Origin of the sequence: Pseudomonas sp. SBT1-2 (assembly GCF_028640875.1) — a bacterium.
GTDB lineage: Bacteria > Pseudomonadota > Gammaproteobacteria > Pseudomonadales > Pseudomonadaceae > Aquipseudomonas > Aquipseudomonas chlororaphis_I.
The window spans coordinates 1-54,798 of record NZ_JAQZAA010000081.1 but is presented as its reverse complement, the minus strand read 5'-3'; the positions used below and the strand labels follow the sequence as shown (position 1 = coordinate 54,798).

Sequence of the window (54,798 nt, the reverse complement as noted above, 5' to 3'; positions counted from 1 at the left end):
CCTGGGGCGAGCAAAACAGCGAGTCCGAGGCCTTCGCCCAGATCGAACGGGCCAAGGCTGCGGGGATCAATTTCATCGACACCGCCGAGATGTACCCGGTGCCGCCAAAGGCCGAAACCTATGCCACCACCGAGCGCTACATCGGTAACTGGTTCAAGGCTCGCGGCGATCGCGCCGACTGGATCCTCGCCAGCAAGATCGCCGGCCCCGGCAATACCATCGACTACATCCGCGACAAGCAGCTCAAACACAACCGCAAGCATATAGTCCAAGCCGTGGACGCCAGCCTCGAGCGCCTGCAGACCGACTGGATCGACCTCTACCAGCTACATTGGCCGGAGCGCAGCACCAACTTCTTCGGCCAGCTGGGCTACAAGCACAAGGAAGAAGACTTCACCCCGCTGGAGGAAACCCTCGAAGCCCTGGACGAACAGGTCAAGGCCGGCAAGATCCGCCACATCGGCCTGTCCAACGAAACGCCCTGGGGCACCATGAAGTTCCTGGCCCTGGCCGAGAGCCGCGGCTGGCCACGGGCGGTATCGATCCAGAACCCGTACAACCTGCTCAACCGCAGCTTTGAAGTGGGCCTGGCGGAAATCGCCATTCGCGAACAATGTGGATTGCTGGCCTATTCGCCCCTGGCGTTCGGCTTCCTCTCCGGCAAATACGAAGGCGGCGCGCGCCCGGCCAAAGGCCGCCTGAGCCTGTACAGCCGCTTCAGCCGCTACTTCAACCCGCAATCGGAAGCGGCCTGCAGCCGTTATGTCGCCCTGGCCCGCGAACACGGCCTGGACCCGGCGCAAATGGCTCTGGCATTCGTCACCCAGCAACCGTTCGTCACCAGCAACATCATCGGCGCGACCACCCTTGAGCAACTGGACAGCAACATCGCCAGTCTTGAGTTGAAGCTGTCGAATGAGGTGCTGGCCGGCATCGAGGCGATCCACAAGGACCACCCGAACCCGGCGCCGTAACCTGCCCTCCCGCCTAGAAGCGAGCTGGCCCGCCAAGCTCGCCTCTACGCAGGAGACAACGCGCTACAGGGAACGCGCGATGATCTCCTTCATGATCTCATTGGTCCCGGCATAGATCCGCTGCACTCGCGCATCCGCCCAGGCCCGGGCCACCGGGTATTCCCACATGAAGCCGTAACCGCCGTGCAGCTGCACGCACTCGTCGAGCACCTTGCATTGCAGGTCCGTGCCCCAGTACTTGGCCATGGCGGCGGTCGGTACGTCGAGCTTGCCTTGCAGGTGCAATTCCAGGCAGCGGTCGACGAATACTCGACCGATCTGGATCTCGGTGGCCATCTCCGCCAGCTTGAAGCGGGTGTTCTGGAAGTCAGCGATCGATTTGCCGAAGGCCTTGCGCTCGCGGGTGTATTCCAGGGTCCACTGCAATGCCGCCTCGGCTGACGCCAGGCCACCCACCGCCACCGTCAGGCGCTCCTGCGGCAGCTCCTGCATCAGATAGGCAAAGCCCATCCCGGCCTGCCCCAGCAGGTTTTCCTTGGGTACGCGGACGTCCTGGAAGAACAGCTCCGAAGTGTCCTGGGCCTTCATGCCGACCTTTTCCAGGCGCTTGCCCTTGGAGAAACCGGGCGTATCCGCCTCCACCAGGAACAGGCTGGTGCCCTTGGCGCCGGCCTTGGGATCGGTCTTGGCCACGACAATCACCAGATCGGCCAGATAGCCGTTGGTAATAAAAGTCTTCGAGCCGTTGATCACATAGTCGTCACCGTCCAGCACCGCGGTGGTCTTGACCCCTTGCAGGTCGGAACCGGCGCCCGGCTCGGTCATGGCAATGGCCGTGACCATCTCGCCAGATACCAGTTTCGGCAGGTACTTGTGTTTCAGCGCCTCGCTGCCGTAATGCAGGATGTAGGGCGCGACGATGTCGGAATGCAGGGAGAAGCCGATGCCGGTCAGACCGAGACGCCCCACTTCCTCGATCACCACCGCGCTATAGAGGAAGTCAGCCCCCAGCCCGCCGTACTCCTCGGGGAGATGGGAGCAGAGCATGCCCGCCTCACCGGCCTTGTTCCACAAGGCGCGGTCGATGTAGCCCTGTTTTTCCCATTGCCCATGGAACGGCACGGCCTCCTTTTCCAGGAAGGTACGCACGCTGTCACGAAAGAGTTCGTGCTCGGAGCTGAACAAGGTTCTGGGGATCATGGGGCCACCTGTCGTTATTGTTAGCCGGGATTGGCCCACAGAGCCTAAGCCCACGCGTACGACACAGGACACTGGACACATCCGACAAAAAATAAGACGATCCAGCCGTCTGGTGACCACTTTCCCCTATAAGAACAATTGAATTATGTCTAACCAAACCTCCACGCCCTTGCGGCGCGTCAGCATCCTGGCGATCGACCGCGTTTTCGCCTCCACCCTCATGCAAGCCAAGGACTTCTTCCATCTGGCCAGCCTGCGCTACGGCAAGCAACTGGGCCAGGGCCTGACCCCGGCATTCGAAACCCGTCTGGTCAGCCCGGACGGAAAACCGGTGTGCAGTTTCAGCAACGTGATGCTCCCGGTGGACGGCGCCCTGGAAGATACCGACGTGATCATCCTCCCGGCGTTCTGGGACGATTTCGAAACTCTCTGCCAACGTTATCCACAGATCCTGCCCTGGCTGCGCCAGCAACATGCCCGCGGCGCGGTGCTCTGCGGAGAGGCCACCGGGGTGTTCTGGCTGGCCGAGGCGGGGCTGCTCGACGGCAAGGAAGCCACCACTTACTGGCGCTTCTTCAATGCCTTCAGCGAGCGCTTCCCCAAGGTCCAGCTCAATCAGGACAAGCACCTGACCGACGCCGACAACCTGTATTGCGCCGGCGGCACCACCTCGGCCTGCGACCTGTACATCTACCTGATCGAGCGCTTCTGCGGCGCCAACGTCGCCCAGGCCGTGGCCCGCGACATTCTCTATGAAGTGCAGCGCAGCTATTCCCCGGGGCGTATTGGCTTCGGCGGCCAGAAGCTGCACCAGGACGTGATCATCCTGCAGATCCAGCACTGGCTCGAAGAGCACTTCGCCGACAAGTTCCGCTTCGAGGACGTGGCCCGGGAACATGGCATGAGCATTCGCAATTTCATGCGGCGCTTCCAGACCGCCACCGGCGACAAGCCCCTGCATTACCTGCAACGCCTGCGTATCGAAACCGCCAAGGGCCTGCTCTCGGGAACGCGCAAGAGCATCAAGACCATCAGCTATGAGGTCGGCTATGACGATGCGAGCTTCTTCGCCCGCCTGTTCCGCCAGCACACCGAGCTGTCGCCGAACCAGTACCGGCAGCAGTTTCACCAACAAGCCGCATAAATGAAAAAGGGCCTGCAATGCAGGCCCTTCTTTTATCCAGACAACCGTTAAGGCTTGTGCGCCCGTGAGAGGAACTCGTGGGACTGCATTTCCAGCAGACGGCTGAGGGTGCGCTGGAACTCGAAGGTCAGGCGACCGCCGGTGTACAGGTCCTTGAGCTCGACTTCAGCGGAAATGATCAGCTTGACGTTACGGTCATAGAACTCGTCGACCATGTTGATGAAGCGACGGGCGATGTCGTCGGTGGCGACGCTCATCTGCTCGACACCACTGACCAGCACAGCGTGGAAGATCTTGCCCAGCTCGATGTAGTCGTTCTGGCTGCGCGGACCGTCGCACAGTTCACGGAAGTCGAACCAAGCCACGTCATCACAGGTACGCAGGGCGCGGATTTCGCGGTTCTCGACGATCAGCACATCGTTTTCCACCGCCTGGGTGCATTCCGGCGTCAGCGCGCGGAAGCTCTTGCGCAGGCTTTCGTGGGCCGCTTCGTCCAGCGGGAAGTGGAACAGTTCGGCCTGCTCCAGATGACGCAGACGGTAGTCGACACCGCTATCGACGTTGACGATTTCGGTGTGCTGCTTGATCAGGGCAATGGCCGGCAGGAAGCGCGCCCGTTGCAGGCCATCCTTGTACAGACCGTCCGGCACGATGTTCGAGGTGGCCACCAGGGTCACGCCGTTCTTGAACAACTCTTCCATCAGCGTGCCGAGGATCATGGCGTCGGTAATGTCGGAGACGAAAAATTCGTCGAAGCAGATCACCCGGGCCTCATCGGCGAAACGCTTGGCGATGATGGTCAGCGGGTTCTTCTCGCCGCCCAGGGTCTTCATCTCTTCGTGCACACGCTTCATGAAGCGGTGGAAGTGAGTACGGACCTTCTGCTTGAACGGCAGGGCTTCAAAGAAGGTATCGACCAGATACGTCTTGCCACGCCCTACCCCGCCCCAGAAGTACAGGCCCTTGACCGGCACCTGGTCTTTCTTGCCAAACAGCTTGCCCAGCAGGCCCGGCTTGTTGTTCGACGCGGCGATCAGATCGTCGTACAGGCGCTGCAAATGACGCACGGCGGTTTCCTGCGCAGCGTCGTGGAAGAACTCCGGGCGTTTCAGATCAGCTTGGTATCGTTCTAGGGGCGTCATAATTCGTTAGCAAGGCAACAAAAACGGGCCGTCACTGTAGCGACGGCCCTTGAGAATGGCAATCAGCCCTTGGTCGGGAGATTGCGGTTAGTCCTGCACAGGCGTCAGGGCGACACGCAGTGCATCGATCGCCGCATCGCGGGCCGCCGCGTCGGCAAAGGCCGGGCTGTCGGCCACGCACTCACCTTCCAGCCAGACGCTGAAACTCAGCGCTTCGCTGCGCAGTTCCAGAGCCTGGCCGGCTTGCAGTTGCTTGGTCACGGCACCCGCAGTCTTGCCGTCGGCGAAGTTGCGCGACAGCAACAGCTGCTCGCCATCGGCGGCCAGCAGGCGGAAACGGAAGCTGCCGTCGTCTTCACGGAAGCTGACGAAGCGCGCGGCCTTGGCCGCTTTCTTCTTGGTGGTCGCCGCCACTTGCACCTGGTTGACGAACGAACGCAGGCCCACGGCCTCACGCAGTTCGTTGAGGAACGGGGTGGCCACGGCGCGGGCTTTCTTGGCGCCGGCCTGGAGGATGTCTTCCAGGTCCGAAGGGCGTTCGATCAACTGGTGATAACGCTCGCGCGCTTCGCCCAGCTGGTTGTCCAGCAGCTGGAACAGACGATTCTTCGCCTCGCCCCAACCCAGACCCTGCAGCAGTTCGCTGCGGAATTCGTCAGCCTGGGCCTGTGTCGCGAAGGCCTGGAACAGGGTGAACAAGTGCGCGTTGTCCGGGTCCTTGGCTTCGCCAGGAGCTCGGGAGTCGGTGACGATGCGCGAGATCGCGTCCTTCATCTCCTTGGCGCTGCTGAACAACGGGATGGTGTTGTCGTAGCTCTTGGACATCTTGCGGCCATCGAGGCCCGGCAAGGTGGCGACGCTTTCCTCGATCAGCGCCTCGGGCATGGTGAAGAACTCCTTGCCCTGGCCGAACAGGTGGTTGAAGCGCTGGCCGATGTCACGGGCCATTTCCACGTGCTGGATCTGGTCGCGACCGACCGGCACCTTGTGCGCGTTGAACATCAGGATGTCCGCGGCCATCAGCACCGGGTAGCTGTACAGGCCCATGGTGATGCCGGCATCCGGGTCTTCACCGGTTTCGACGTTTTTATCCACCGAAGCCTTGTAGGCGTGGGCGCGGTTGAGCAGGCCCTTGGCCGCCACGCAGGTCAGCAACCAGGTCAGCTCCGGGATTTCCGGGATGTCCGACTGGCGATAGAAAGTCACGCGCTCCACATCCAGGCCACCGGCCAGCCAGGTCGCGGCGATTTCCAGGCGCGAGCGCTGGATACGCAGCGGGTCGTCGCACTTGATCAGGGCGTGATAGTCGGCCAGGAAGTAGAACGAATCGGCATTGCTGTCGCGGCTGGCGAGGATCGCCGGGCGGATGGCGCCAGCGTAGTTGCCCAGGTGCGGCGTGCCGGTGGTGGTGATGCCGGTGAGGATGCGCGTACGAGTAGTCATGGGTAATCGCTTATCAGACTGCAATCAATTCGAGAGTCGTGGCAGCACCAGATCCTTGAGATCGGTGAGCTTGCCATGAAAAAAGTGTCCGCATTCTGCCACTTTCAGCAGCTCATGGGGGCGCTCAAGCGCGTCGGACCAGTCGTAGACCAGTTGCGGGTCGACCACTTCGTCGGTTTCCGGCTGGATCAGGGTCAGCGGGCAGTTCTGCGGCAGCAGGTCGCTGTCGCGCAGACGCATCACCGCAGCGGCAACCATGAACAGGTGCTTGAGCTGTTCGCCGCGGGCTTCCAGGCGCCCGCCGAGGCTGGCGGCGACGAAGCCGCCGAAGGAGAAACCGAGCAGGGTCATCGGCAGATCCGGGTGCCTGGCCCGCAGCCATTCGGCAGCCGCCTGCGCGTCATCGACCTCACCGCTGCCCATGTCGTGGCTGCCTTCGCTGGCGCCGACGCCACGGTAGTTGAAACGCAAGGTGATCAGGCCGGCGTCGCGCGCCGTACGTTGCAGGGTCGAGACCACCTTGTTGAGCATGGTGCCGCCCTGCACCGGGTTCGGATGGCAGATCAGCGCCACGCCACGGGCGTCGGCGACATCCAGATACAGGGCTTCCAGTTGGCCGACCGGGCCGGCAATCACTACGGGGGTTTCACGCATAAGCAAGGAAGGAACTCCGTGACCTCGAATCGGGTCGACTCGTCTAGCAAATTGTCTGTGCCAATCTATTGCGAGTGAATCGCGGTATACAGCGCAGGTTCGAGCCGTTAACGTAAAGCAAAGCCGTTTATAGAGGAAGGACTCGTGGAACACTCGCTCTTAGTTTGGTTGTTGCCGACTCTTGCCCTGATCGCGGGTGTCGCCATTGGATTTCTGGTCGCTCGCCTGCTGCCGAATGCCGCGCCTAACCGCACGCAACGTCAGCTGGATGATATTCAGGAACGTTTTGACAGCTATCAGAACGAAGTGGTCACCCACTTCAACAGCACCGCCACCCTGGTGAAAAAACTCACTCAAAGCTATCAGGAAGTGCAGGACCATCTCGCCGAGGGCGCCAACCGCCTGGCCCTGGACGAGCTGACCCGCCAACGCCTGCTGGCCGCGCTGCACTCCGACTCGGTGCAGGCTCCACGGGAACGCCTGACGCCGCCGCGCGACCAGGAACCGCCACGGGACTACGCGCCAAAGACGCCTAACGCGCCTGGCATGCTCGACGAGCATTATGGTCTGAAGAAGTAATCAGGCTTCGCGTCCAATAAAAAGCCCCCGGACAATTCGGTTGTCCGGGGGCTTTTTTGTATCTGGTGATTGGATAGCGGCTGATCGGACCTCTTCGCGGGCAAGCCCGCGAAGAGGCCGGCAAAGGCCGCACACAAAAATGCCCGATCACAGGATCGGGCATTTCTTCATTCAAACGATCAGTTACGGATACTGCTGAACCGTACCCGGCTGTTGCTGCTGACCACCATACTGCTGGCCAGGAATCGCCTTGAGGTTCACTTCCACCCGACGGTTCTGCGCACGGCCATTGACGTCGCTGTTGCTGGCGATCGGGTTATCCGGGCCAGCGCCACGGGCCGACAGGTTGGCACCGCTGACACCTTGCGAGGTCAGGTAGGTCGCCACGCTCTGGGCGCGACGCTGGGACAGGTCCATGTTGTGCTGGCGGCTGCCGGTGCTGTCGGTGTAGCCGACGATTTCGATCTGGTTCTGGTTGAACTCCTTGAGGGAGTTGGCCAGGTTGTTCAGCGGCTGATAGAAGCTTGGAGCGATGTTCGCCGAATCGGTGGCGAACGTGATGTTGCCCGGCATGATCAGCTTGATCTGATCGCCCTGGCGCTGCACTTCGACCCCGGTATTGGCCATGCTGGCACGCAGTTTCTTTTCCTGCTGGTCGGCGTAGTAGCCGTAGCCGGCGGCGGAAGCACCGACTACCGCGGCGCCAATCAGCGCGCCCTTGCCACGGTTGTTGTGGTCGATGGCGGCACCGGCCAGCGCACCGGCCAAGGCACCCAGGCCACCGTATTTTGCAGTTTTGCTCATGCCCGTGGAGCCGTCGGCCTGCCCCTGATTGTCATAGGGGTTAGGCGAAGCACAGCCGGACAACAAGGCCACAGCAGTAGCAACAACGATCAAACGACGCGAGGTGAACATGGAGAAGCTCCTACTTTTTTCATTCTGTGATGCAGCGGACGTTGGCAACAGACCTTTGCAGGCGTTTGAACACGGCCAATGACAAAAATTCCGTGAAACTTTTGACAGCAAATGTCAGGCCCTGACAAAGGGATTCTCACGCATTTCATCGCCCAGGCGGGTGTCCGGACCATGCCCGGCCACCACGGTCGCGTCTTCATCGAGGGTGTATAGACGCTGCTTGATCGAACGCACGATGGTGGCCTGGTCGCCACCCCACAGGTCCGTGCGCCCTACCCCGCGCTTGAACAAGGTGTCGCCGGCAATCAGTAGCTTAGCCTCTGCGAACCAGAAGCTCATGGAACCTGGGGTATGCCCCGGCGTATGCAGGGCCACGCCGCAGCCGCAGGCCAGCTCTTCATCGTCCGCCAGCCAGCGATCCGGCGATGGTACTGGAGTGTAAGGCACGCCGAACATGCCGCACTGCATCTCCAGGTTGTCCCAGAGGAACTGATCCTCCTTGTGCAGGTGCAGGGTCGCGCCGGTTTTCTCCTTCATCTGCCCGGAGGCCAGGAAGTGATCCAGGTGGGCATGGGTATGAATGATGCTCACCACCTTCAGCCCCAGCGCGTCGAGCCGCGCCATGATCAGGTCGGGGTTGCCGCCCGGGTCGACGACGATGGCCTTTTTTGTAACAGGGTCGCCGATGATCGTGCAGTTGCACTGCAACGGGCCGACGGGGAAGGTTTCGCGGATAAGGGCAGGTTTTGCGATGTCCATGAGGGTCCTAAAGGGCTGAGGCCAGGCTGATGACGCCAAGGGTGACCGCAATGGGCCCTGACTTTCAACTCCGCAGCCCTCTGCGGCATCCCCTAGGCCAGGGAACCCCACACTTGCACCAGGCCGAACAGATGCACCAGGCCATAGACCAGGCAGATCGTCGAGCTGACAAAGATGAAGCGCCGGCTGCGCCCGGTGCCCGCCAGGGCGACCGGCCCCAACAGGCCACGCAACAGGTAGACCAGGGTGATCGCGATCAGCGCCGGGCGCAGCAAGGGCAAGGGCGCGATCACCCCGGCCGCGGACAGCGCATACGCCGCCCAGGCGGCAAGCACCAGGGCAATCCCGGCCGTGACCACCGCGGGAAACCAGCGCCCGGCCTGGGCCGCCCGCACAAAGCGCTCGCCTGCGCCAAACAGGCGATACCAGGAAGGCCCGACCATGATCACCCCGACGTGCATCAGCGCCGCCAACAGGCTGAGCCCGGCGCCGATCACCAGCGCCATGTTGTATCCATTCGTCATTCCATCGCTCCTTGATGCCAGTCCATTCTCGGTGAATCCAATGATTCACGCGCTGCAGCATAGACGTCATGGCGCACCGACGGGGTGCGCCATGACGTCGCCGTCAACGGACCGCCGCTTCGGCGCGGGTGCCGATGTCCATGACCTGGTAACGCACGTGACGACCACTGACCGCCGCGGCCGCTTCCACGCCACCGGTCATGGCGCCAAAGATGCCGTGCCCGGTACGGGTAGAAGCGCCGCACAGGTACAGGTTGCGGATCTCCGTCTTGGCTCCCGGCCGGTTGTGCAGGAAGTACTCCGGGGTAAAGGCCAGGCCGTAGGAGGTCCCGCCTTCGGAGCCGATAAAGCGCGTCACCGAAAAAGGCGTCGAGACTTCCTGATAGACGATGTGCTTCGACATGCCCGGAATCACCCGTTCGGCCAAGGCAATCAGCTGGCGGGCGTACCACTCTTTTTTCGCCAGGTAGGCCGGGTTGGTCCGATAGCTGCCATCCGTCAGCTCGGCCTGGGTCACGCCCCAGCTTTGCGGGGTGGAAGGCACTGCCGACATCAATTGCAGGTTATAGATGCCCGGTGGCGCGATGGCCGGGTTATCCGGGTCTTTCATGGTGGCGTTGCCGATGAACAGATGGGGCTCCTCGGGAAACGCCCCGGCGAACACCTCGCGGTAGGCCTTCTCGTAATCGCAGCCTGGGTAGATGCGATAGTTGGTGTTCTTCAGGCCCATGGCCTTGAGGTCCATGTCGATACCCAAATAGACCACGCCCATGGCCGGTGACATCTCGAACTGCTCGGCACGACGCACGGTCTTGGGCTTGAGGTGTTCACGGCCGATCAGGCCGAGCAGGGCCTGCTTGATATCGGCGTTGCAGATCACCGCACCGGCCTTGACCACCCGTTTGCCCAGGTGCTTGTTGCTGAACTCGACGCCCACGGCACGCCCGTTCTCGATCAGGATACGTTCGACCTTGGAGCGCAGGAGGATCTTGCCGCCCTTGCGCTCGACCACCTCGCCCAGCTTGTCGGAGAACATCTGACCGCCGCCCGAGGGGTAGTAGGAACCCTGCAGGAAGTGATTGACCACCGCCGCGTGGCCGGCCATGGTCGCGCGGCTCGGCGGCTGGTGATAGACCCCCAGCTGCCCGGTCAGGATGGCCCGCAGGCGCTGGTCCTGGGTACAGGTGTCGAGGAATTGCGCCACCGTCGATTTGGCGTGACGCATCAGCATCCACGAGCGCGGCAGTACCCACAGCGCCGTCAGCGGGCGCGAGTGGATGCCCATGAAATCCCAGACCTGCTGCAGCATCTTGAAATAGCGGTTGATCCCCGCCCGCTCCTTAGGGAACGCCTCCAGCAGCTTTTCGCGAAAGCGTTCATAACCGCGGGGAACCGCGAACTGGAAGTCGGGGAAACACAGGGTCTCGAAACCTTCCGGGTCCTGCTCGATAAAGCGGATTTCACCGTCATCGATGCCGGCCCCCCGCAGGATCCGCGGAATCAGGCCGTCCTTGCCGCAGTCGCCGATGTAGTGCAGGCCGACATCGAACTCGTAGTCCTTGCCCTTGCGGTGGAACACCGTGGCACAGCCGCCCATTTCATAGTGCATGTCGAGCACCAGCACCTGCTTGCCGCGGTTGGCCAGGGTTGCGGCAGCCGTCAGGCCACCGATGCCGGCGCCGACCACTATCACGTCGAAGGTGTCGCTCTCGAGGGTCTTGAATCGATCAAAGCTTTGCATGGGTTACGGTTCCAGTCGCGCATCAGGCATGGGCTAGGTGGTGGTCGCGGGTCGGGTCGACCGCCTCGGCCTCATGTATCAGGTGGGGCAGCTTGTTCGGCTTGCGGCTCCAGTGCTCATGCTCCGCCAGGGGCGGAATCCGCTGCAGGATCACCGGCCAGTGTTCGGCCAGCTCGGCGTTGAGCTTGAGGAAATGCCGGTTGCTGTCATCGAGCTGGTTCTCCGGCTGGATGGCTTCCTCCGGGCATTCGGGCAGGCACAGGCCGCAGTCGACGCACTCCTGGGGATTGATGACGATGAAGTTCGGCCCCAGGTGGAAGGCATCCGCGGGGCAGATATCGACGCAGTTGGTGTGGCGGCACTGGATGCAGTTGTCGGTCACTACGTAGGTCATGGTGAGTCTCGTAAACGTCTGGTTGGACTGGGAAGTCGCCGCTCAGAAATAGCGGTCGACCAACAAGCGCGCCGACAACATCGTTCCGATGAAGCCTGCGCCCGGGAATGTCCAGGCCCCGACCTGGTACAGCCCCTTGACCGGGTATTTCTGCGGGAAACGGTTGAACAGGCCGGACTGTCGGGTGTTCTGCTCGAAGCCGTAGATCGCGCCCGCCGGGTTATGGGTGAACTTGCTCATGGTGCGCGGCGAACCTGCCTCGCAGACCTCGATGTGCCGACGCAGGCCGGGAATGACCCGTTCGGCGTTGGCGATCAGCAGCTCGGTGAGTTCGATCTTCTTGCGCCGGTAGGCGAGCTTGTCCAGGGAGTGCCATTCGCCGGCGCCCGTCAGGGTGAACAGGCCCAGGCTGGACTTTCCGGCCGGGACCATCGAGGGATCGACGTTGGAGAAGTAGTTGATCGACCAGCTGGTGTTGTCGCCATGCAGCTCTCCGGCCTGGATATGCTCGAACTGTTGGCGCTGGGTTTTCGGCGGGGCGAAGAAGTGGATGTACTCCTCGGCGCCCACGCCCAGTTCGCTCAGCGGGCAATCGAGCCCCAGGTAGACCTGGAACCCCGACACCGACAGCTTGAGCTGGCGCAGGCGCGAGCGGTACTTGGCACCGAAGTGCTGCTCGCCCGCCAATGCCAGCACCGCATGGGGCGAGATATTGGCCACGACGTTGCGCGCCTTGACCTTGCCCGACTTGCGCGTCACCACGCCACTGACCCGGCCGCGCTCGACCACGATCTGGTTGACCGCCGACTCCAGCTCGACCCGGCCGCCATGCTGCTCGATGACCTCGACCAAGGCGTTGGACAAGGCCTGTGAGCCGCCCTTGATCGAATAACCGCCGTTCTCCAGATAATCGATGAAGGGATAGGAAAAGTAGCCGAACGCCAGGTCCTTGGCCGGCAGGCCGTAGTAGCTCCATTGCGCCGACAGCACTTCCTTGAGGCGCTCATTGGAGGTGAAGCGCGAGAAGTAGTGATCCACCGTTTCATGCCCATACTTGAGCACCCGGGGATAGATCATCGGCGTGGCCACCAGCCTCATCCAGAACGGCTTGCGCGAATACAGGAAGCCGCACAGGTCCTTGTAGTTGCGCTGCGACTCGGCGAACAGCCGGTTGATGTTATCGACCTCCTCGGGAAAGAAGCGGAACAACTCGCGCTTGTAACCTTCCAGGTCGCGGTGCCCGACCGTGAGGTCGATGTCCTGCGAGCGATAGCGATACAAGGTCGGGTGATGGAGAAACTCGACCTTGTCCGCCACGCCACAGGCCTGGATCACATTGAACGACTCGGCGCCCCGCACCACGCCGTCGAACGAATGCAGCGAAACATCGAAGTTGAAATCCTTGCGGCGGAAATTGCTCGCGTAACCACCGGCTACGTTGTGCTTTTCCACCACCAGGACTTTCTGGCCTCGCTGCGCCATAAGGCTGGCACCCGCCAACGCGCCAAGGCCCGCGCCGACGAAAACGGTATCGTATTCTTGACTCATGATTTCTCCTGGCTCTGCGGCCAGATCAGAACTGCTAATCAGGCCGTCAGACCGCCATCGATCACGAATGTCTGGCCAGTGATGTAGTCGGCCTGGGGCGACAGCAGGAAGCTGGCCAGGGCCGCCACTTCGCGGACTTCACCGAAGCGCTTGAGGGGGATGGTGTCGGTGATCGACTTGCGTATCGGGTCGGCGATCTGCCCGACCATCTCCGTGGCAATGAAGCCTGGGGCGATGGCGTTGACGGTGATCTTGAAGCGCGCCATTTCCAGGGCCATGGTCTTGGTGATGCCGATCATCGCCGCCTTGGTCGCCGAGTACCCCATCTGCCCCTTGTTGCCCTTGAGCCCGCTGACGGAGGACATGTGCAGGATCTTGCCGCGGCGCTCGGCGGCCATCGCCGGAGCCAGGCATTTACTGAAATACACCGCCGAATCGAGGTTGGTCGCGACCACGTCGCGGTAGCGCTCGATGTCGAACTTGAACAGTAGCTGGTCGCCGGTCACGCCCATGTTGTTGATCAAGCCGTAGGGCTCGCCGTGGGTTTCCACCAGCTGAGCGCACACCGCCTCGACCGAGTCGTGGTCCCTGCCGTCACAGGCATGCCCGCTGGCCAGGCCGCCACTGGCGGCCACTTCCTGCTCCAGCTGCAAGGCCGCGTCGGCCGAGGACTGGTAGGTGAACGCGACCCGATACCCTTCCCGGGCCAGGGCCAGGACCAGTGCGCGGCCAATGCCGCGACTGCCGCCGCTGACCAGTACCCATTTGCCGTTTGAAGACTGCTGAACTTCCATGATCTACATCCTTTGACCTGATGATCCCTGCCGCCGTCATGCCGGCACGGCGGTTTTTCGAGCTTCCGCACGGGCGAAGAAATCGAAGATTTCCTCGAAGTAGCGGTCCCGGTGTTTCTTGTGGTTTTCCAGGTGGCGACAGCCCTCGAAACCGACCACGTGCAGCGCCTCGCACTCCTGGCTGAGCCCGGTCACGCTGGCATCCGGGATGAAGTGGTCGTTGCGCCCGTAGAAGTAGGCGATCGGCAGATGACGCACGCCGCGCAGCGAGTGATCGATGGCACAGGTGCCCGTGGGGACCGCCAGGCGGCTGCCGCTGATCCAGCGCATGGCCAGTCGCAACGGCCCGCGGGTGAAGTAGCTGCGCACCGAAATCGGCACGCTGTCCAGCACGGCCGAGGTAAAGGGCGTGGCATCCCGCGCCAGGGCATGGGACAGGTGATAGCCACCAAATGAACAGCCCACCAGGTGGATCGGCAGGCCCGGGTTGTCCCGCGACACGCGCCGGGCAATCGCCAGCACATCGTCGGCGAACGCATGGCCACCGATGGTGCTGCGGCCGAAGCCTTTGAAGTTGAAGGCGACCACGTGATAGCCCTGTTCGAGAAACGCCTGGTCCAGGTTGTTCTCGAAAAAGTAATGCATGCCGTACTTGAGGAACGGATGACACAACAGCACCACGCCCCGAGGGTGCATGGCGCTGGTACGCAGGGACGCCCCCTCCAGCCGGCTGCCGTCGCGCGCGATCTCCACAAAGCCTGCCGCACGCTTGGGTATGTCACGCTTCCAGCCCTGTACCTGACGGAACATGACGCGGATGAACAGCTTGGAAATGGCGATCCCCAGCCAGCCGGTCGATTGCTCGTTCTTGCTCATGCTCGCCTCCATTGCCTGGCCTTCATTTCGGCATAGCCGAAGGCGGCTTCGTAACTGGGACCTGCCACCCAGGCGCTGAGGAACTGCACGCCCTGCACCGGGAAGCCGTGATGGAACACATGGCCCTTGAGATCGGTGCCGACCATCGCCCCATAACCCGAACCGTCGGTGTTGTTGGTGAAACGCACATAGGTATGGGGCGTGGCGACCTCGGTATGCAGCACATGCCCGCGCAGCCCCGGCACCTGGCGCAACAGACGCTCCACCAGGATGTCGCTGGCCCGCTGCTTCTTGGCCCGGTATTGCGCGGTGCGGCGCTGCGGCCAATGGGCGATCGAGTCGAGCACGTTGATGCACACCACCTGGCCCGCAGCCGGGTCCAGGGCGTGATAGTTGGTGACCTCGATCGGCGACATCTCCCAGAAGGCCCGCTCGCTGAGCTGCGCCTCATAACCGCTGAGGGCGGCCGCCATGCGCAACTCGGCGCCAGCCGCCGGATCATCGGCGAACAGCATCGATTCGCTGTGCTGCAAGCCCAGTTGCTCCGGTGGCAGGTCGGTCACCAGGTACACCGTGGTGGTCGAGCGTGCCGGCTTCAGCCCGGTGAGCTTCTCCCGAGTGGCCGCCAGCTCCACATCCGCCGCGAACAGGTGCTGCACCGCGTAGTGCGGTGAAGCGTTGATGTACACCCGCGAAGAATGGAACACCCCGCGATTGGTGTTGATGCCCGTGGCATTGCCCTGGCCGTCGGTGAGCACGCCATCGACACGGGTGCTGAGCAGGATCTGCCCACCCGCCTGTTCGATCTGCTGCGCCAGCAGGTTGGACAGGTACTGGGAGGAGCCGGCGACATAGGCGTTGCCACGGTTGAGCGTGGCGTACACCACATGCAGGTAGTACAGATAACCCAGGTCTTCCGAGTAACCGCCGACGTAGATGCCCGGCGCCGCCAGGATCTCGATCAGGTACGGGTCGTCGAACAGTTCGTGCAGCGCCTGGCGCACGGTCTTGTGCTTCAGGTTGCGATGGGCGAAACGCAACTGGGCCATGTCCGGCTCGAAGCTGCCGTCGAGCATCTGGAACTGGTAATAGCCGTTGCGCCCGTAGGTCCGGACGTGCTCGAAGAAGGTCGCGATGGCCTCGGCCTGATGGGGAAAGCGCTCGACCAGCTGCCGCTCCGCCCCGTCCGCATCGTTGGCCAGCGGCAGCTCCGTGCCGTCCCGGTAGGCGCAGAAGTAGTCCTGGGGATAAACCAGATCCAGCGTCTCCTCCAGCCCCAGGTCACGCAGGATACGGATGAGGTTGCCGCCCTCGGCCATGCCACTGAGCTTGTGCAGGCTGCAGTCGAACACCGCACCCTGCTTTGGCCGGCTGAAGGTGGAGGCATAGCCGCCGACGACAATATGCTTGTCGACCATCAACAGGCGCACCCCGGGGTCACGTTTGACCAGCATCGCCGCACAGGCCAGGCTGGTGATCCCGGCACCGACGAAGATCGCGTCCCAGGACGGCTGGTTCATTGCCGCAACCCCAGCTTGTCGACCCAGGCATAGATCTCGGCAAAACGTGCGTCGTTGAGCCGGGCGTTATGGGCCGAGCGCCAGACTTCCTCGATCTTCGCCTTGTCATCCACCGCGATCGGGAACTCGAACGAGGTGTGCCGGGCGATTTCCGGGTTGTAGGTGAACATGTCGATCAGCGCCGGAATGATCCGGCGGCTCATGGCCTTCACCTGGGCGATGGACTCGGGGCTCGCCGTTTCAAAGAACGACTCGCTGATCCAGCGACCGAAGGCGATATGCCGGGCCTCGTCATGATGATGCTCACGGAACATGGTCCGGGTCATAGGCTCGACGCCTGGCCCCTGGGACGTGTGCATCGCGCCCATTTCCGCGACCCACTCGATCAGCAGCGTGAACAGCACGCCCACCGCGGGCTCCATCTTCGGCAGCGTCTCGGTGAGCAACTCATAGAGACCCACCGGCGGGTTCCACAACTGCAGGCCGGCCTTGCCCATGAAACGCTTGAAGGTCAGGGTGTGAACGATCTCCTCCTTGGAGAAGATCATCAGGTACTCCTGCAGGTCCTGGGAGATGCGGTCGTGGAACTGGGTGACATAGCCCATGTACAGCGGCGGAATGGTCTGCTCCAGCCAGATGAACATGGAGATGTCACGGCCGGTTTCCAGCCAGGCCAGTTCCAGCTTCTGCGCCTCGCTCAGGCCTTCGCAGAAACGCGTGCCATTGATCCACAGGTGATCGGGGTCCTTCGGGTACAGGCTGCGATCGACCTCCTGGTCCCAGGGCAGCACGGTCGCGTGGTCCATGGTCTTGTGGTGCGAGACTTCGCTCAGCTTGCGGACCTTGGACTCTCTTGCTTCTGAAATGGCGAGCACACTATTGGTCAGCGTGGACATTCCCTTGCTCCTATCCGTAACGGTGGACCTGCCAGTCAGGCAGGGACAGCGGCCGATTCCTTGAGCTCGACCACGAACTCGCACAGCTGGCGCAGCGTGGCGATCTTGCGGCTGACGAACGAGTCGGGATCCAGCGCCACGCCGATCTTCTTCTGCACCACGACCTGCATCTCGACGAAGTCCAGGCTGTCGAACTCCATCGCTTCGATATTGGTATCGAGGGTCACATCGTTTTCGTCGACATCCTTGAGTTCCAGGATGAGGTCGCGAACAACGGCAAATACTTTCTCTACGGTGGTCATTGCATAGCTCCTTGGGAGGTTGGAAGGGCCTTTATCATCAGGCCGAGGGTGATGGTCATTACGTGGCGATCGCTGACATGCACCCCGAGATCGAGGGTGCCCACGGCCTTGCCGGGGCTTTCGATCAGGTGGATGTTGTCGATCTCGCAGCGGATATCGGTCTGCAACTCACCCAGCGAGCGCAGCGATGTGCAGAAGGTGATCTGGTGGCTGGTCTGCACCACCAGGTGATCGGACAGATCCTCGAGCCGGTTCGGCCGCTGCCGCTGACGGAACTGCGGGGACAGGCAATCGAAGATCACGCCCAGATGGTTGCGGATGAAGTGGGAAAAGATCAGCGCATCGAGCGCGACCCAGTCATCGAGCTCCCGGCCCAGGTCATCACGAAAGCGCGCGAGCCAGGCCGCGACCTCCTCGCGTGCCAGCAGGAAACCGGGGGTTGTGGATGACCATTCCGGTGCCTCGACGATGCGTACATGGCCGATCACGTGTTCGCTGTTGTCAGCGCTCGAGTGCAACTTGAACCCGGTGCTGTCACTGCGTTCGCGGGTCGACAGGGCTACCGTGCTGTCGCGCAGCACCGGGGTCTTGAGCAGCGCCTTGAACTGCATCCAGTCCTGGGGCAGCACCGGGCTGGCCCGCCCCATGCGGTGCTTGACCGGCAGCAGCGCGAGCATGCCATGCACCACCACATCGGCTGCGTCCATGCGGCGCGCCGCCTCGCGGTCGAAGTGGATCGGGTTGCGATCGCCGGAGAGACCGGCCCATGCCTCGATCTGCTCGGCTCCGAATTGCAGCTGCATGATCAGACCACCTTGCGCAGCATGATGCCGGCGTTGGCGCCACCGAAACCGAAGCTCAGGTTCAGCACGTTGTTCAGGGTCTGCCCATGCAGGTGTTCGTTGGGCACGTAGTTGAGGTCGCACTCAGGGTCGGCCTCATCCATATGGATGGTCGCCGGAATCGTGCCCCGGGCCATGGCCTTGAGGCAGAAGACCGCCTCCATCGAGCCGGCGGCGCCGATCAAGTGCCCGGTGTAGGACTTGGTGCTGGACATCGGAATGCCGTATGCCGCATCCCCCAGGGCCAGTTTGATCGAGCGGGTCTCGTTGACATCGTTGAGCGGGGTCGAGGTGCCGTGCAGGTTGACGTAGTCGATCTGCGAGGCCTCTACGCCTGCCTGCTGGCACACGTCATTGATCACCCGTACCCGGGCCTGCATGTCTTCGGCCGGGGCCGTCATGTCGTAGGCGTCCGAATAGTTGGCGTAGCCGGTGATCTCGCCGAGGATCTTCGCGCCCCGGGCCCGGGCCAGTTCATAGTCTTCCAGGCACAACACCGCCGCGCCCTCGGAGAGCACGAAGCCGCTGCGTCCCTTGCTGAACGGGCAGCAGGCCAGGCGTGGGTTTTCCTGTTCCTTGCTCAAGGCCTGGATGACATCCACCGACCAGACGTTGAACTGCTCTTTCAGGGATTCGCTGCCACCGGCGATCATCACCTTGGCGCGGCCGCTGCGAATCGCCTCGTAGGCTTCGCCAATGGCGATGGTGCCCGTGGCGCAGGCCGCCACCGGGCTGTTCTGGATACCGCGCATGTTCCAGTTCATGGTGATGCCGGCGGTCGCGGCATTGCACATCGACATGACGGTGGCGAAGGACGTGGAGATGCCCTGCTCGCGGTATTCGTTGTTGTTGCTGTTGGCAGTATCGAGCCCGCCCCAGCCGGTCCCCAGGATCACGCCGCGATCAAAGGGCGAGACGACCTCATCCAGGGGCGTGTCGCCATACGCCATGCGGATCGCCTCGTGGGTGGCCACCAGGCTGTATTTGGCGAACAGCGGCAACATCTTGGAGATTTTCTTCGAGAACGGACGCATCGCTTCACGACCGAAGTCATCGATAAAGCCAAAGTAACGCGCATGGATGCTCGGATCGTCGAAGCTGTGCTGACGGTAACCGACCTGGTAATCCATCATTGCGTCCCAGATGGCTTCGACATTCTCGCCGAGCGAGCAGATGGCGCCATAACCGGTTACAACTACCCGGCGCGGTTCTGAAGAGGCGGACTTTTCCATGATCTTCCCTGTTTCGATGTCTTGGCTGGAGATGCCACGCAGCGTGAAGAAGCCTGATCCAGACACTCAGACTGCCATTGGCATATTCGACGATTAAGGCAAGTGGAGTACTCGCAAGTACAAGCCATGTACGCACTAGTTGGAACAATCGTCCAACATTGCAAAGCTCAGCTCTACGGCGTTATTGAGGGCTTAACCACTGCCCGGCATAAGTTGTCGTAATTGCCCGGGGAGGACAACTGTATCTAGGTACAGATGGCCAAGTGCGTAATGAAAATCAACTCAGGCAACCTGCAACTGCACCTAAGTACAGGTTGTCTCCGGGCAGACATTGTTAAACTAACAAACGCCGCACAATTGATTTGCCTTAGTCGCAAGTTGACTCTCCGCGAACGGTGCGAGCCCAATCCTTAGTACTGACCATACCCCATGGAAGAACTTCAACAATATGGAATCCATCGAATTTCACGCGCTCGACTATAGTGCGACGCCCCACGCCTGGGTCGCCGATTTGTATGGCCTGCGCAAGGAAGTATTCGCCGATCGTTTGAACTGGAAGGTTAATATAAAGAATGACATCGAGTTCGATGAGTACGACAACGAGCGCACCACCTACCTGATCGGTACCTGGAAAGGCGTGCCCCTGGCCGGCCTGCGCCTGATCAACACCCTGGATCCCTACATGGTCGAAGGGCCGTTCCGCGACTTTTTCCGCTGCGCGCCGCCCAAACAGGCGTTGATGGCTGAATCCAGCCGCTTTTTCGTCGACAAGACCCGCTCGCGCCAGCTCGGCCTGGCCCATCTGCCGCTGACCGAAATGCTCCTGTTGTGCATGCACAACCATGCCGCGCGCAGCGGCCTGGAATCGATCATCACGGTGGTCAGCAACGCCATGGGACGGATCGTCCGCAACGCCGGCTGGCACTACGAAGTAATGGACACCGGCGAGGCCGCGCCGGGAGAAAAGGTGCTGCTGCTGAACATGCCGATCAGCGACGCCAATCGTCAGCGCCTGCTGTCCAGCATCGCTCGCAAATGCCCCTTGTCATCCACGCAGCTCAGTTGCTGGCCGCAGCGCCTGAACCCGCTCCACACCGCGTTCTACGAGCCTCAGCGGATCAGCGCCTGAATCAGAGGATGCCCTGGCGCTGAGCCTCGTAGACCGCCTGCTTGGCGTTGCAGACCTGCAGCTTTCCGGAAATGTTCGACATGTGAAATTTGACCGTCCGCTCGGAAATCGCGCAGATCAGCGCGATTTCCCGGTAGGCCTTGCCCATCATCACCCACTTGAGCACCCCCAGCTCCCTGGCCGAAAGCGGCCCGGTCTGAGGCTCGGGGAACAGCTCGTCCATCGCCCGCAGGCTCAGCAGCCGGCTATGAAAGCGGATCAGCGCCATCTGCAGCTGCCCCTGCTGGTCGGCCATGCGCCGCTCAAATTCGGCTTGCGACCCGCTATTGCAAAGGCTCAGCGAACTGAACATGCCGCAGGCGTCATGCAGGGTAAACGTCGCGCCGGAGCAGATGCGGTATTGGCTGGAACGTCGAAACAACTCCCGACTCTTGTCACAGGAGGCGGCCTGGAGGGCGTCGCTCCAGGAAAACGGCGCGCAACTTTTAAGACCGTGATGAATGATCGGGTCGATCAAATGATAGTTGGCATTCTTATAGGCTTTCAGCCAGCGCGATGGGTAGTTCGAAATAATAAGAGGGGCTACTTCGCGGTTTCGAGGGGCGGCAAAGTAGGCATAACTTGCCCCCTGCAGGTCACCCAACAGTTTTTCAAGCTCTAATTTAAAACAGACATTTGAATTACTTTCGTCGGCCGGAATAAAGCCTGAGTATTTTAGTCGACTATCCATGTCATGAGCTCGTTATATTTCAGGATTACTTCACCTTCTCGGGAGAGGGCGAAGACGACGTAAGATTTTTCTTATGAGTAAGATTTTTCTTATTACGCCTAAGCACGTGAATACATAGCTGCTGACCCACCAAGTTGGTAAGTCCCGATACGCTGGCGGGCTATATTCTGTTATGGCTTGATAGAAATCAAGCAGGCAGGCTATACAGCTTTAGTTGTACTTGTAAGAAATTATAGCGAGCAGTTTGTGATGTTTTTTTGACGACAGAATACAAAACTCTTATTACCCGTTCGGTTAATACCGGACGATATCGCGGCAACCGCTCTACAACCGCTGTTGTAGACAAGATGTTCCTGTCGTCACGCCAGTGGTTGGCAGGGCTAGAAGCCCAGTGACAATGTCTGCTCGCCCTCCTCCAGCGCCAGCAGGAACTGCTTGGCCTGCAGGCCGCCGGCAAAACCGGTGAGGCTGCCCGAGGCGCCGATCACCCGGTGGCAGGGGGCGATGATCGAGATCGGGTTCCGGCCATTCGCCGCGCCGACTGCGCGCACGGCCTTGGGGCTGCCGACCTGGGCGGCAATCTGGCTGTAGCTGCGGGTTTCACCGAAGGGAATGGTCAGCAGCGCCTGCCAGACCTTGCGTTGGAACTCGGTGCCGACAAAGTCCAGCTCCAGCTCGAAGCAATCGCGGCTGCCGGCAAAGTACTCGTTGAGCTGGCGTTCGGTTTCCAGCAAGACCGGGTGATCGTCGGCTGGCTGCAACGGGCCGAGACGCACGCGGTTTTCGCGTTCATTCTCCCAGAGAATCGCGGCAAGCTTCGTGCCTCTGGCAACCAGGGTCAGTTGACCGACGGGCGAGTTCATCAATTTGAATACGCAGGACATGCTAAGCCTCCTTTATCTTCCAGGGAGATCAGGCCCGAACCCGGCCTTCATCCCGGTACGCCTGCACTGTAGATCGACATTCAAGCGCAAGAACTACGTTTCTTGTGCTTGAATTCAGCGCCGGATCTTCCTGGATGGCGCTACGCTGGCTACTCATCCTCTTCGATCAGATAACAATTGTCACTGCTGCTGCGCCGCCCATGGGGATAGACGATAAAGGCGCCGCGCCCATTGCCGCACTCGAGCAGATGCACCGGCGACAGTTCACGCTGCTGATCGATGCGCGCATTGAGCCGGACGATATAGGTGCCCAGCGCAAGCGACACGCAAAGAATCAGCAGCAAGCAAAACACCAGTTGGTCGGTGTAGCCCGCGCCGGCCTTTTCAGAATGCATGGGCAATGGCGTCCGATCCTGCTGTCAGCTCCCTGCCATGCCCGATCAAGAATCCTCCTCGCGGCCCACCCTCGCCCAGGCGCACCGCGGGCGTTCTGGACAGCGAGCCATAGGCCAGCAGGCCGATGACAATCAAGACCAGCAGAATGTCTTTGATCAAAGGAGACAGGTTCATGGTGGCGCCCTCTTGGTGTAAAAGCCGCCACCCTAGAGTCCGACAGGTTAACGCCAGGTAAACATCGCTAAAAAAACGCCCGACTCCGTTATCCTCTGGGCCACTGAGCGACAAGGGTCCAAGGGGACGTTCCCGTGCATATCCACCTGCTGCTGGTCGAGGACAACCTCGACCTGGCCAACACCGTCATCGAATACCTGGAGATCAACGGGATCGTCTGCGATCACGCCAGCAATGGCCGGACCGGCCTGAGCCTGGCGCTGGACCAGCACTATGATGTGATCCTGCTGGACATCATGCTGCCGCGCCTGGATGGCCAACAGCTGTGCAAACAGCTGCGCGAACAGGGCAAACAGACACCGATCCTGATGCTCACCTCGCTGGATGCCCTGCCGGACAAGCTCGCCAGCTTTGCCATGGGCGCCGACGATTATCTGGTCAAGCCCTTCGAGCTGGCCGAACTGGTGGCCAGGATCCGCGCCCTGAGCCTGCGGCGCAGCGGCCAGGCCAGCCGCCTGCAGGTGGCCGACCTGACCATGGACCTGTCCACCCGCAAGGTCAGCCGCGCCGGACAGGAACTGCACCTGTCGCCCATCTGCTGGACCTTGCTGGAGTGCCTGATGCGCGCCAGTCCCGAGCCGGTGGGTCGCGAACGTCTCGAGGCCACGGTCTGGGGCGACGAGCCACCGGACAGCAATACCCTCAAGGTGCATATGCACCGCTTGCGCAAGACCGTGGACAAGGATTTCAGCCAACCGCTGATCCACACTCTTTCCGGCATTGGCGTACAGCTGAGGGCTCCATGCGCAAGGGGCTGAGTCTGAAATGGGTGATCAGCGGCAGTTTCCTGCTGTTGATCGCCGTGGTGCTGCTGATCTACAGCCAACTGCTCTCGAGCTACAGCGTCCGTGGCCTGCTCTATACCGCCAGCGCCATGATGGAAGAGCAAGCCCTGTACTTCGTCAGGCATTACAAGAAAGACCCAAGCCTGCCCCCGCCACAGAACTATTTCTTCAGCAGCGTTATCGGCAAGGAGGCGTTGCCGCCGAAAATTCGCCAGTTGCTGGATACGCCGCCAACCCTGTCCTTCGGCGCCGTGCAGGTGTTCGGCGAACTGGACGCCGATGGACAGGATGAAGTCAAAGCGATCCTGGCCCAGCCCCTGGGTGACGGCAAAACCCTGTACATGTTCGATGTCGACCACGACCATGAAGAAGGTGGCGAGGTCGAGACTCCGTTGTCCGATGCCTATCTCGATCACGAACTGAACAGCGTCAACTTCATCAGCCTGGGGGTCTTCGTCCCGGCACTGATCATCATCGTCCTGCTGGTCTGGTGGCTGGTACGTCCTCTCGGCCGGTTGGCCCAGTGGTCCACCACCCTGAAAGATCCTCATGCGGTGTCCAGCCAACGGCCGAATTTCCGCTTCAAGGAATTCAATGTACTGGCTGACTCCCTGGCCCAGAGCGTGCAGCAGGTGCAGGCCGCCAGCCTGCGCGAGGGACGCCTGCTGCGCTACACCAGCCATGAGTTGCGCACGCCGCTGGCGGTGCTCAAGGCCAACCTGGAACTGCTGGCCCTGCAGTCCGGCGGCACCCTGCCCCCGCCTCTGCAACGTATCGAGCGCTCGGTGCTGAACATGCAGCGCATTGCCGAGACGCTGCTGTGGATGAGCCGCGAGCGCCTTGAACCCTTGCCGGAAGAAGCCATCGACATGGCCGAGCTGTTCAACGAACTGATCCAGGAGCATCGCTACCTGATCGGCAAGCGGGATATCGAACTGATCCTCGACATCAGCAACGAACCCTGTCGGCTGCCCCCGACCGCCTGCCGGATCGTGGTCGGCAATTTTCTACGCAATGCCCTGCAATATGCCGACGAAGGCAGCATCGAAATCACCTTCGAGCAGCTGCGACTGCGCATCGTCAACCGCGTCCGTGACACCCGCCAGCCGGAAGAATCCAGCGATTTCGGCTATGGCCTGGGCCTGGAGCTGATGCGCCAGCTGTGCGCCAGGCTGGGCTGGACAATCCAGGTCGTGACCGAACAACAGCGCTTCACGGTGACCCTGGACTTCACCCCCACCGAGCCTCCAGCTGCGCCCCAAGAGCGCGCCGAAGGCAATGCCCGCGAGATCGACTGACAGCCCGATCAACCCAGCAAGCCCAGCTCCTGGGCCCGGGCCACGGCCTGGGTGCGACGCTCCACCCCCAGCTTGCTGTTGATATGGCTGGCGTGGGTCTTCACGGTGTGCAGCGAGATAAACAACTGATCGCTGATTTCCTGGTTGGAACAGCCCTGGGCGATCAGTTGCAGCACCGCCAGTTCGCGGGAGCTGAGGGCTTCGCCGTGATGCTGCTCCAGAGGCTCGCGCGCCACGGCGGCCGGCAGGCGTTCGAGCAAGGTCTGGCGCAATGGCGTCGCCGGCCCCTGCTGCAGCTGCTCGCGGATCCAGGCCGGATGCGCCCGCACCGCCCATTCGAACGGTTGCAATGCCCCGCCCACGGCCGCCTCCAGCGCCAGGGCAAAGGCCTGCCGGGCCTCGGGGTCGCGCCTCTGGGCCAGCAACAGCGCGACCTTCTGATTCAAGGCCATCACATTGAGCATCTGCCGCCCGGTCTCGCGGCCATGCTCCACCAGTTTGTCCAGGCGCTGTTCGGCCAGGGCCGGCTCGCCCTGGATGCTGTCGAGCAAGGCTTGCTGCAACTCGATATGCAGCGGCAGCTGTGGATGAAATTCCGGCGCCGCGGCGGCCTGGTCGCCGGTGTAGGTCTGCCCCAGGCGAGCCAGCCAGGCCTGCGCCAGGTCGGTGCGGCCCTGGGCCAGCCAGAGTTCGCATTTGACCAGGGTAATCATCGCCAGGTAGTAGATCGGCGGGACGTCCCAGATGTGCATCAGGCGTTCGGCCTCGGCCAGCTCGGCAAAGGCCTTGGCAAACTCACCGTTGTGGCCTTCCAGGTTGGCGATCACACAATGGCCGATCAGCACGCTGATATCGCGACAGGCCCGGGCCTCGACCAGCCCCGCCCGCAAGCGCGCCAGCCCGGTCTCGGGCTGGCAGCGCAACGTCAGCAGATACCCCTCATACAGCGTCAGCCGCGCACGTACCGCGTACAGGCGTTGCGCGGACAGGCCATACAAGCGCTGCAAGCCCTGGCGCACTTCATCCAGCGCCCGCAGGATCTCGCCGCGGGCCTGCAGCACCCGGGCCCGGTCGTAATGGGCCAGGGCCTCGAACAAGGGGTTGCCGACCCGCTGCGCCAGCTCCAGGGATTCGCGGTTGAGCCCCCGGGCGCGCCACAGGTCGCCATCGGCGATCGCCAGGTTGGACAGGGTCGACAGGCATACCAGCCGCTGCCCGTAACGTTTCTGCGGCAAGGTTTCCAGGGCTTCGGTGCAATACAGCAGGGTCAGCTCGCGATTCCCCCGCCCGCGGGCGACGATCCCGCTCAAGGCCAGCCATTGCGCCAGCATGGATTTCTGCGCAGTGGCCGAAGGGGCCGGCAGGAAGCGACTCAAATGGCTGGCCAGCTCCTCGGCGGCATCCAGCTGGCACGCCAGCCCCAGCGCCCAGCTGTACAGCACGATCAGCCGCGGGGTGCTGATCAGCAGGCTGTCGGGCAAGTCCATTTTCCAGCGCAGCAACATGCCGACGTTCTGCTCGGCCAGCAGTTGTTCCTCGGACAAGTTCTGTACCAGGTTCGCCGCCACATCCAGGTGCCCGGCGCGCAACGCCTGCTCCACCGCTTCGTCCAGCAGCCCCTGGGCGTTGAACCAGCGACAGGCGCGCAGGTGCAGGCTGGCCGGCGGCAATACCGCATTGGCGGTGGGCCGGGTGCGCAGCAGGTCGGAGAACAGGTGGTGATAACGGTACCAATGCCCCTGCTCGTCCAGCGGCACCAGGAATACCTGGTGGGCCAGCAGGTAACGCAGGATCTCGGCACTGTCGTGGGACTCGCGCAGCGCATCGCACAGTTCGCTGCAGAAGCGCTCCTGGGGCGCCGTGTCGTAGAGGAACGACTGCACTTCGGCAGGCAGGCAATCGATGACTTCTTCCAGCAGATAATCGCGAATCAGGCCTTCGCCGCCATTCAGTGACTGCGGCAAGGCTCCACCGCTGCCCGCCTCCGAGGCCGCCAGCAACCAGAAACGCAGCCCCGCTACCCAGCCTTCGCTGCGCAGGATCAGGCTTTCCAGCGCCTCGCCGCGCAACGAACTGCTGTGCCGGTCGAGCAGGGTCAGGGATTCGTCGTAGGTCAGGCGCAGGTCCTGCTCGTGCAGTTCCAGCAACTGCCGCGACAGGCGCAAACGCGCCAGGTGCCAGTCCGGGCGCTGGCGGCTGGTCACCAGCACCAAGAGGCCGTCGGGTAGATGATTGAGGAAGAACTGCAGGCAACGATCGAGCACCGGCCCCTGGGCCAGGTGGTAATCGTCCAGCACCAGCAACAAGGGAGACGCACTGGAAAGATGGGCCGCCAACTCGTCGAGCAGGCCGTCCAGCCATTCTTCGAAGGCGAAGGGCTGGTGGCGCTGGCGCATCTTCAGCAGCCCGAGGGATTGGCTGCCCAGTTGGGCGAAATACTGTTGCAGCCCCTCGAGCAGGCGTTCGAGAAAACGTCCCGGATCGTTGTCCCGGCGACTGAGCCCCAGCCACAGGCTGCGCCAGTGCGGCGGCAGGCTTTGGCAGAACTCCACCGCCAGCGAACTCTTGCCAAAACCGGCCGGCGCACTGACCAACAGCAACCGGCCATTGAGGCCCGCGCTCAAGCGCTCGCACAGACGCGGCCGCAGAACGTAGCCGTCGGGCAAGGGAGGTCGGTAGAAGCGCCCTTCCGGCGCGGGGATGGCCGCACCGGCAGGCCCCTGGATACGGGACAGATCAGTCATGGCCAACTCTTATTGAAGTGCTGTTGTCGGCAATACAGATGTCGGCAGACTAGCGGTAAAAAGCCCCCTGTTGAAGATTTTTGCTACAGATGGATAGAAAAAGAATACAACCGGGTTTGTCAGCGCTCCCCGCGTACTTGTAGGAGCGAGCTTGCTCGCGATCAGCTCAGCGCGGTTTTACCGGGAGGTGGCATTGTCTGGAGTATTTTTCGCGAGCAAGCTCGCTCCTACAGGGGCCACCCCGTGTTTTGTAGAAAAACCCAGACAATAAAAAACGCCCCGAACCAGTCGGGGCGTCGATCGAGGATGCGCCTCGATTTACCGCGGGTTAACGAACGCCATCCTGGCGCAGGGCCGCCGGGGTGAAGTCGCTGGTGGTGGCAGTAAAGCCGAAGTCATAGGCCGATTTCTCTTCGTTCTTCATGCCCAGTGCCAGGTAACGGCCGGACTGCAGGTCGTAGAGGGTTTCCAGGGCGTACCACGGCACTTGCTTGTCGTAGTAGTTCTCGGCATGCGCCTCGGCCACGCGCCACAGCTGGCCACGACCGTCGTAGTGGTCGATCACCGCGGCCTGCCAGGTGTCTTCATCGATGTAGAAGTCACGCTTGGCGTAGATATGACGCTGACCTTCCTTCAGGGTCGCGACCACGTGCCAGACACGGCGCAGCTCGTAGCGTGCCAGATCCTGGTTGATGTGGCCGGCCTTGATGATCTCGGCGTACTTCAGTTGCGGCGAGTCGAGCTTGTAGCTGTTGGAGGCGATGTACATCTCCTTCTTGCCTTCCAGCTTCCAGTCGTAGCGGTCCGGCGCGCCGTTGTACATGTCGAGGTTGTCGGAAGTACGCAGGCCGTCGGCCGCGGTACCCGGACCGTCATACGACACTTGCGGGGCGCGACGCACACGACGCTGGCCAGCGTTGTAGACCCAGGCCGAGCGCGGTTCCTTCACCTGGTCGAGGGTTTCGTGCACCAGCAGCACACCACCGGCCAGGCGCGCCGGCGCGGTCACTTTCTGCTTGAAGTAGAACAGGATGTTGCCCGGGTTCGCCGGATCGTAGTCCTTCATTTTGTCGCGGAACACGAACTGGTCCTGGAAGTACACCAGGCTGAACGAGCCGTTGGCCTGTGGCGTCGCCTGGGTCACCAGACGGGTCACGCTGCCGCCGCGATAGCGGGTAATGTGGTTCCAGATGACTTCCACGCCGCTTTTCGGAATCGGGAACGGAATGGCGGTCTTGAAGTTTTCCAGGCCATTGCCGCCGCTGACCAGGTTGGTCTTGGTGGCGTTTTCCTTGATCGCGGCGAACACGTCGGCGGGCACCGTGGCACCGCGGTGGGAAGGATAGACCGGCATCTTGTAGGTTTCAGGATAGCGCTTGAACATCGCGTACTGCCCCGGCGCCAGCTTGTCCTTGTACTGCTCGACGTTCTGCGCGGTGATGGTGAACTGCGGCTGCTCGCTGGCGTACGGGTTGGACAGGAAGCCCTTGCCGTCCACATTGCCGGCGTTGGTCGGCAAGGCTTTCCAGGCGGGAATGGTACCGGCGGAGTTACCGGCCATTTCCGCGCCCATCGGCGTCAGGGAGGTACCCAGCTTGGCCGCTTCATCGGCCGAGACCGCGGCCATGACCCCGGTCGCCAGCAGCGACAGCCCGAGGACACCGACCTGCAACAGACTCTTGGTTACTTTCATATTCTTGTTCTTCCTGAAAATGCAGTGCTTAGAAGTTCACGCCGAAACTGAGGGCCACGAAGTCACGGTCATCCACGGTGGTGTACTTGCCGTCGAAGAAGTTGGTGTACGCCAGGCTCGCGGTGTAGGTGTTCTGGTACTCGGCATCCACGCCCAGGCTGATGGCCTTGCGACCTTCCTCGAAGTTGCCGCCAGGGCCAGGCGAGTAACCACTGACGTCATGGGACCAGGCCACGTTCGGCTTGAGGTTCACACCGGCGAACACGTCGTTGTATTCCCAGATGGCACGACCGCGATAACCCCAGGAAGTCGAGGTGGTGAAGCCGTCGTCGTTACAGTTGCGGCTGCGATTGTTGGTCGCCGCGCCTGGACCCGCGCCGTTGATGGTGCTGGTATTGAGGATCTGCGAGCAGGTGTCCAGGCTGCCGGTGGCAGGCAGTTCGCCCGGGCCGTAGACCGGATCGCGGCCGTAACGAACCTTGGAGGTGCTTTCCAGGCCGCCCACGTAGGTCAGGCCGACTTCACCGACCAGGGTCAGGCGGCTGGCGCCCATGACCTGATCGAAGAAGTGGGTGAAGGTGGTCTGCAGTTGGGTGATCTCTTTACGGCGATAGCCGTGCAGGTCCTGGCCCGGCGAGCCGTCGAGCAGCGAGGCATTGGCCAGGGTACCGCCCAATGGGCGAACACCGGCGAACAGGATATCGGTGGAGTTCAGTTGCACCGGAGCGTTCGGGCGATAGCTGATCTCACCACTCCACGCGGTACCGGTAGGCAAGGTGGTGGAGAAGCTCAGGCCGTAGAGGCGAATGTCCTCAGGGTACTCGACGAAGTACTCGGAGCTACCGGCAACCACCAGTGGGCCCAAGGCGCGGAACGCTGGAGGCAAGGCCGCCACGCGATCGAAGACCGACTGCGGGGCACCGGTGGCGCTGAAGATCGGCGCACGGCTGTGGTAGTTCATGAAGTACGCGCCGAACTCGGTGTCGAGCGGCTCGTACATGTACTTGAAGGACACGCCCCACTGCCCGCTGTCCCGCGCATCGCGGTCCGGGCCACGACGTACCAGCACGCCTTCCTGGTTGACGTCGACACCCGCGGCGGCCAATGGCCCCAGGGCAATCGATGGAATGGTCGAGCGTTTGTTCAGCACCCGCAGGTTGTCGCTGCAACCGTCGGCGATGATGTCCGGCTGGGAGAAGAAGGTGCCGCAGTTGTCGACGACGGTCTGGTCCCATTCCAGCTGATAGAAGGCTTCGGCCGAGAGGTTGTCGGTCAGGCTCTGGGAGACGTAGAACATGTTGACCGGGATCAGGCCTTCCTTGATCTCCGCGCCAGGACGGCGGAAAGCCGATACGTCGATCGGGTTGATCGAGTTGATGCCGCCGCCGATGAAGGTACTTTCACCCCAGCTCACCACTTGCTTGCCCAGACGCACGGAACCCGGCTGCTCGGCGATCGAGTAGTTGTGATAGATGAAAGCGTCGAGGATCTGCCCGCCGGAAGACTTGGCGCCTTCCTTGCGGTTGCTGTCGCTGATGTCCTTGAACTCGCGGCTTTCGTCCTTGAGTTCGAAGTCATACCAATATTTGCCACGGACGAAGACGCCGGTGTCGCCGTATTTCAATTCAAGGTCATGGATGCCCTTGAAGATCTTGGAAAAGGTTTCGCCACTTTTGAAGTTAGCGTGGCCATCGTCGGAGGTCTGGGACAGGCCATGACCGCCGTTGTTGACACCAATCAGGTTCTTGTTGGGGCTCTGGGTAGACCAGCTCGCACCCAGCGATAGAGAGGAGTCGAACTGACCTTCGATTTCACCGATGTTGAAACTGACGCCGAAGGCAGGCCCGGCGAGCGTAGAGGCGAGACTGACGGCCAGAGGCAGTTTCGCCCGGCGCCAGAGCTGGTTTACTGATGTCATCGACGCTACTCCATGTGCTTTATTGTTATGGCAGTGAGCACTTTTAAAAACGCTCTGAACGGGCGGAACCCAGTCAGCCCCGAAGTCGTTCAAAGTTGCATCGCCCCGTGTTGTGCGGTTGCCCCGTTCTTAAAAATCCTTGGGCGGACTATAGCCAGCAGGTGGTACGGCTTGATCCCTCTAAAGTGTGATTTGCAGCCTCCAACCACTCTGGAACGGTCCTTTCGCCAGTCCGGCAAATGCCGGCACGGCAAGGATGGCTGAAAATTCGAATTTGACAAGGCAAGCGCTTGCTTGGTGGGCTCTACCGTGCCCTTTCGGGCACGGTAGGAGGTGCTTACAGGGTCGAAAGAAAGGTGCTGTTGTTGGCCTGCCATTCGGTGATGTCGAGGCGGATGCGCTTCTTGTCGAGCTTGCCGACACTGGTCTTGGGAATTTCAGTAACAAGGGCGATCTGACTGGGAATCGCCCACTTGCTCAAGTGCCCCTGTTCGACAAACGGCTTGAGATGTTCCTTGAGCTCCTTGGCCTCGATTGCATGCCCTTCGCGGACCACCAGCAAGGCAAACGGGCGCTCGCCCCACTGCGGATCGGGAATACCCACCACTGCTACTTCGCGTACCGCCGGGTGGCGACTGATCAGGTCTTCCAGGGCCAGAGACGATACCCACTCGCCTCCGGTCTTGATCACATCCTTGATCCGGTCGCGAATGTCGATCACACCCATGCCGTCGAGGGTCGCCACGTCGCCGGTGTGCAGCCAGCCGCCTTCCCACAGCTCCGCGCCCTTCTGCGGTTCGTTGAAATAGCCTTCGGTCAGCCAGGGTGCGCGCAGCACCAGCTCACCCTGGGTCTCGCCATCGGCCGGCAGGAAGTTGCCGTCGCCATCGACAATCGCCGCCTCCACCAGAGGCCCGGGCACGCCGGCCTTGATCCGGTAGGAGGTGCGTTCATCCTCGGTGCCCGCCAGCAGCTCTTCGTTGAGGTGGGCACAGGACACCAGCGGCCCGGTTTCCGACATGCCATAGGCCGCCGTCAGCTGAATGCCCTTGGCCTTGGAGGCCTCGTACAGCGCACGGTTGAGCGCGCTGCCGCCGATGACGATCTTCCAGCCGCCGAAATCCGTGCCCTGGGCCGCCTTGGCATTGAGCAGCATCTGCAGGATGGTCGGCACGCAGTGGGAGAAGGTGACCTTTTCCTTGCGCCACAGCTCCACCAGCAGCTCCGGGTCGTAACGACCGGGATAGACCTGCTTGAGGCCGAGCATGGTCGCCACATAAGGCAGGCCCCAGGCATGCACGTGGAACATCGGGGTAATCGGCATGTACACATCGCTGGTGCCCAGCAGGCGCACGCTGTCGATGCTGCCCATGATCACCGCCACGCCCATGGTATGCAGCACCAGCTGGCGGTGGGTGAAGTACACGCCCTTCGGGTTGCCGGTGGTGCCGGTGGTGTAGAAGGTGGTGGCCACCGAGTTTTCGTCGAAATCCTCGAAGGCGTACTGGGTGCTGGCAGCGGCCAGAAGCTGCTCGTATTCGCCCACCAGGTTCGGCAGGTCGGCGCTCTTTTCCGGGCCGTCGGTCAGCAGCAGGGTTTTCTCCACCGTGGTCAGTTGCCCGGCGATCGCCTGGTAGAGCCCGACGAACTCGCTGTTGACCAGCACGAAGCGGTCCTCGGCGTGGTTCATGGTGTACAGGATCTGTTCCGGCGACAGGCGCACGTTGATGGTGTGGATCACCGCGCCGATCATCGGGATGGCGAACATGCACTCCAGGTAGCGATGGCTGTCCCAGTCCATCACCGCCACGGTATCCCCGGCCTTGACCCCGGCAGCCGTCAACACGTTCGCCAGCCTGGCCACGCGCTCGATCAGGGTTGGGTAGCTGTAACGCAGTTTGTCCCGGTAAACGATTTCACGGGTCTTCTCGTAACGGGTGCCGGACATCAGCAGCCGCTTGATCAATAACGGGTATTGGTAAGCGCCTTCGGCTGGCGGAATAACGCGAGTCTGCAACATAAGCATCCCTTTTCGTGACTGCACGGTCGTGGCTTGAGAACGCTCACTCTAGAGCGCCGTTGGCTCTGCCAAATCAGCCAAAGGAATGATTTGCAGAGCCGTACGAATGCTAGCTCCAAGCCAGCATTCGTGCGACCGGGGATTCACGCGAAGACACTCCCATGCTCCCTCAAGCGGCCTGCCCCGCCGCGGCCTCCGCCGGGGTACGCGGGAAGATCAACGCGGCGGCGAAGGTCAGCGCGGCGAAACCACTCAGGATCAGGTACAGCCCGGCCAGCCCCTGGCGCGGCTCGACAAAGGCAATCAACGGAATCGCCGTGGCACTGGCGCCGAACGACAGGCAGTAGCGCAAGGCAAACACCCGGGACTGCCACTGCGGGGCAACGAAGTTGGCGACCATCGCATCGTTCACCGTGACCTGCCCGAACACCACGAACATAAAGGCCGCTCCCAGGCCGATGACCGCCCAGCCCTCGACCTCGGCCAGGCCGAACAGCAGCGGCGCCTGGCACAGGGTCAAGAAGATAAAGGGCCATTTCAGACTGAAGCGATGCAGCACCCGGCCAATGCTCAGTTGCGCCACGGCGCCGAAGGCATACGCCAGGCTGACCACCAGGCCCAGGGTCTGCGGCGAAGCGAACAGGTCCTGCAGGCGCTCCTGGAACAGCTTCGGGTAGGTCATGGTGGTGGCGTTGAACACCACCCCGCCGGTCGCGGTTGCCAGGGCCAGGACGCCAAACACCATGGCCATGGAAATGCGCTGGCCGTCCACGCCCTTGAGCCGCACATGGGGCCGTGCCGGGATGGGCTCTTCACGCACCTGCCAGGCAAACCCCAGGCCCAGGGCAATCGCCACCACGCCCGGCAGGATGAACGCCGAACGCCAGCCGAAATGCGCCACCAGCAGCCCGCTGATCAATGCCGAAAAGGCCACGCCGAGATTGCCCCACATGCCATTGATGCCGATCTCCCGCCCGCGGTTCTGCGCATAGGCCACCAGCATCGCCGTGCCCACCGGATGGTAGATCGCGGCAAACACCCCCATCAGCGTCAGGCCGACCACCAGCATCGTCGGGCTGCTGCTCAGGCCGGTGAAAATCGCCGAGGCGCCGATACCGAAGAAGAACAGCAGCATCATCTGCCGCCGGCTCCAGTGGTCGCCCAGCCAGCCGGCCGGTAGCGAACAGGCGCCGAAGGCAATGAAGCCGCCCAGGGAAAGACCGATCAGCGCGGCATAGTCCAGGTCGAAGGCCCTGGTCATCCCGAGCACGGCGGCGGGGAAGATCAGCATGAACATGTGATCGATCACATGGGCGGCGTTGATGTAGCGGATTACGTTTCGAGACTGATTCATGACGGCACGCTGTTTCGTTGTAGGTATGCCGTTATGCTAGGTTGGCTATAAAACGCACTCCTGACAATAAAGTCATCGAATCGGACATGTTAATCAGCCACTTTCAGCACGGCCCGGTCAGCGCCTACCCACGCGATTATCTCGACGGTGCCCACCAGGAGCTGCACCGGCATCGCGAGGCACAACTGCTGTACGCGGTGCGCGGGACCATGCGCGTGGTAACGGCCCAGGGCGCATGGGTCCTGCCACCGACCCGCGCGGTGTGGATTCCGCCCCTGGTGGAACATGAAATCTTCATGGCCGGCGATGTGCACATGCGTTCGCTGTTCATCGCCCCCGAGCTGTCGCCGCCTTCGCTGCAGCAATGTTGCGTGCTGGCGGTCACACCGCTGCTGCGCGAGCTGATCCTGCGGGCCGTGCAGGGTCGCGAACACGCGGAAAACCCACTGATCCAGCAACTGATGCTGGAAGAAGTCGCCCGCCTGGAGAACCTGCCACTGCATATCCCCATGCCCCGCGACCGGCGCCTGCAAGCCATTTGCCAGGCGCTGCTGCAGACGCCGGATCATGCCAATACCCTGGAAGACTGGGCGCAGCAGGTCGGCGCCAGTTCACGAACCCTGGCGCGGCTGTTTCAGCAGGAATTGCAAATGAGCTTCAATGCCTGGCGCCAGCAACTGCGCCTGATGGAAGCCCTGCCACGCTTGATCGCCGGCGAGAGCGTGCAGCAAGTGGCGACGGCCTTGGGTTATGGCAGCGCCCGGGCCTTCAGCGCGATGTTCTGCCGCTTGCTCGGCCACCACCCGCGGGAATACCTCGGCGCCCTGAATCAGTTCAAGGCGCTAGGCCCCATCACTTAGCCCCGTGTGCAGGCCCGTGCGGCTGCAAATGCTGTTGCAGGTAGTGGCGCAGGCGTTTTTCCACGTCGCGGTTTTGCGGCCGGGGCAGCCCGGCCGGCCATTCGCCACGCGCCAGCGCGCGAATCGGCGCCTGCTGGCTCATGCCGCGGCGCTGGATCTGGCGCAGCCCCTGATCCCACCAGACATGGCGGCAAGCCTCGACATAAGGCGAGATCGGGCCGCAGCTGCCATACAGCAGGTCGCGCCCGACCTTTTGCATGTCCTTGTTCTGTCGCCTCAAGTAGAACTTGATCCGCGAGCGCTGAAACAGCGACGGCAAGGTTTTGCGCCGTGGCACCTCGCGCTGCATGCGCAACAATTCCGGCCGGAAAGCTTCGCCGTGACGCTGGAAGAACAGCGCCTGCATGGCGTGGAAGAAGTCCTTGTCGGAGAAGTAGTGATAGATGCAACTCTTGCTCTCGCCCACGGATTGACCGCGCAAGGCAAATGACAGGGCGATCTGTTCCAGGGTGTGCAGGTCCTTGATGTGCGCGCTCCACTCATCGATCAAGGCAATCGAGGCCTGCATCAACGGACCGTCGCCAGCCGTCAGGCCACAGACCCCGCTGTTGAACAGGCGCTGGTCGTCGGGCACCGACTGACCGCTGGCCTGCAGGTAGCGGTCGAGCTTGACGAACTCGGGGCGGGTACGGACTTCGGACCAGAGAAACTCGTCTTCATCGATCAGGTACTGGCCGGGCGCAATACGATCGAACAGCCGCTGCGGGTCGGCCTCGAACAAGGTGTCGGTATCGACAAACAGGGTCTTGTCCGCCAGCTCGAGGCCCGCGGCAAAGGCACAGGCCTTGCGCCGATGGTAGTAGCCCTGGTCGCCCTGCCACTCGACCAGCGTTTGCGTACTCAACGGCACTACGTGCACCGGCCAGCCGTGGAAGTCCTCGGGACGGTCGGTCATGACCCGAATCACCAGCGGCTCGGCGCTCTTGCTCTGGTCGAGGGCCGTCAGAATGCTGAATTTCGCTTCATGGCGATAAACCTCTTTGCCGCCATAAACCAGATAGAGCAACTGCTGCGGTACTTTTTGTATCGTCATCAAGCGTCCGGTCTCGCGCGCCCTCCGGGCGGTCAAGGGGCTCGACCGGCCGGAGTGGCATAAAAGCGGACGATTGTACGATTAATCCCAATTAATGATCAGAAATATCCGATAAGAGCCTAAGCGGGAAAGACCGACTCAATGCATCTCGGTAAAGGCCAGCTTCACCCCGATGGCAATCAGCACCGCGCCCATGGTGCGGTCGAACCAGTGGCCCATGCGGGCAAAACCGGCGCGGACTTTCTGCTGGCTGAACAACAGCGCCACCAGGCAGAACCAGGTAGCCGTCGCCGCCGCCAGGTACACGCCGTAACCGGCCTGGATGGCCAGGGGCGTGTGCGGATTGATGACCACGGTGAACAGCGAGAGGAAAAACAGCGTCGCTTTCGGGTTCAGGCCATTGGTCACGAAACCGGAAGTGAAGGCGCCGCGCGCGGTGCGCTCGCCGGCTTCCAGGTGCAGGCTCTCGGTAGCCGGCTTGGCCGGCTGCGCCCGCAGGGCCTTGTAGCCGATGTACAGCAGGTAAGCGGCGGCGGCCCATTTCAGCGCGTTGAACAGCACGATCGATTGCGACACGATCAGGCCGATGCCCAGCAGCGAATAGCCCACGTGCAGGAAGATCGCGGTGCCGACGCCCAATGCCGTCCAGGTGCCGGCGCGGCGACCGTGGGTCACGCTTTCGCGCACCACGACGGCGAAATCCGGGCCCGGGCTGGCCACGGCAAGCAGGTGAATAAGGGCGACAGTCAAGAACTCGGCGAGGTACATGGACACTCCTGTGTATCTAATTATTTCATCTGTTAGGCTCGGCAGATTACGCCTTCAGACCCTCGTGCAAAAGGTACAGTTGATGACTAACAATCGCCGCGCCGTCTTCCTCGACCACAGCTCCCTGGACCTCGGCGACCTCGACCTCGGCGCGCTGCGCCACAGCTTCGGCGAACTGCAATTGCATGACCGGACCAACCCCGAACAAGTGGTCGAGCGCCTGCAGGGAGCCCAGGTGGCGATCAGCAACAAAGTGCTGCTCAACGCCGAAACCCTGGCCGCCTGCCCCGAACTGAAACTGATCCTGGTGGCCGCCACCGGCACCAACAATGTCGACCTGGCCGCCGCCCGCGCCCAAGGCATCACAGTCGCCAACTGCCAGGGCTACGGCACGCCATCGGTGGCCCAGCACACCCTCATGCTGCTGCTCAACCTCGCCACCCGCTTCGACGATTACCGCCAGGCGGTCAGTGACGGCCGCTGGCAGCAGGCGCGGCAGTTCTGCCTGCTGGACTTCCCGATCGTCGAGCTGCAAGGCAAGACCCTGGGCCTGCTGGGCCATGGCGAGCTGGGTGGCGCAGTCGCTCGCCTGGCCGAAGCCTTCGGCATGCGCGTGTTGCTGGGGCAGATTCCCGGTCGTCCGGCCCGTCCTGATCGTCTGCCGCTGGATGAACTGCTGCCGCAGGTCGATGCGCTGACCTTGCACTGCCCGCTCAACGAACACACCCGGCACTTTATCGGCGCCCGGGAGCTGGCCCTGCTCAAGCCCCAGGCCTTCGTGGTCAACACCGCCCGTGGCGGCCTGATCGACGAGCAAGCCCTGGCCGACGCCCTGCGCAGCGGTCATCTGGGCGGCGCGGCCACCGACGTGTTGAGCGCCGAGCCGCCGACCACGGGCAACCCGCTGCTGGCCCATGACATCCCACGGTTGATCGTGACCCCACACAACGCCTGGGGCAGCCGTGAAGCCCGGCAGCGCATCGTCGGCCAGCTGGCGGAAAACGCCCAGGCGTTTTTCAGCGGTACAGCGCTGCGGGTCGTCAGTTGATAAACTGCGCCACTTTTTTCCCAGGAGCAGATTATGGATCCGCGCAGTGAAGTACTGCTTCGTCAGGCTGACTTGTTTCAAGGCTCGCTGCTGCTGGCCGGCCTGCCCGCCGATGACCTGCTCGGCCGCCTGCCAGCCGCCCATGGCTGGTGCTGGCATGCTGGTGACCAGGCCGCGCTGGATGCGCGCTTCAGCGGACGCAGCCACTTCGGCGTGACCGCCCCCGAGCAAGCCTTTGCCAACGCCGTGCTGTTCCTGCCCAAGTCCAAGGAACTGACCGACTACCTGCTCAACGCCCTCGCCTCGCGCCTGGCCGGGCGCGAGCTGTACCTGGTCGGGGAAAAACGCAGCGGCATCGAACGCGCGGCCAAGCAGCTCAACCCCTTCGGCAAACCGCGCAAGCTCGACAGCGCGCGGCACTGCCAGCTATGGCAAGTGACGGTCGACAACGCGCCGCAAGCCGTCAGCCTGGAAAGCCTGGCCCAGGAATATGAACTGCCGCTGGTCGAAGGACCGCTGAAAGTGGTCAGCCTGCCGGGGGTGTTCAGCCATGGTCGCCTGGATCGCGGCAGCGCCCTGTTGCTGGAACACCTGGACAAACTGCCCAGCGGCCACCTGCTGGATTTCGGTTGCGGCGCCGGGGTCCTGGGCGCGGCGATCAAACGGCGCTACCCGCATAACAGCGTGACCCTGCTCGACGTCGACGCCTTCGCCGCTGCCAGCAGTCGCCTGACCCTGGCCGCCAATGGCCTGGAAGCCGAAGTCCTGACCGGTGACGGCATCGATGCCGCGCCCATGGGTTTGAACACCATCCTGACCAATCCACCATTCCACGTCGGGGTCCACACGGACTACCAGGCGACAGAAAACCTGCTGCGAAAAGCAGCCAAACATCTGAAAACAGGTGGCGAACTCCGGCTGGTAGCCAACAGCTTCCTGCGTTACCAACCGCTGATCGAAGAGCATCTCGGCCCTTGTTCGATCAAGGCCGAAGGCCAGGGTTTTCGCATCTACAGCGCCAAGCGCAGCTGAAAACCTTTTTGCAAAAGAACGCTTGCCGAATGGATTTTGCCTAGGCAGAATCCGCTCCGTCCTAGGGGAGTAGTCTCCCGCGAGCGCCACGCTCGCCCGGCATGCGTCAACATACTTGATCCTCAGATCATGGCGCATGCGACCCAAGAGTCCGCACAGACGGACCGCAGGGTTTGACAAGACCTATGACACGCACACCTTACCCGGGGCGGGAAGGCTGTACGTGTCATAGCCGTGTCGACCCGCCCCTTAGGAATGCCCTGATGCTGGATTCTCTACTGGTTCCCACAGCGATCGTTGCCTTGGCCGAAATCGGCGACAAGACGCAACTGCTTGCCCTCATTCTCGCCGCGCGCTTTCGCAAACCCTGGCCGATCATCGCCGGCATCGTCGCCGCGACCCTGGCCAACCATGCGGCAGCCGGTGCGGTAGGCGCCTGGTTCGGCAGCTTCTTCTCGGATGCGACCTTGCACTGGATCCTCGCCGCGAGCTTTACCGCGACCGCGCTCTGGACCCTGGTGCCAGACAAGATGGACGACGACGAAGCCAGCACCGCCCGCAAGTTCGGCCCCTTCCTGACCACGCTGATCGCATTCTTCCTCGCTGAAATCGGCGACAAGACCCAGATCGCCACCGTCATGCTCGCGGCGCAATACCCGGAACTGTGGCTGGTGATCATCGGCACCACGGCCGGCATGCTGATCGCCAACGTCCCGGTGGTACTGGCCGGCAACTTCGCGGCGGAGAAACTGCCCCTGACCCTGATCCGTCGCCTCGCAGCCTCGGCGTTCTTCATCCTGGCCATTGTCGCGGTGTACAAGGCCATGCAGAGCAGCGGCTGGTTGTAAGCGCCCCATCAGCAGGCACGCCTCCAGGCAAACCTGCGAGCACAAAAAAGCCCCGAACCAGTCGGGGCTTTTTTTGCAGAGGCCGGCTTGTTCACAACACTGTCGTCAACAACGACGCCTGACGATCAGGGCCTCTTGGCCTGCTGGTACAACGGCATCACCTTCGGAATCGCCGCTTCCAACGAGGAAATACGACTGCCGGACGCCGGGTGAGTACTGAGGAATTCAGGTGGCGCGCCTTCCGAGGCCTTGCTCATCTTGTTCCACAGGGTGATGGCCGCGTTCGGGTTGTAGCCGGCGCGGGCCGCCAGTTCCAGGCCGATCAGGTCGGCTTCGTTTTCATTGCCGCGGCTGTTGGGCAGGGTCATCAACAGGTTGACCCCGTTGTCGCCCACGGCGACCGCTTCCTGCGGCGCGCCGGCGATCAGGGCGATCTGCTTCAGCGCACTGACCCCGTAGGCCTTGGACATCGCTTCACGACCGTGCTCGCGCAAGGCGTGGGCGATTTCATGGCCCATGACCGCGGCGATTTCATCGTCGGTCAGTTGCAGCTTGTCGATCAGGCCGCTGTAGAAAATGATCTTGCCGCCAGGGCCGCAGTTGGCGTTGAGTTCATCGCTCTTGATCAGGTTGACTTCCCAGTTCCACTGCGCGGAATCCGGACGGAAAACCGGGGCCTGGGCAATCAGCCGGTTGGCGATCGCCTGGATGCGCTTGGCATTGGCGCTGGACTTGTCCAGCACGTTCTTGCTGTTCGCTTCGCCGATCTTCTGCTGATAGGACTGCGCGTAGGACTGGTTGACCTCATCGCTCGACAGCATGCTGAACATGTACTGCTTGCGATCGACGCCGACAGCGCCGCCGCTGGTGGTGTTGACCGACTGGCAACCCGACAGCAGCAACGCAGCGGTGAGTGCACCCAAAACCTGCTTCTTACTCATGAGAACGCTCCCTGAAAACATGGCGCGTATCCTAGGCGCAGTTGTGTATCGACGCCAGATACAACGGACGTGTAGCACGCTGTTTTCAGCTACAGGGCAGCGTAGGAAAAAATTCACAGAACCCTCCCCGCCGCGCCCGACAACGCCCGGCAGCTGTCCATTTGCGACATGTCAGCCTACAAAACAGTCATTTTTCCGATCCTCGCTCATGGTCGGCGAGGGCCTTGCCGATACAGCGGGGCAGACGTCATTCCTGCGTCCGGAGCCCTTATGAAATTCAAGTCGATCCAGTTTTCCGTGGCCGCCCTGGCCGGTGCCATCGTCCTCAGCGTGGTCGTTGCCCTGGTGCTGTACGCCCTGTTCGCCGGTGCCCGGACCCAGGAGATGGTGCAACAGCGAACCCAGGCTCAATTCGAGCAAGTCATCGAACAGCGGCTGGTCGGACTGGCACAGACCCAGGTCAGCCAGATCCAGCGTGAACTCGAGGCGCCCCTGCTGATCGCCGGCGGGCTGGTGCGGGTCAACGCGCTGATCGGCAGCAAGGGCGCGGACGGCAATCCACAGCTCAATCTCAGCCGCGAACAGCTGATCAGCCTGATCAAGGAAAACGTCGCACAGAACCCGAAGATTCTCGGTGCCTATATAGGCTGGGAAAAGAACGCCATCGACCATAACGACAGCGCCTATGTCGACACCAAGGTAGTGGGTATCGATGCCAGCAACGGGCGCTTCCTGCCGTGGTGGTTCCGCAACGAAGATGGCAGCCTGGGCCTGGACAAACTGGTGGACGTGGACGACCAGAAAGTCCTGTCCACCGGCGTACGCGCCAGCGAGTACTACCTGTGCTCCAAGGAAAGCAGGAAATCCTGCGTGATCGATCCGGCGCCGTACAAGGTCGGCGACAAGATCGTCATGCTTGCCTCCTTTATTGAACCCATCCTGCTCGACGGGGCCTTCCAGGGCATCGTCGGCGCCGACCTGTCGGTGAACTTCATCCAGGACATGCTCCTGGGCGCCAACCAGAAACTCTACAACGGTGTGGGCGAGATGGCCCTGATCGGTGGTAATGGCCGGCTGGTGGCCTACACCAAGGACCCGAGCAAGTTCGGCGAAAAGGTCAGCGACATTCTCGACAGCGAAGAAGTCGCCAAGCTCGGCAACCTCAAGCGCGGCGAAGTGAACTACAACGTCGACCAGGCCCACGGGCGGATCGAGCTGTACCTGCCGTTCGGCATTGGCCAGACCGACGCCCGCTGGACCCTGATGCTGCAACTGCCGCTGGACGCCGTCATGGCCGACCTGCAGAAACTGCAAAACGACCTGGCCGAACAACGCCAGGCCGACACCCTCGGCATGGCCATGGTCGGCCTGATCATCGCCGGCCTCGGCCTGCTGGTGATCTGGCTGGTGGGCCACGGCATCGCCCGTCCGCTCAAGCAGATGGTGGCCATGCTCGACGATATCGCCCAGGGCGAAGGCGACCTGACCCGCCGCCTGAGCAGCGACCGCGCCGACGAACTGGGCTCGATCGCCAAGGGCTTCAATACCTTCCTGGCCAAGCTGCAGGCGATGATCAGCCAGGTGGTGACCTCGGTGCAGAGTGTCAGCGACTCCTCCGAACACACCGCCGATATCGCCATTCGCACCAACCAGGGCGTGCACAAGCAGATGGCCGAGATCGACCAGGTGGCCACCGCGGTGCATGAAATGACTGCCACCGCCCAGGACGTGGCCCGCAATGCGACCCAGGCCGCGCAAGCCGCCAACCATGCCGACCAGGCCGCCAGCCAGGGCATGCGGATCGTGCGCGACACCTCGACCGCCATTGGCGCCCTCGCCGTGGAAATCGGCAGGGCGGTGGGCGTCGTGCAGACCCTGGCCAAGGACAGCGAGAACATCAACGCGATCCTGATCGCCATTCGCGGCATCGCCGAGCAGACCAACCTGCTGGCCCTCAACGCCGCCATCGAAGCCGCCCGCGCCGGCGAACAGGGCCGCGGCTTTGCCGTGGTGGCCGACGAAGTGCGCAACCTGGCGCAGAAGACCCAGCAGGCGACCGAAGAAATCCAGTCGATGATCCAGCAGTTGCAGCAAGGCACCCGCGATGTGGTACGGGTCATGGAAGACAGCCAGAACCGCACCGACGAAAGCGTGCAGCACGCGGCGAAAGCGGCCGAGGCCCTGGAAACCATCACTCAGGCGGTGTCGGTGATCAACGACATGAACACCCAGATCGCCAGCGCCGCCGAAGAGCAGAGCGCCGTCGCCGAGGACATCAACCGCAACGTGATCAATATCGGCCAGGTGGCCAACGAAGTGGCGGGCGGCGCCGACGAGTCCAGCGCGGCCAGCGCCGGCCTGACCAAGCTGGCCGAGCAGCAGCGGCGCCTGATCAATCAGTTCAAGGTGTAAGCCGCTGCGACCGGCCGCAAAGCAGGCGTGGCCCGTACTAACGCTCAAGGTCTTGCGGACCTTGCGCAGCCTTCGGCAGCGGCTACAGGGATTGCGGCGCGACTCAAGAGCCCGGCACCGACTCTGTAGCCGCTGCCGCAGGCTGCGATCGAGCTGGGCGGCACTCCGTGCGAAGCGCTCGCTGATTCAGGCCACACGATTCCGGGTTGGAGCCACAGGACGGCGTCAACCCGGGGTCAGGCATTCCGGGGCATTGAGCTTCGGATCGTTCACCAGGTTGGCCAGCACCCGCTCGCGCAAGGCGGCCGGTGGGCTGGCCAGCAAGGCTTGCAACACCGGCAATGGCGTCTGTGGGTCGAGCCAGGCTTCCTGGCCCTGGGCATCGAGGATCAATGGCCGACGCTGGCTGGCCGCCGGCTGGGTGACCACCGCGGTGCTCAGCCAGACCTGTTCCTGCACCGGATAGGCTTCCCAGATCGCCGCGAAGAACAGCGACGAACCCTCCCCTGGCGTCAGCCAGTACGGGCGTTTACGGGTGCCGCCGCGCCATTCGTAAAAACCGTTGGCCGGCAACAGGCAGCGGCGCTGGCGAAAGGCTTCGCGAAACATCGGCTGTTCGGCCAGGGTTTCGGCACGGGCATGGGCCGGGGTGCGCGACAGATCGGTCAGCCAGGGCGGCGTCAGGCCCCAGCGGGCGCGGGCGAGGTTGCGCTGGCCATCGCTGCTGCGCAGGATCAGCACCGAATCGTTGGGCGAGATATTCCACTGCGCCTGCTGATCCGCCGGAAATCCGGGCAAGGCGGCAAACGCTTGGTTCCAGCGAAACAGGGCATAACGTCCACACATGGGGCAAACAACTCTCGGAAAATCGGCGGCCAGCCTAACAGATCAGCACGCCAGCATGATTGGCCGGCTCGTCGCCGGGCATCGGCAGCGCGGCATTGTACGCAGCGATCAGCTCCCGGGCGTATTGCGCCTGGTCGTTATCCACCGCCAGCCCAAGCAGGCCGAACGCCGGCAACTCACCGGTGCCGCCGAGCAAATCCCGCCCCACCAGATGCGCTTCGATCCCCTCGCTGGCCAGCATGCCCTGGAGCAATTCCCCTTCCAGCAGGTTTTCCGGTTCGTAGACTCGCTGCATATAACCCCCTCACTCGTTTTCGCTGTGCACCTCGAGCATCCATTCCTCACCGTCGGTCTGCAACGTGAACACAATGGGCCGGCAACAGACCGGACAATCCTCGATGTACTGCTGATCGCCGCCGGACAGGTCCAGCACGGCCTCGGCCTCTTCACCGCAGTAGGGACATTGATAGCGTTCGGTTTCCAGCATCGCGGCCTCCGGAGTGACTTGTGCGTATAATCGCCGGTCTATTTGCAGGGCTATTGAGATCTGAGCTTACTTTTCAGACCGCGCCCGGCTATTTTTCGATCCAAACCTTTTCTTACCTAGCCGTTTCCAACAAGAGAGCATGATGGGCGAATTCGATGCCATCCGACCTTACGACGACAGTGAAGTACCAGCGGTGCTGGCTCGACTGCTCGGCGACAAGGCGTTTCTAGATATCCTCACCCACTTCCGCTTCCCGCGCTTTGCCGGCGCTTTCGGCTGGCTGCTCAAACCCCTTATAGCTCATCGGTTGCGTCGTGAGTTCGCCGCGGTCACTTCGGTGGCGACCCTGCAGGACAAGGTCGAGTTCTACGTCGACCACACCATCGAGCGGGCCACCGACGGCGTGACCTACACCGGGGTCGAGCAATTCAAGTCCGGCAGCGCCTACCTGTTCATCGCCAACCACCGCGACATCGTGATGGACCCGGCCTTCGTCAATTACGCGGTGTACCACGCCGGATTGCCGACCCCGCGCATCGCCATCGGCGACAACCTGCTGCAGAAGCCTTTCGTCAGCGACCTGATGCGTCTGAACAAGAGCTTCATCGTGCACCGTTCGATCACCGGACGCCGGGAAAAGATGGCCGCCTACCAACTGCTGTCGGCCTACATCAACCACTCGATCCGCAACGATTGCGCGTCGATCTGGATCGCCCAGGCCGAAGGCCGGGCCAAGGACGGCGATGACCGTACCGAGTCGGCGATCCTCAAGATGTTCCACATGAGCCGCAAGGACGAGCCGTTCGGCGAGGTCATCCAGTCGCTGAACCTGACCCCGGTATCGATCAGCTACGAATACGACCCTTGCGATCAGGCCAAGGCCCGCGAGCTGTATATCCGCGCCACCACCGGCAGCTATACCAAGGCTCCGGGCGAGGACGATATCAGCATCGCCAAGGGCATCACCGGCTATAAAGGCCGGGTCCACGTGAACTTCGCCGCGCCGATCAGCGAGTTGTTCGAGGACACCAAGCAATTGGCGGTGGAGATGGACCGGCAGATCCTCGGCGGCTATCGCCTGTTCCCGGTGCATTACCTGGCTTACGCTCAGTGGAGCGATGCCGATCCGGAACTGCAGGTTCCGAGCGCGGCCCAGGTGTTCCCGGCGGACGAACTGGCCAAGGCCCAGGAAGAGTGGCAACGGCGCCTGGACGCCTGCCCGGAGGAGCATCGCCCGTACCTGGTGCTGCAATATGCGACGCCGGTGCGCAATCAGTATCGGGTCAAGGCGGGACTGGCCTTGCCATAACGCTCACCGCACACGACAACGGCGCCTTCGGGCGCCGTTGTCGTTTCTGCACGTTGATTGCGAGTAACGCCCCTTGTAGGAGCGAGCTTGCTCGCGATAGCGATCTGCGGGCCACATCAGAACCGGGTGCTGATCCACGACACCAGCAACGCCAGCCCCAGGCAGGCAAAACCGAAACGGTAGAAGAACCGGTTCATGCGCAAGGTCGCATCATCCAACGTCTGCGCCGGTAGCGGTTCTTGGGAACGGGATTGGCCCTGGGCGGCCAGATTGGCCAGTGCGCGCTGCTCGCGACGTCGGGTGGCGTGCAACAACCAGCTGCCGGGAAAGGCGAACAGCAAGGCAAGAATATTGATCAGCTTGGCGGGGTGGGCGCTGAACAGCGACCAGATCAGTTGCAGCGACATCACGAACCTCGAATGAAACCGGATAACGAGCCCTGGCGGCTCGCGGCGCGGATTTTACCCAAAGGCCCACTTTCTGCCTGGGCTTTCCGACAGATAACAACCCGTTGGCCGGTTAATTCGCCCTGTCATACGTTCGTCATACAAACAGGCCAGTCTGGCGCCCCTCGAAACCGACACGGAGCTTGTCATGCTGCACGCAGAAAACCAGGATCGCCTCTACCTGATCGCCCCCAGCGACGAACAGGAAGCCTTGGTCGGTGGCCTGGCCTTCAACGTCCAGGACCGCCACTGGCTGGTGTATTGCGCCCTCGGCGGGCACCAGCATGCGGACCTTCCGGAAACCGATCTGCTGACAGGGGTCAGCGTGCTGGATTTTTACGTCGAGGCGGCGTGAGGCCAGGCTCGAAACAAATCGACAGCCAATAAAAAGCCCGGCTTCTGTGGAAGCCGGGCTTTTTTGTGTACCGCGCCGAAGCCGTCAAGCAAGGCCCTTCGGGCCTTATCGCAACCTGCGACAGCGGCTACAGGTTCACATCATTCACCGAGGATCTGGCCGATGCTCGGGTCCTTGAACAGGCGGGTCAGGGCATCGCTGAGTACGTCGCTGACCAGCTTGGTATTGGTTTCCTGGTTCGGCGCCATGCCGAAACGCTGGTCCAGGGACGCGCCGTAACGACCGCTGTAGCGGCGGTTGGCGTTCTGCACATCGGAGCGGAAGGTCGCACCGATGGTGGCCTCAGTCACGTACAGGCCTTCCTTGGGCGACTGATACTTCAGCTCGGTCAGGGTCACAGTCAGCTGTGGGGCATTCAGCGCGTTGGCGGTCGGGGTAAAGCCCAGCAGGCGTACCGCAGCTTCGGCCTGGGCCTGCAGCTTCGGCAGGATCTGCGCGCCCTGGACGGTAATCGCGCTGGTTTCAGGGTAAAGCCCGCCACGGGTACCCAGGGTCGGCGACGGACGGCCGTCGACCACTTTCACCACCACCGGCTGGCCATGGCCGACCGGCGCGAGCTGAGTGGTGAGCTTCGGTTCCGGGCTGAGTTGTTGCGGGCTATGGGCGCAACCAGCCAGCGTCAAACTGGTCACAGTGATCAAACCGAACAACAGGCGTTGCAACATGCTCATTTCTCCAGAAATCAGGCACAGACAGGCGCGCAGTATAGCGGGGGTCGGCGGCCGCTAACCAGCGGCCCGGCGCGAGTCAGTCAGCTCTCATACAGGTTCGGTGCCAGGCGCTTGCTGTAACCTCCCCGTCACGAGCGTTACATGGCCATGTAACGCCCAGGCGGCATTCTTCATCGCAACTGCCCAACAGGTACATCGCCATGCATTTCCTCTGGTCCTTGTTCGCTCCGCGCCAGAAATACCGCAGCTTCGCCAAGCTCGACCCACAGGGCCGGTGCCAGGCGTTCAAGCACTGCAAAGTGCCGCCAATGGGCGACGGCTGGGTGGAAATCGAGGAAGTCCGTCTCAACTGGTTGCACCAGCCGCTCCCCGCCAGCGCCCGTGTCAGCCCACGCATTGCCCGCGCCCGGGTACAACCGATGATGGCTACCTGACCAAAAGCCTAATAAAAGTCATTAAACAGGATCATTTCTGCGCGTTTCTTCGTTACAATCTCCCCCCGATTATAAGGACGTCTCCTGATCGGGCCTCGCAGCATCGCTGACGCATCAGCATCAGCTCCCCCGCATTGCCCACAGAGAGCCGCCCACACAGATCGAGTGAAGCCGGCGTGCTTGCTGTTCATCTTGCAAACCACCGCTTTTCGCGCATCTGCAGAGCTGCCATTGCTCGGCCACTGAGCTGTTCGCCCGTTAATGCCACGTGTTCCATGTCGGCATTCACCCCTCGGGCCGGTGCCAGGCTTGGACAGCCCTTTTTTGAGGTTCACGTCTTCAAAAGAGCGTGAAAAAACGGGTTTTCACAACTTCACAAGAGTGTGGCGAGCAAATGAATAGTTTTGCGTCTGTACTGGCACCATTAGCGTCTACAACAGCCCGATTACACAGGACCGAGCACGCCTCAGATACTTGCGCTTGAAGCCTGTCCGCTACGGATTTGGTTGCACAAACGGACTCTTGACCATAAGTCGAATTGCCCGCCCTGCCCTGAAATGCGTTCATACGCGGATCAGGCCTGGTTGGTAGCGTCCGTCGAAGTTGCGAAAAATTGCGAAGATTCGGACATGGCGATCCTGGCCATGAGTGACCTGGGGCATAACGTGAACCGCCCCCTACTCCTGGCAGCTATGCCGTCAATTTGGTGCTGCAGATTTTGGAGACGCGTTAATGGCGCATAACGAAGCAGTAGACGTCGTATTGGTTGGGGCCGGCATCATGAGTGCCACCCTCGCTGTACTGCTCAAAGAACTCGACCCCGCGATCAAGCTGGAAGTCGTCGAGCTGATGGATTCGGGTGCCGCGGAAAGTTCCAACCCGTGGAACAACGCCGGTACCGGCCATGCCGGCCTTTGTGAGTTGAACTACACGCCACAGGCCGCCGACGGTTCCATCGATATCAAGAAAGCCGTGCACATCAACACCCAGTTCGAGGTGTCGAAGCAGTTCTGGTCCTATCTGACCAAGAAAGGCACCTTCGGCTCGTCCAAGTCCTTTATCAGCCCGGTGCCGCACCTGAGCTTCGTCCAGGGCGAGAACGGCGTGTCCTTCCTGAAGAAGCGCTATGAAGTGCTGAGCAAGCACCACGCTTTCGCGGACATGGAATACACCGAGGACAAGGCCAAGATGGCCGAGTGGATGCCGCTGATGATGCCTGGCCGCCCGGCTGACGAAGTCATCGCCGCCACCCGCGTGATCAATGGCACCGACGTCAACTTCGGCGCCCTGACCAACCAGTTGCTCAAGCACCTGACCAGCGCACCCGATGCCCAGGTCAAGTACTGCAAGCGCGTGACCGGCCTGAAACGCAACAAGGACAACGGCTGGACCGTGAGCATCAAGGACGTCAACAGCGGCAACAGCCGCGACGTCGATGCCAAGTTCGTGTTCCTCGGCGCTGGCGGCGCGGCGCTGCCGCTGCTGCAGGCTTCGGGCATCGAGGAGAGCAAAGGCTTCGGCGGCTTCCCGGTCAGCGGCCAGTGGCTGCGTTGCGACAACCCGGAAGTGGTCAAGCGGCACCAGGCCAAGGTCTACAGCCAGGCGGCCGTAGGTTCGCCACCCATGTCCGTGCCGCACCTGGACACCCGTGTGGTCGATGGCAAGAAGTCCCTGCTGTTCGGACCTTACGCCGGCTTCACCACCAAGTTCCTCAAGCACGGTTCTTTCATGGACCTGCCGATGTCGGTTCGCGCCGGCAACATCGGCCCGATGCTGGCGGTGGCTCGCGACAACATGGACCTGACCAAGTACCTGGTCAGCGAAGTGATGCAGTCCATGGAGCAGCGCCTGGAATCCCTGCGTCGCTTCTACCCTGAAGCCAAAGCCGAAGACTGGCGCCTGGAAGTGGCCGGCCAGCGGGTGCAGATCATCAAGAAAGATCCGAAGAAAGGCGGCGTGCTGCAGTTCGGCACCGAGCTGGTCGCAGCCAAGGACGGCTCTCTCGCCGCGCTGCTTGGCGCTTCGCCAGGCGCTTCGGTGACTGTCTCGATCATGCTCGAACTGATCGAGCGCTGCTTCCCGGCCAAGGCGACCGGTGAGTGGGCCAGCAAGCTCAAGGAAATCTTCCCGGCCCGTGAAAAGGCCCTGGAAACCGACGCTACGCTGTATCGCAAGATCAACAGCGAGAACAACGTCAGCCTGGAGCTGGTCGAGCAGAGCAGCGAAGCCGAAAGCTACGCTTAAGCCGCGCTCATGAAAAACGCCCCGCTCTCTTGGAGAACGGGGCGTTTTTTTATGGCCGCTTAAAGACAACCACGGCCGGCGCAGCGCGTTTTCAGCCGCGGGCTTTTTCGATCAGTTCGATGTAATCGGCGGCGTTGCGCTGGTCCTGGATCAGGGCCACGAAGTCCTTGCCATGTTCGTCCTTGCCATCCAGGTCGTAGCCGGCCTCGACGAAGAACACCAGGAAACGTTCGAAATCGTCGATACGCAGGCCACGATAGGCCTTGATCAGCTTGTGCAGGGACGGCGAAGTGGCGTCGGCCGGCTCGAAATCGAGGAACAGTTTGATCTGCGCATCGCCGATCTCGTCACCAATCACTTGTTTCTTATCTTTACGCATTGCCGACTCCAGCTCGCAGACATTTCACGGGGCAGGCAGTTTACCCCCAGGCCGCGTCGGGCCTCAACGCGAGCGTACCGCGCCGGTGTGCAGATCGGCCCAGATGTGGCCGTTGGCGTAGCTGAGGAACTGGCAATACACCGTGTCGTTGCGCAGCAGGTCCATCACCACCCGATACTGGGCCAGCGGGTAGAACAGGGTGAGGGTCTTGGTCTTGTCGTCGAACTGCGGCTTTTTCAGGCTTTTGCTCTCGCCGTCGAAGTTCACCAGCACCTGGCTGATGGTCGCGCCCTTGTTCAGCGGCTTGCCCTTGAGGCGGACCAGCAGCGGCGAGGTCACCGGGATCGGTTGCTGGTTGGATTGGCGCTGGCTGCCGATGACCACCGAGTACTCGGTGACCTGCAACAACTGTTGCTGCTCGGGGGCGGCATCACGCAGGGTCAGGTCATCGGGAGGCAGGAACTGCGCGTGCATGGGCGCAGGGGCGGCGGCCAGGGGCAGGCTCAGGATCAGAAAAAAGGCCGCGCAACTGCGAATCAAAAGGCTCATGAGGGACTCCAGGCAAGAGTGATGCACTCTAGCATGGGTTGTCCTTTCCACCCTGTAGCCGCTGCCGCAGGCTGCGATAGGTCCGCAGGACCTCTGACATCCTTGAGATCGCTACGAGCGTGCCGCTCGATCGCAGCCTGCGGCAGCGGCTACAGGCGCGAGGACGGTGCTCAGTCGAACTGGGCGCGCATCCAGGCCTGGTATTCGGCCACACCCGGCTCGCCTTCGCGGGGCGCCCAAGCGGCCAGTTCGCCTTCGCCGACCGGACGATAAGGCCCGGCCTTGCATTCGAACATCAGGCTATCGGGCTCAAGCACCACCAGGCCGTGGTAGACGCCGACCGGCAGGTCGACGCCCATGCAATCCCCACCCGCTTGCAGCACCCGCTTGCCCAGCACTTGACCGGCGTCGTCGAAAATCAGCAGGCCCAGGCGCCCCTTGAGCACCAGCAGGGTCTCGGCCTTGTCGTCGCTCAGGTGGCGATGGGGCGGGATGTAGGTGGAGGGCTGCAGCCCCACCGCCATGCGGTGACAAGGCTCTTGCATCTGATGGAAGTTGTGGTGGTGGCGACCACGGGGGCTGGCCGAGGCTTTTTCGGCCAGTTCGGCAAACAGCGACTGATCCAGAAAGCTCGGCCCGCTCATGATTCACATGCCCTTGACGGCAAAGATGCCGGCAGCGTTACGCCAGTAACCCTTGTAGTCCATGCCGTAACCGAAGATGTAGCGATCCACGCATGGCAGGCCAACGTAGTCGGCTTTCAGGTCGGGACGGGCCTTGCGGTCGTGGTCCTTGTCGATCAGCACGGCGGTGTGCACCGCACGGGCACCGGCGTGTTTGCAGAAGTCGATGATCGCGCCCAGGGTATGACCTTCGTCGAGGATGTCGTCGATGATCAGCACGTCACGGTCGATGAAGGACACTTCCGGCTTGGATTTCCAGAACAGCTCGCCGCCGCTGGTTTCGTTGCGATAGCGGGTGGCGTGCAGGTAGGAAGCTTCCAGCGGGAATTTGAGGTGAGTCAGTAGCTTGCCGGAGAAGATCAGGCCACCGTTCATCACGCAGAAAACCACCGGATTGCGTTCCGCCAGTTGTTCATTGATTTGTGCACCGACTCGGGCGATGGCCGCCTCGACCTCAGCTTCGGTGTACAGGCAGTCAGCCTCGCGCATGATTTGACGGATATGCTCGAGATCAGCGGACATGGCGCTCTCCAGGGGGGTGGCAGTTTCGGAAAAGCGAGCAAAGGTACGCATCCGGCCCGGTCGAATCAAGCGTTTCTGGACTAACGTACTTAGATGTCTATAGGACAACACCCTCGGATAGATTAATCTAGGCCGGTTTTTTTGCCCGCCGCCGGAGCCTTTCCCTATGCCCATCCGTGAGATCCGCCATCCGCTGATCCGACACAAACTTGGCCTTATGCGCCGCGCCGACATTAGCACGAAGAACTTCCGCGAGCTCGCTCAGGAAGTCGGTGCCCTGCTGACGTACGAAGCCACCAAGGACCTGCCACTCGAATCCTATGAAATTCCGGGTTGGTGCGGCCCTGTCCAGGTCGAGAAGATCGCCGGCAAGAAGATTACCGTGGTACCTATCCTGCGCGCCGGTATCGGCATGCTCGAAGGCGTGCTCAGCCTGATCCCGGGCGCCAAGGTCAGCGCCGTGGGCGTAGCCCGCAACGAGGAAACCCTGCAGGCGCACACCTACCTGGAAAAACTGGTTCCGGAAATCGACGAGCGCCTGGCCATGATCATCGACCCGATGCTCGCCACCGGCAGCTCCATGGTCGCGACCATCGACCTGTTGAAAAAGGCTGGCTGCAAGGACATCCGCGCCATGGTGCTGGTCGCCGCTCCCGAAGGCATCGAAGCCGTCGAGAAAGCTCACCCGGACGTGACCATCTACACCGCTTCCATCGATCAGAAACTCAACGAGCACGGCTACATCATCCCGGGCCTGGGCGATGCCGGCGACAAGATCTTCGGCACCAAGCAGAAGGACGCCTGAGCATGCAGGATGAGTTCAACGATCCGCTCTGGCGCCAGGTGCTGTCTGGCGCGCAGATGCTCTTCGTGGCCTTTGGCGCGTTGGTGTTGATGCCGCTGATTACCGGTCTCGACCCCAACGTGGCGCTGTTCACGGCGGGTCTCGGGACTCTGTTGTTCCAGCTCGTGACCGGGCGCCAGGTGCCGGTATTCCTGGCCTCCAGCTTTGCCTTCATCACCCCGATCATTCTCGCCAAGGGCCAGTTCGGCCTGGCCGCGACCATGGGCGGCGTGATGGCGGCCGGTTTCGTTTATACCTTCCTGGGCCTGGCGGTGAAGATCAAGGGCACCGGTTTCATCGACCGGCTGCTGCCGCCGGTGGTGATCGGTCCGGTGATCATTTCCATCGGCCTGGCCATGGCGCCGATCGCCGCCAACATGGCGATGGGCAAGGCCGGCGACGGCAGCGAGCTGATCCATTACCAGACGGCAATGATGATCTCGATGCCGGCGCTGCTGACCACCCTGATCGTCGCGGTGTTCGGCAAAGGCATCTTCCGCCTGGTGCCGATCATCTCCGGCGTGCTGGTGGGCTTTGCCCTGTCGTTCTACTTCGGTGTGGTCGATACCGCGAAGATCGCTGCGGCGCCCTGGCTGGCCCTGCCGCACTTCACCGCGCCGGAGTTCAACTGGCAGGCGATCCTGTTCATCGTCCCTGTGGCCCTGGCACCCGCCATCGAGCACATCGGCGGGGTGATCGCGGTCGGCAGCGTGACCGGTCGCGACTACCTGAAGAATCCTGGCCTGCATCGCACCCTGTTCGGTGACGGCATCGCCACCACCGCCGCCGGCCTGTTCGGCGGTCCGCCCAATACCACCTACGCCGAAGTGACCGGCGCGGTAATGCTGACCAAGAACTACAACCCGAAAATCATGACCTGGGCGGCGATCTTCGCCATCAGCCTGGCGTTTATCGGCAAGTTCGGCGCACTGCTGCAAAGCATTCCGGTACCGGTGATGGGCGGGATTCTCTGCCTGTTGTTCGGCTCGATCGCAGCGGTGGGCATGAACACCCTGATCCGTCACAAGATCGACCTGGGCGAAGCCCGCAACCTGGTGATTGTCTCGGTGACTCTGGTGTTCGGGATTGGCGGGGTATTGATCGGTACCGGTACCGGACCGGACGACTTCGGCCTGAAAGGGATCGCCCTGTGCGCCATCGTCGCGATTGCGCTGAACCTGATCCTGCCGGGCAACGATAGCTGGAAGAACAAGAGGGCTGACGAACCGCTGATCTGAGGATCTGCGTCAACCGGAAACCTATCGCGGGCAAGCCTCGCTCCTATAGACGGTATTGACCGTAG

The 54,798-nt window shown here is 62.1% G+C and carries 55 protein-coding genes, 1 pseudogene and 1 riboswitch (1 of these 57 only partly in view); of the genes and pseudogenes, 18 read left to right on the top strand and 38 right to left on the bottom strand.

Annotated features, from left to right (window positions below; translation table 11 throughout):
• On the top strand, positions 1–974 hold the 3' portion of the coding sequence (locus tag PVZ78_RS14625) for an NADP(H)-dependent aldo-keto reductase (RefSeq protein ID WP_009050728.1). It extends 64 nt beyond the left edge of the window; 974 of the gene's 1,038 nt are visible here — the last part of the coding sequence; its start codon lies off the left edge, out of view; its stop codon occupies positions 972–974.
• A 63-nt stretch (positions 975–1,037) separates the two neighbouring features.
• On the opposite strand, the gene PVZ78_RS14620 is transcribed toward PVZ78_RS14625, so the two are convergent.
• On the bottom strand, positions 1,038–2,174 hold the full coding sequence (locus PVZ78_RS14620; protein ID WP_016703546.1) for an acyl-CoA dehydrogenase family protein: 1,137 nt from the start codon (positions 2,172–2,174) through the stop codon (positions 1,038–1,040).
• Positions 2,175–2,418: 244 nt separating this feature from the next.
• On the opposite strand from PVZ78_RS14620, the gene PVZ78_RS14615 reads away from it, so the two are divergent.
• Positions 2,419–3,318 (top strand): GlxA family transcriptional regulator, encoded by a 900-nt coding sequence (locus PVZ78_RS14615; protein WP_172666974.1) that lies wholly within the window; start codon positions 2,419–2,421, stop codon positions 3,316–3,318.
• 47 nt (positions 3,319–3,365) lie between these two features.
• On the opposite strand, the gene zapE is transcribed toward PVZ78_RS14615, so the two are convergent.
• From zapE to PVZ78_RS14600, 3 genes are all read right to left on the bottom strand, one after another.
• Positions 3,366–4,460 carry a cell division protein ZapE gene (gene zapE, locus PVZ78_RS14610; RefSeq protein ID WP_007928431.1) on the bottom strand — a complete coding sequence of 365 codons (1,095 nt, stop codon included), beginning with the start codon at positions 4,458–4,460 and terminating at the stop codon, positions 3,366–3,368.
• Positions 4,461–4,547: 87 nt separating this feature from the next.
• Entirely contained in the window at positions 4,548–5,903 is a 1,356-nt protein-coding gene (locus PVZ78_RS14605; protein ID WP_053269874.1) for a tryptophan--tRNA ligase, read from the bottom strand.
• 24 nt (positions 5,904–5,927) lie between these two features.
• On the bottom strand, positions 5,928–6,557 hold the full coding sequence (locus PVZ78_RS14600; protein ID WP_016703548.1) for an alpha/beta hydrolase: 630 nt from the start codon (positions 6,555–6,557) through the stop codon (positions 5,928–5,930).
• Between the two features lie 144 nt (positions 6,558–6,701).
• On the opposite strand from PVZ78_RS14600, the gene PVZ78_RS14595 reads away from it, so the two are divergent.
• Positions 6,702–7,136: a YhcB family protein gene (locus tag PVZ78_RS14595; RefSeq protein WP_007928428.1), complete on the top strand. Its 435-nt coding sequence runs from the start codon at positions 6,702–6,704 to the stop codon at positions 7,134–7,136.
• 183 nt (positions 7,137–7,319) lie between these two features.
• Here the strand turns inward: PVZ78_RS14595 and PVZ78_RS14590 are convergent, their stop codons facing one another.
• The 13 genes from PVZ78_RS14590 to PVZ78_RS14530 all read right to left on the bottom strand — a co-directional run bounded on the left by PVZ78_RS14590 (position 7,320) and on the right by PVZ78_RS14530 (position 19,479).
• On the bottom strand, positions 7,320–8,051 hold the full coding sequence (locus tag PVZ78_RS14590) for an OmpA family lipoprotein (protein WP_009050733.1): 732 nt from the start codon (positions 8,049–8,051) through the stop codon (positions 7,320–7,322).
• A 114-nt stretch (positions 8,052–8,165) separates the two neighbouring features.
• Positions 8,166–8,810 (bottom strand): MBL fold metallo-hydrolase, encoded by a 645-nt coding sequence (locus tag PVZ78_RS14585; RefSeq protein ID WP_273828874.1) that lies wholly within the window; start codon positions 8,808–8,810, stop codon positions 8,166–8,168.
• 92 nt (positions 8,811–8,902) lie between these two features.
• The gene (locus PVZ78_RS14580; protein ID WP_009050735.1) at positions 8,903–9,334 is read right to left on the bottom strand and encodes a hypothetical protein; all 432 of its coding nucleotides are present in this window, start codon (positions 9,332–9,334) and stop codon (positions 8,903–8,905) included.
• A gap of 103 nt (positions 9,335–9,437) precedes the next feature.
• On the bottom strand, positions 9,438–11,075 hold the full coding sequence (locus PVZ78_RS14575; protein ID WP_009050736.1) for a phytoene desaturase family protein: 1,638 nt from the start codon (positions 11,073–11,075) through the stop codon (positions 9,438–9,440).
• Positions 11,076–11,097: 22 nt separating this feature from the next.
• Positions 11,098–11,469, bottom strand: a complete 372-nt coding sequence (gene fdxA, locus PVZ78_RS14570; protein ID WP_009050737.1) for a ferredoxin FdxA — start codon at positions 11,467–11,469, stop codon at positions 11,098–11,100.
• Positions 11,470–11,511: 42 nt separating this feature from the next.
• Complete coding sequence (locus PVZ78_RS14565; RefSeq protein ID WP_016703552.1) at positions 11,512–13,017, bottom strand: phytoene desaturase family protein; 1,506 nt, start codon at positions 13,015–13,017, stop codon at positions 11,512–11,514.
• Positions 13,018–13,055: 38 nt separating this feature from the next.
• Positions 13,056–13,811, bottom strand: a complete 756-nt coding sequence (locus PVZ78_RS14560; protein WP_053269877.1) for an SDR family NAD(P)-dependent oxidoreductase — start codon at positions 13,809–13,811, stop codon at positions 13,056–13,058.
• Positions 13,812–13,847: 36 nt separating this feature from the next.
• Positions 13,848–14,687 carry an alpha/beta hydrolase gene (locus PVZ78_RS14555; protein ID WP_273828873.1) on the bottom strand — a complete coding sequence of 280 codons (840 nt, stop codon included), beginning with the start codon at positions 14,685–14,687 and terminating at the stop codon, positions 13,848–13,850.
• Positions 14,684–16,207, bottom strand: coding sequence for a phytoene desaturase family protein (locus tag PVZ78_RS14550; protein ID WP_101283469.1), 1,524 nt, complete (start codon positions 16,205–16,207; stop codon positions 14,684–14,686). Before PVZ78_RS14550 ends, PVZ78_RS14555 begins: the two co-directional genes overlap by 4 nt.
• Complete coding sequence (locus PVZ78_RS14545) at positions 16,204–17,103, bottom strand: diiron oxygenase (protein ID WP_009050742.1); 900 nt, start codon at positions 17,101–17,103, stop codon at positions 16,204–16,206. The genes PVZ78_RS14550 and PVZ78_RS14545 overlap by 4 nt, the downstream gene beginning before the upstream one ends.
• 35 nt (positions 17,104–17,138) lie before the next feature.
• The gene (locus tag PVZ78_RS14540; RefSeq protein WP_009050743.1) at positions 17,139–17,405 is read right to left on the bottom strand and encodes an acyl carrier protein; all 267 of its coding nucleotides are present in this window, start codon (positions 17,403–17,405) and stop codon (positions 17,139–17,141) included.
• Positions 17,402–18,208: a MaoC family dehydratase gene (locus tag PVZ78_RS14535; RefSeq protein WP_016703555.1), complete on the bottom strand. Its 807-nt coding sequence runs from the start codon at positions 18,206–18,208 to the stop codon at positions 17,402–17,404. The genes PVZ78_RS14540 and PVZ78_RS14535 overlap by 4 nt, the downstream gene beginning before the upstream one ends.
• Positions 18,209–18,210: 2 nt before the next feature.
• The gene (locus PVZ78_RS14530; protein ID WP_016703556.1) at positions 18,211–19,479 is read right to left on the bottom strand and encodes a beta-ketoacyl-[acyl-carrier-protein] synthase family protein; all 1,269 of its coding nucleotides are present in this window, start codon (positions 19,477–19,479) and stop codon (positions 18,211–18,213) included.
• Between the two features lie 448 nt (positions 19,480–19,927).
• Here PVZ78_RS14530 and PVZ78_RS14525 point away from each other — a divergent pair, with 448 nt between their 5' ends.
• On the top strand, positions 19,928–20,608 hold the full coding sequence (locus PVZ78_RS14525) for an acyl-homoserine-lactone synthase (RefSeq protein ID WP_009050746.1): 681 nt from the start codon (positions 19,928–19,930) through the stop codon (positions 20,606–20,608).
• Position 20,609: 1 nt separating this feature from the next.
• On the opposite strand, the gene PVZ78_RS14520 is transcribed toward PVZ78_RS14525, so the two are convergent.
• The 4 genes from PVZ78_RS14520 to PVZ78_RS14505 form a co-directional block, all read right to left on the bottom strand.
• Positions 20,610–21,338, bottom strand: coding sequence for a helix-turn-helix transcriptional regulator (locus PVZ78_RS14520; protein ID WP_273828872.1), 729 nt, complete (start codon positions 21,336–21,338; stop codon positions 20,610–20,612).
• 380 nt (positions 21,339–21,718) lie between these two features.
• Entirely contained in the window at positions 21,719–22,222 is a 504-nt protein-coding gene (locus PVZ78_RS14515) for a methylated-DNA--[protein]-cysteine S-methyltransferase (protein ID WP_273828871.1), read from the bottom strand.
• 149 nt (positions 22,223–22,371) lie between these two features.
• Positions 22,372–22,617 carry a hypothetical protein gene (locus PVZ78_RS14510; RefSeq protein WP_016703558.1) on the bottom strand — a complete coding sequence of 82 codons (246 nt, stop codon included), beginning with the start codon at positions 22,615–22,617 and terminating at the stop codon, positions 22,372–22,374.
• On the bottom strand, positions 22,607–22,792 hold the full coding sequence (locus tag PVZ78_RS14505; protein ID WP_016703559.1) for a hypothetical protein: 186 nt from the start codon (positions 22,790–22,792) through the stop codon (positions 22,607–22,609). Before PVZ78_RS14505 ends, PVZ78_RS14510 begins: the two co-directional genes overlap by 11 nt.
• Positions 22,793–22,926: 134 nt before the next feature.
• Here PVZ78_RS14505 and PVZ78_RS14500 point away from each other — a divergent pair, with 134 nt between their 5' ends.
• Positions 22,927–23,610 (top strand): response regulator transcription factor, encoded by a 684-nt coding sequence (locus tag PVZ78_RS14500; protein ID WP_009050751.1) that lies wholly within the window; start codon positions 22,927–22,929, stop codon positions 23,608–23,610.
• Complete coding sequence (locus PVZ78_RS14495; protein WP_009050752.1) at positions 23,595–24,935, top strand: sensor histidine kinase; 1,341 nt, start codon at positions 23,595–23,597, stop codon at positions 24,933–24,935. The genes PVZ78_RS14500 and PVZ78_RS14495 overlap by 16 nt, the downstream gene beginning before the upstream one ends.
• An 8-nt stretch (positions 24,936–24,943) precedes the next feature.
• Here the strand turns inward: PVZ78_RS14495 and PVZ78_RS14490 are convergent, their stop codons facing one another.
• The 5 genes from PVZ78_RS14490 to PVZ78_RS14470 all read right to left on the bottom strand — a co-directional run bounded on the left by PVZ78_RS14490 (position 24,944) and on the right by PVZ78_RS14470 (position 34,664).
• Positions 24,944–27,679 (bottom strand): LuxR C-terminal-related transcriptional regulator, encoded by a 2,736-nt coding sequence (locus tag PVZ78_RS14490; protein ID WP_273828870.1) that lies wholly within the window; start codon positions 27,677–27,679, stop codon positions 24,944–24,946.
• Positions 27,680–28,007: 328 nt separating this feature from the next.
• Positions 28,008–29,372, bottom strand: coding sequence for a DUF1329 domain-containing protein (locus PVZ78_RS14485; protein ID WP_009050754.1), 1,365 nt, complete (start codon positions 29,370–29,372; stop codon positions 28,008–28,010).
• A gap of 28 nt (positions 29,373–29,400) precedes the next feature.
• On the bottom strand, positions 29,401–31,290 hold the full coding sequence (locus tag PVZ78_RS14480) for a DUF1302 domain-containing protein (RefSeq protein WP_028683367.1): 1,890 nt from the start codon (positions 31,288–31,290) through the stop codon (positions 29,401–29,403).
• A 337-nt stretch (positions 31,291–31,627) separates the two neighbouring features.
• Positions 31,628–33,310 (bottom strand): fatty acid--CoA ligase, encoded by a 1,683-nt coding sequence (locus PVZ78_RS14475; RefSeq protein WP_009050756.1) that lies wholly within the window; start codon positions 33,308–33,310, stop codon positions 31,628–31,630.
• A 169-nt stretch (positions 33,311–33,479) separates the two neighbouring features.
• Positions 33,480–34,664 (bottom strand): MFS transporter, encoded by a 1,185-nt coding sequence (locus tag PVZ78_RS14470; RefSeq protein ID WP_028683368.1) that lies wholly within the window; start codon positions 34,662–34,664, stop codon positions 33,480–33,482.
• 86 nt (positions 34,665–34,750) lie between these two features.
• Here PVZ78_RS14470 and PVZ78_RS14465 point away from each other — a divergent pair, with 86 nt between their 5' ends.
• On the top strand, positions 34,751–35,524 hold the full coding sequence (locus PVZ78_RS14465) for an AraC family transcriptional regulator (RefSeq protein ID WP_009050758.1): 774 nt from the start codon (positions 34,751–34,753) through the stop codon (positions 35,522–35,524).
• Here PVZ78_RS14465 and PVZ78_RS14460 read toward each other — a convergent pair.
• Both PVZ78_RS14460 and PVZ78_RS14455 read right to left on the bottom strand, forming a co-directional pair.
• Positions 35,517–36,617: a hypothetical protein gene (locus tag PVZ78_RS14460; protein WP_273828869.1), complete on the bottom strand. Its 1,101-nt coding sequence runs from the start codon at positions 36,615–36,617 to the stop codon at positions 35,517–35,519. The genes PVZ78_RS14465 and PVZ78_RS14460 overlap by 8 nt on opposite strands.
• A gap of 138 nt (positions 36,618–36,755) precedes the next feature.
• Complete coding sequence (locus PVZ78_RS14455) at positions 36,756–37,385, bottom strand: LysE family translocator (RefSeq protein ID WP_028683370.1); 630 nt, start codon at positions 37,383–37,385, stop codon at positions 36,756–36,758.
• Between the two features lie 82 nt (positions 37,386–37,467).
• On the opposite strand from PVZ78_RS14455, the gene PVZ78_RS14450 reads away from it, so the two are divergent.
• The 3 genes from PVZ78_RS14450 (at position 37,468) to PVZ78_RS14440 (ending at position 40,313) form a co-directional block, all read left to right on the top strand.
• Positions 37,468–38,433 carry a 2-hydroxyacid dehydrogenase gene (locus tag PVZ78_RS14450; protein WP_273828868.1) on the top strand — a complete coding sequence of 322 codons (966 nt, stop codon included), beginning with the start codon at positions 37,468–37,470 and terminating at the stop codon, positions 38,431–38,433.
• A 33-nt stretch (positions 38,434–38,466) separates the two neighbouring features.
• Entirely contained in the window at positions 38,467–39,465 is a 999-nt protein-coding gene (locus tag PVZ78_RS14445; protein WP_038635041.1) for a class I SAM-dependent methyltransferase, read from the top strand.
• Between the two features lie 51 nt (positions 39,466–39,516).
• A riboswitch (yybP-ykoY riboswitch) is annotated at positions 39,517–39,640 on the top strand.
• Between the two features lie 88 nt (positions 39,641–39,728).
• A complete protein-coding gene (locus tag PVZ78_RS14440) occupies positions 39,729–40,313 on the top strand; it encodes a TMEM165/GDT1 family protein (protein ID WP_009045541.1) in 585 nt (194 codons plus the stop codon).
• A 125-nt stretch (positions 40,314–40,438) separates the two neighbouring features.
• On the opposite strand, the gene PVZ78_RS14435 is transcribed toward PVZ78_RS14440, so the two are convergent.
• Positions 40,439–41,254, bottom strand: a complete 816-nt coding sequence (locus tag PVZ78_RS14435) for a M48 family metallopeptidase (RefSeq protein ID WP_009050763.1) — start codon at positions 41,252–41,254, stop codon at positions 40,439–40,441.
• A gap of 168 nt (positions 41,255–41,422) precedes the next feature.
• Here PVZ78_RS14435 and PVZ78_RS31815 point away from each other — a divergent pair.
• Both PVZ78_RS31815 and PVZ78_RS31810 read left to right on the top strand, forming a co-directional pair.
• Positions 41,423–42,811: pseudogene (locus PVZ78_RS31815) on the top strand (HAMP domain-containing protein); the annotation flags it as partial.
• Between the two features lie 12 nt (positions 42,812–42,823).
• A complete protein-coding gene (locus PVZ78_RS31810; RefSeq protein WP_371356879.1) occupies positions 42,824–43,666 on the top strand; it encodes a methyl-accepting chemotaxis protein in 843 nt (280 codons plus the stop codon).
• 225 nt (positions 43,667–43,891) lie between these two features.
• Here the strand turns inward: PVZ78_RS31810 and PVZ78_RS14425 are convergent, their stop codons facing one another.
• The 3 genes from PVZ78_RS14425 to PVZ78_RS14415 are packed head-to-tail and all read right to left on the bottom strand — an operon-like array spanning position 43,892 to position 44,999.
• A complete protein-coding gene (locus tag PVZ78_RS14425) occupies positions 43,892–44,512 on the bottom strand; it encodes an SOS response-associated peptidase (protein WP_016703569.1) in 621 nt (206 codons plus the stop codon).
• Between the two features lie 34 nt (positions 44,513–44,546).
• Positions 44,547–44,807, bottom strand: coding sequence for a putative signal transducing protein (locus tag PVZ78_RS14420; RefSeq protein ID WP_009050766.1), 261 nt, complete (start codon positions 44,805–44,807; stop codon positions 44,547–44,549).
• A 9-nt stretch (positions 44,808–44,816) separates the two neighbouring features.
• Positions 44,817–44,999, bottom strand: coding sequence for a CPXCG motif-containing cysteine-rich protein (locus PVZ78_RS14415; RefSeq protein ID WP_009050767.1), 183 nt, complete (start codon positions 44,997–44,999; stop codon positions 44,817–44,819).
• Between the two features lie 139 nt (positions 45,000–45,138).
• Here PVZ78_RS14415 and PVZ78_RS14410 point away from each other — a divergent pair, with 139 nt between their 5' ends.
• On the top strand, positions 45,139–46,308 hold the full coding sequence (locus tag PVZ78_RS14410; protein ID WP_036985434.1) for a 1-acyl-sn-glycerol-3-phosphate acyltransferase: 1,170 nt from the start codon (positions 45,139–45,141) through the stop codon (positions 46,306–46,308).
• A gap of 116 nt (positions 46,309–46,424) precedes the next feature.
• Here the strand turns inward: PVZ78_RS14410 and PVZ78_RS14405 are convergent, their stop codons facing one another.
• On the bottom strand, positions 46,425–46,715 hold the full coding sequence (locus tag PVZ78_RS14405; RefSeq protein WP_009050769.1) for a hypothetical protein: 291 nt from the start codon (positions 46,713–46,715) through the stop codon (positions 46,425–46,427).
• A gap of 187 nt (positions 46,716–46,902) precedes the next feature.
• Here PVZ78_RS14405 and PVZ78_RS14400 point away from each other — a divergent pair, with 187 nt between their 5' ends.
• Complete coding sequence (locus tag PVZ78_RS14400; RefSeq protein ID WP_009050770.1) at positions 46,903–47,109, top strand: hypothetical protein; 207 nt, start codon at positions 46,903–46,905, stop codon at positions 47,107–47,109.
• Positions 47,110–47,249: 140 nt separating this feature from the next.
• Here PVZ78_RS14400 and PVZ78_RS14395 read toward each other — a convergent pair whose 3' ends face one another.
• Complete coding sequence (locus PVZ78_RS14395) at positions 47,250–47,834, bottom strand: YajG family lipoprotein (RefSeq protein ID WP_009050771.1); 585 nt, start codon at positions 47,832–47,834, stop codon at positions 47,250–47,252.
• 206 nt (positions 47,835–48,040) lie between these two features.
• On the opposite strand from PVZ78_RS14395, the gene PVZ78_RS14390 reads away from it, so the two are divergent.
• A complete protein-coding gene (locus PVZ78_RS14390) occupies positions 48,041–48,274 on the top strand; it encodes a hypothetical protein (protein WP_009050772.1) in 234 nt (77 codons plus the stop codon).
• A 732-nt stretch (positions 48,275–49,006) separates the two neighbouring features.
• Entirely contained in the window at positions 49,007–50,518 is a 1,512-nt protein-coding gene (gene mqo / locus PVZ78_RS14385) for a malate dehydrogenase (quinone) (RefSeq protein WP_009050773.1), read from the top strand.
• Positions 50,519–50,609: 91 nt separating this feature from the next.
• Here the strand turns inward: mqo and PVZ78_RS14380 are convergent, their stop codons facing one another.
• The 4 genes from PVZ78_RS14380 to PVZ78_RS14365 form a co-directional block, all read right to left on the bottom strand.
• The gene (locus PVZ78_RS14380; protein WP_007928384.1) at positions 50,610–50,897 is read right to left on the bottom strand and encodes a PA4642 family protein; all 288 of its coding nucleotides are present in this window, start codon (positions 50,895–50,897) and stop codon (positions 50,610–50,612) included.
• Between the two features lie 63 nt (positions 50,898–50,960).
• The gene (locus PVZ78_RS14375; protein WP_038635049.1) at positions 50,961–51,446 is read right to left on the bottom strand and encodes a hypothetical protein; all 486 of its coding nucleotides are present in this window, start codon (positions 51,444–51,446) and stop codon (positions 50,961–50,963) included.
• Between the two features lie 170 nt (positions 51,447–51,616).
• The gene (locus PVZ78_RS14370; RefSeq protein WP_063432944.1) at positions 51,617–52,090 is read right to left on the bottom strand and encodes a WbuC family cupin fold metalloprotein; all 474 of its coding nucleotides are present in this window, start codon (positions 52,088–52,090) and stop codon (positions 51,617–51,619) included.
• Between the two features lie 3 nt (positions 52,091–52,093).
• Entirely contained in the window at positions 52,094–52,651 is a 558-nt protein-coding gene (locus tag PVZ78_RS14365) for a hypoxanthine-guanine phosphoribosyltransferase (protein WP_007928381.1), read from the bottom strand.
• 166 nt (positions 52,652–52,817) lie between these two features.
• Between PVZ78_RS14365 and upp the strand changes: the two genes are divergently transcribed.
• Positions 52,818–53,456: a uracil phosphoribosyltransferase gene (gene upp, locus PVZ78_RS14360; protein WP_007928379.1), complete on the top strand. Its 639-nt coding sequence runs from the start codon at positions 52,818–52,820 to the stop codon at positions 53,454–53,456.
• Positions 53,457–53,458: 2 nt separating this feature from the next.
• Positions 53,459–54,733, top strand: coding sequence for a uracil-xanthine permease family protein (locus PVZ78_RS14355; RefSeq protein ID WP_101283488.1), 1,275 nt, complete (start codon positions 53,459–53,461; stop codon positions 54,731–54,733).
• Positions 54,734–54,798: the final 65 nt, after the last annotated feature.

Coding starts and splice junctions, on each gene's coding strand:
- PVZ78_RS14620 (WP_016703546.1), bottom strand. CDS start 2,174: ATGATCCCCAGAACCTTGTTCAGCTCCGAGCACGAACTCTTTCGTGAC.
- zapE (WP_007928431.1), bottom strand. CDS start 4,460: ATGACGCCCCTAGAACGATACCAAGCTGATCTGAAACGCCCGGAGTTC.
- PVZ78_RS14605 (WP_053269874.1), bottom strand. CDS start 5,903: ATGACTACTCGTACGCGCATCCTCACCGGCATCACCACCACCGGCACG.
- PVZ78_RS14600 (WP_016703548.1), bottom strand. CDS start 6,557: ATGCGTGAAACCCCCGTAGTGATTGCCGGCCCGGTCGGCCAACTGGAA.
- PVZ78_RS14590 (WP_009050733.1), bottom strand. CDS start 8,051: ATGTTCACCTCGCGTCGTTTGATCGTTGTTGCTACTGCTGTGGCCTTG.
- PVZ78_RS14585 (WP_273828874.1), bottom strand. CDS start 8,810: ATGGACATCGCAAAACCTGCCCTTATCCGCGAAACCTTCCCCGTCGGC.
- PVZ78_RS14580 (WP_009050735.1), bottom strand. CDS start 9,334: ATGACGAATGGATACAACATGGCGCTGGTGATCGGCGCCGGGCTCAGC.
- PVZ78_RS14575 (WP_009050736.1), bottom strand. CDS start 11,075: ATGCAAAGCTTTGATCGATTCAAGACCCTCGAGAGCGACACCTTCGAC.
- fdxA (WP_009050737.1), bottom strand. CDS start 11,469: ATGACCTACGTAGTGACCGACAACTGCATCCAGTGCCGCCACACCAAC.
- PVZ78_RS14565 (WP_016703552.1), bottom strand. CDS start 13,017: ATGAGTCAAGAATACGATACCGTTTTCGTCGGCGCGGGCCTTGGCGCG.
- PVZ78_RS14560 (WP_053269877.1), bottom strand. CDS start 13,811: ATGGAAGTTCAGCAGTCTTCAAACGGCAAATGGGTACTGGTCAGCGGC.
- PVZ78_RS14555 (WP_273828873.1), bottom strand. CDS start 14,687: ATGAGCAAGAACGAGCAATCGACCGGCTGGCTGGGGATCGCCATTTCC.
- PVZ78_RS14550 (WP_101283469.1), bottom strand. CDS start 16,207: ATGAACCAGCCGTCCTGGGACGCGATCTTCGTCGGTGCCGGGATCACC.
- PVZ78_RS14545 (WP_009050742.1), bottom strand. CDS start 17,103: ATGTCCACGCTGACCAATAGTGTGCTCGCCATTTCAGAAGCAAGAGAG.
- PVZ78_RS14540 (WP_009050743.1), bottom strand. CDS start 17,405: ATGACCACCGTAGAGAAAGTATTTGCCGTTGTTCGCGACCTCATCCTG.
- PVZ78_RS14535 (WP_016703555.1), bottom strand. CDS start 18,208: ATGCAGCTGCAATTCGGAGCCGAGCAGATCGAGGCATGGGCCGGTCTC.
- PVZ78_RS14530 (WP_016703556.1), bottom strand. CDS start 19,479: ATGGAAAAGTCCGCCTCTTCAGAACCGCGCCGGGTAGTTGTAACCGGT.
- PVZ78_RS14525 (WP_009050746.1), top strand. CDS start 19,928: ATGGAATCCATCGAATTTCACGCGCTCGACTATAGTGCGACGCCCCAC.
- PVZ78_RS14520 (WP_273828872.1), bottom strand. CDS start 21,338: ATGGATAGTCGACTAAAATACTCAGGCTTTATTCCGGCCGACGAAAGT.
- PVZ78_RS14515 (WP_273828871.1), bottom strand. CDS start 22,222: ATGTCCTGCGTATTCAAATTGATGAACTCGCCCGTCGGTCAACTGACC.
- PVZ78_RS14510 (WP_016703558.1), bottom strand. CDS start 22,617: ATGCATTCTGAAAAGGCCGGCGCGGGCTACACCGACCAACTGGTGTTT.
- PVZ78_RS14505 (WP_016703559.1), bottom strand. CDS start 22,792: ATGAACCTGTCTCCTTTGATCAAAGACATTCTGCTGGTCTTGATTGTC.
- PVZ78_RS14495 (WP_009050752.1), top strand. CDS start 23,595: ATGCGCAAGGGGCTGAGTCTGAAATGGGTGATCAGCGGCAGTTTCCTG.
- PVZ78_RS14490 (WP_273828870.1), bottom strand. CDS start 27,679: ATGACTGATCTGTCCCGTATCCAGGGGCCTGCCGGTGCGGCCATCCCC.
- PVZ78_RS14485 (WP_009050754.1), bottom strand. CDS start 29,372: ATGAAAGTAACCAAGAGTCTGTTGCAGGTCGGTGTCCTCGGGCTGTCG.
- PVZ78_RS14480 (WP_028683367.1), bottom strand. CDS start 31,290: ATGACATCAGTAAACCAGCTCTGGCGCCGGGCGAAACTGCCTCTGGCC.
- PVZ78_RS14475 (WP_009050756.1), bottom strand. CDS start 33,310: ATGTTGCAGACTCGCGTTATTCCGCCAGCCGAAGGCGCTTACCAATAC.
- PVZ78_RS14470 (WP_028683368.1), bottom strand. CDS start 34,664: ATGAATCAGTCTCGAAACGTAATCCGCTACATCAACGCCGCCCATGTG.
- PVZ78_RS14465 (WP_009050758.1), top strand. CDS start 34,751: ATGTTAATCAGCCACTTTCAGCACGGCCCGGTCAGCGCCTACCCACGC.
- PVZ78_RS14460 (WP_273828869.1), bottom strand. CDS start 36,617: ATGACGATACAAAAAGTACCGCAGCAGTTGCTCTATCTGGTTTATGGC.
- PVZ78_RS14455 (WP_028683370.1), bottom strand. CDS start 37,385: ATGTACCTCGCCGAGTTCTTGACTGTCGCCCTTATTCACCTGCTTGCC.
- PVZ78_RS14450 (WP_273828868.1), top strand. CDS start 37,468: ATGACTAACAATCGCCGCGCCGTCTTCCTCGACCACAGCTCCCTGGAC.
- PVZ78_RS14445 (WP_038635041.1), top strand. CDS start 38,467: ATGGATCCGCGCAGTGAAGTACTGCTTCGTCAGGCTGACTTGTTTCAA.
- PVZ78_RS14440 (WP_009045541.1), top strand. CDS start 39,729: ATGCTGGATTCTCTACTGGTTCCCACAGCGATCGTTGCCTTGGCCGAA.
- PVZ78_RS14435 (WP_009050763.1), bottom strand. CDS start 41,254: ATGAGTAAGAAGCAGGTTTTGGGTGCACTCACCGCTGCGTTGCTGCTG.
- PVZ78_RS31810 (WP_371356879.1), top strand. CDS start 42,824: ATGATCAGCCAGGTGGTGACCTCGGTGCAGAGTGTCAGCGACTCCTCC.
- PVZ78_RS14425 (WP_016703569.1), bottom strand. CDS start 44,512: ATGTGTGGACGTTATGCCCTGTTTCGCTGGAACCAAGCGTTTGCCGCC.
- PVZ78_RS14420 (WP_009050766.1), bottom strand. CDS start 44,807: ATGCAGCGAGTCTACGAACCGGAAAACCTGCTGGAAGGGGAATTGCTC.
- PVZ78_RS14415 (WP_009050767.1), bottom strand. CDS start 44,999: ATGCTGGAAACCGAACGCTATCAATGTCCCTACTGCGGTGAAGAGGCC.
- PVZ78_RS14410 (WP_036985434.1), top strand. CDS start 45,139: ATGATGGGCGAATTCGATGCCATCCGACCTTACGACGACAGTGAAGTA.
- PVZ78_RS14405 (WP_009050769.1), bottom strand. CDS start 46,715: ATGTCGCTGCAACTGATCTGGTCGCTGTTCAGCGCCCACCCCGCCAAG.
- PVZ78_RS14400 (WP_009050770.1), top strand. CDS start 46,903: ATGCTGCACGCAGAAAACCAGGATCGCCTCTACCTGATCGCCCCCAGC.
- PVZ78_RS14395 (WP_009050771.1), bottom strand. CDS start 47,834: ATGTTGCAACGCCTGTTGTTCGGTTTGATCACTGTGACCAGTTTGACG.
- PVZ78_RS14390 (WP_009050772.1), top strand. CDS start 48,041: ATGCATTTCCTCTGGTCCTTGTTCGCTCCGCGCCAGAAATACCGCAGC.
- mqo (WP_009050773.1), top strand. CDS start 49,007: ATGGCGCATAACGAAGCAGTAGACGTCGTATTGGTTGGGGCCGGCATC.
- PVZ78_RS14380 (WP_007928384.1), bottom strand. CDS start 50,897: ATGCGTAAAGATAAGAAACAAGTGATTGGTGACGAGATCGGCGATGCG.
- PVZ78_RS14375 (WP_038635049.1), bottom strand. CDS start 51,446: ATGAGCCTTTTGATTCGCAGTTGCGCGGCCTTTTTTCTGATCCTGAGC.
- PVZ78_RS14370 (WP_063432944.1), bottom strand. CDS start 52,090: ATGAGCGGGCCGAGCTTTCTGGATCAGTCGCTGTTTGCCGAACTGGCC.
- PVZ78_RS14365 (WP_007928381.1), bottom strand. CDS start 52,651: ATGTCCGCTGATCTCGAGCATATCCGTCAAATCATGCGCGAGGCTGAC.
- upp (WP_007928379.1), top strand. CDS start 52,818: ATGCCCATCCGTGAGATCCGCCATCCGCTGATCCGACACAAACTTGGC.
- PVZ78_RS14355 (WP_101283488.1), top strand. CDS start 53,459: ATGCAGGATGAGTTCAACGATCCGCTCTGGCGCCAGGTGCTGTCTGGC.